Source organism: Pseudoalteromonas sp. 1181_04 (assembly GCF_052850545.1).
Window position 1 is genome coordinate 115,343 of record NZ_VXCS01000007.1, and the last position, 57,671, is coordinate 173,013.

Annotated in this window: 47 protein-coding genes (2 of these 47 running past the window's edge); 29 read left to right on the forward strand and 18 right to left on the reverse strand. The window is 40.7% G+C overall.

Annotated elements, in window-relative coordinates; translation table 11 throughout:
- The 5 genes from FW757_RS07560 to FW757_RS07580 form a co-directional block, all read left to right on the forward strand.
- Window positions 1-149, forward strand: partial view of an EF-hand domain-containing protein gene (locus tag FW757_RS07560; RefSeq protein WP_145235406.1) — the 3' portion only. The gene continues 79 nt to the left of window position 1, outside the view; only the last 149 of its 228 coding nucleotides appear in the window; its start codon lies off the left edge, out of view; it ends in the stop codon at window positions 147-149.
- Window positions 150-171: 22 nt separating this feature from the next.
- On the forward strand, window positions 172-399 hold the full coding sequence (locus FW757_RS07565) for a hypothetical protein (RefSeq protein WP_145235404.1): 228 nt from the start codon (window positions 172-174) through the stop codon (window positions 397-399).
- A gap of 110 nt (window positions 400-509) precedes the next feature.
- On the forward strand, window positions 510-746 hold the full coding sequence (locus FW757_RS07570) for an EF-hand domain-containing protein (RefSeq protein ID WP_149982106.1): 237 nt from the start codon (window positions 510-512) through the stop codon (window positions 744-746).
- Between the two features lie 12 nt (window positions 747-758).
- Window positions 759-995 (forward strand): EF-hand domain-containing protein, encoded by a 237-nt coding sequence (locus FW757_RS07575; RefSeq protein ID WP_145235400.1) that lies wholly within the window; start codon window positions 759-761, stop codon window positions 993-995.
- 120 nt (window positions 996-1,115) lie between these two features.
- A complete protein-coding gene (locus FW757_RS07580; protein WP_182731800.1) occupies window positions 1,116-2,780 on the forward strand; it encodes an amidohydrolase in 1,665 nt (554 codons plus the stop codon).
- A gap of 9 nt (window positions 2,781-2,789) precedes the next feature.
- Here the strand turns inward: FW757_RS07580 and FW757_RS07585 are convergent, their stop codons facing one another.
- Window positions 2,790-3,017, reverse strand: coding sequence for a YgjV family protein (locus FW757_RS07585; protein WP_145235395.1), 228 nt, complete (start codon window positions 3,015-3,017; stop codon window positions 2,790-2,792).
- Between the two features lie 268 nt (window positions 3,018-3,285).
- On the opposite strand from FW757_RS07585, the gene FW757_RS07590 reads away from it, so the two are divergent.
- The 3 genes from FW757_RS07590 (at window position 3,286) to FW757_RS07600 (ending at window position 8,507) form a co-directional block, all read left to right on the forward strand.
- Window positions 3,286-3,942, forward strand: coding sequence for a Crp/Fnr family transcriptional regulator (locus FW757_RS07590; protein ID WP_145235393.1), 657 nt, complete (start codon window positions 3,286-3,288; stop codon window positions 3,940-3,942).
- Window positions 3,943-4,297: 355 nt separating this feature from the next.
- The gene (locus tag FW757_RS07595; RefSeq protein WP_446441064.1) at window positions 4,298-6,196 is read left to right on the forward strand and encodes a hypothetical protein; all 1,899 of its coding nucleotides are present in this window, start codon (window positions 4,298-4,300) and stop codon (window positions 6,194-6,196) included.
- Between the two features lie 154 nt (window positions 6,197-6,350).
- Window positions 6,351-8,507, forward strand: coding sequence for a YjbH domain-containing protein (locus FW757_RS07600; RefSeq protein ID WP_149982110.1), 2,157 nt, complete (start codon window positions 6,351-6,353; stop codon window positions 8,505-8,507).
- Window positions 8,508-8,580: 73 nt separating this feature from the next.
- Here FW757_RS07600 and FW757_RS07605 read toward each other — a convergent pair whose 3' ends face one another.
- Window positions 8,581-9,147 carry a phosphoribosyltransferase gene (locus tag FW757_RS07605; protein ID WP_145235390.1) on the reverse strand — a complete coding sequence of 189 codons (567 nt, stop codon included), beginning with the start codon at window positions 9,145-9,147 and terminating at the stop codon, window positions 8,581-8,583.
- 234 nt (window positions 9,148-9,381) lie between these two features.
- The gene (pepB, locus tag FW757_RS07610) at window positions 9,382-10,677 is read right to left on the reverse strand and encodes an aminopeptidase PepB (RefSeq protein ID WP_145235388.1); all 1,296 of its coding nucleotides are present in this window, start codon (window positions 10,675-10,677) and stop codon (window positions 9,382-9,384) included.
- A gap of 90 nt (window positions 10,678-10,767) precedes the next feature.
- On the opposite strand from pepB, the gene sfsA reads away from it, so the two are divergent.
- The 10 genes from sfsA to mdoH all read left to right on the forward strand — a co-directional run bounded on the left by sfsA (window position 10,768) and on the right by mdoH (window position 21,217).
- Window positions 10,768-11,484 (forward strand): DNA/RNA nuclease SfsA, encoded by a 717-nt coding sequence (sfsA, locus tag FW757_RS07615; RefSeq protein ID WP_182783706.1) that lies wholly within the window; start codon window positions 10,768-10,770, stop codon window positions 11,482-11,484.
- 225 nt (window positions 11,485-11,709) lie between these two features.
- A complete protein-coding gene (gene dksA, locus FW757_RS07620; RefSeq protein WP_145235383.1) occupies window positions 11,710-12,153 on the forward strand; it encodes an RNA polymerase-binding protein DksA in 444 nt (147 codons plus the stop codon).
- Window positions 12,154-12,170: 17 nt separating this feature from the next.
- Window positions 12,171-13,115 (forward strand): tRNA glutamyl-Q(34) synthetase GluQRS, encoded by a 945-nt coding sequence (gene gluQRS, locus FW757_RS07625; RefSeq protein ID WP_182783708.1) that lies wholly within the window; start codon window positions 12,171-12,173, stop codon window positions 13,113-13,115.
- 307 nt (window positions 13,116-13,422) lie between these two features.
- Window positions 13,423-14,862 carry a polynucleotide adenylyltransferase PcnB gene (gene pcnB, locus FW757_RS07630; protein WP_404936340.1) on the forward strand — a complete coding sequence of 480 codons (1,440 nt, stop codon included), beginning with the start codon at window positions 13,423-13,425 and terminating at the stop codon, window positions 14,860-14,862.
- A 2-nt stretch (window positions 14,863-14,864) separates the two neighbouring features.
- Complete coding sequence (folK, locus tag FW757_RS07635; protein WP_149982114.1) at window positions 14,865-15,350, forward strand: 2-amino-4-hydroxy-6-hydroxymethyldihydropteridine diphosphokinase; 486 nt, start codon at window positions 14,865-14,867, stop codon at window positions 15,348-15,350.
- Between the two features lie 31 nt (window positions 15,351-15,381).
- Window positions 15,382-16,176: a 3-methyl-2-oxobutanoate hydroxymethyltransferase gene (panB, locus tag FW757_RS07640; protein ID WP_149982115.1), complete on the forward strand. Its 795-nt coding sequence runs from the start codon at window positions 15,382-15,384 to the stop codon at window positions 16,174-16,176.
- Window positions 16,176-17,027: a pantoate--beta-alanine ligase gene (gene panC / locus FW757_RS07645; protein ID WP_182739831.1), complete on the forward strand. Its 852-nt coding sequence runs from the start codon at window positions 16,176-16,178 to the stop codon at window positions 17,025-17,027. Before panB ends, panC begins: the two co-directional genes overlap by 1 nt.
- Before the next feature lie 17 nt (window positions 17,028-17,044).
- The gene (locus FW757_RS07650) at window positions 17,045-17,284 is read left to right on the forward strand and encodes a hypothetical protein (protein WP_149982117.1); all 240 of its coding nucleotides are present in this window, start codon (window positions 17,045-17,047) and stop codon (window positions 17,282-17,284) included.
- A 335-nt stretch (window positions 17,285-17,619) separates the two neighbouring features.
- Window positions 17,620-19,284: a glucan biosynthesis protein gene (locus tag FW757_RS07655; protein ID WP_446441065.1), complete on the forward strand. Its 1,665-nt coding sequence runs from the start codon at window positions 17,620-17,622 to the stop codon at window positions 19,282-19,284.
- The gene (gene mdoH / locus FW757_RS07660) at window positions 19,256-21,217 is read left to right on the forward strand and encodes a glucans biosynthesis glucosyltransferase MdoH (RefSeq protein ID WP_145235370.1); all 1,962 of its coding nucleotides are present in this window, start codon (window positions 19,256-19,258) and stop codon (window positions 21,215-21,217) included. The genes FW757_RS07655 and mdoH overlap by 29 nt, the downstream gene beginning before the upstream one ends.
- A gap of 77 nt (window positions 21,218-21,294) precedes the next feature.
- Here the strand turns inward: mdoH and FW757_RS07665 are convergent, their stop codons facing one another.
- From FW757_RS07665 to epd, 6 genes are all read right to left on the reverse strand, one after another.
- On the reverse strand, window positions 21,295-22,263 hold the full coding sequence (locus FW757_RS07665; RefSeq protein ID WP_145235368.1) for a PstS family phosphate ABC transporter substrate-binding protein: 969 nt from the start codon (window positions 22,261-22,263) through the stop codon (window positions 21,295-21,297).
- Between the two features lie 111 nt (window positions 22,264-22,374).
- Window positions 22,375-23,682, reverse strand: a complete 1,308-nt coding sequence (gene phoR / locus FW757_RS07670; protein ID WP_446441066.1) for a phosphate regulon sensor histidine kinase PhoR — start codon at window positions 23,680-23,682, stop codon at window positions 22,375-22,377.
- 71 nt (window positions 23,683-23,753) lie between these two features.
- On the reverse strand, window positions 23,754-24,443 hold the full coding sequence (gene phoB, locus FW757_RS07675) for a phosphate regulon transcriptional regulator PhoB (RefSeq protein WP_145235364.1): 690 nt from the start codon (window positions 24,441-24,443) through the stop codon (window positions 23,754-23,756).
- A 625-nt stretch (window positions 24,444-25,068) separates the two neighbouring features.
- A complete protein-coding gene (fba, locus tag FW757_RS07680; RefSeq protein WP_145235361.1) occupies window positions 25,069-26,133 on the reverse strand; it encodes a class II fructose-bisphosphate aldolase in 1,065 nt (354 codons plus the stop codon).
- A 230-nt stretch (window positions 26,134-26,363) separates the two neighbouring features.
- Window positions 26,364-27,539 (reverse strand): phosphoglycerate kinase, encoded by a 1,176-nt coding sequence (locus FW757_RS07685; protein ID WP_145235359.1) that lies wholly within the window; start codon window positions 27,537-27,539, stop codon window positions 26,364-26,366.
- 69 nt (window positions 27,540-27,608) lie between these two features.
- A complete protein-coding gene (epd, locus tag FW757_RS07690; protein WP_145235357.1) occupies window positions 27,609-28,625 on the reverse strand; it encodes an erythrose-4-phosphate dehydrogenase in 1,017 nt (338 codons plus the stop codon).
- Window positions 28,626-29,117: 492 nt separating this feature from the next.
- Between epd and FW757_RS07695 the strand changes: the two genes are divergently transcribed.
- Window positions 29,118-29,780, forward strand: coding sequence for a response regulator transcription factor (locus FW757_RS07695; RefSeq protein ID WP_145235355.1), 663 nt, complete (start codon window positions 29,118-29,120; stop codon window positions 29,778-29,780).
- Here FW757_RS07695 and FW757_RS07700 read toward each other — a convergent pair.
- Complete coding sequence (locus tag FW757_RS07700) at window positions 29,777-33,316, reverse strand: hybrid sensor histidine kinase/response regulator (protein ID WP_182767248.1); 3,540 nt, start codon at window positions 33,314-33,316, stop codon at window positions 29,777-29,779. The genes FW757_RS07695 and FW757_RS07700 overlap by 4 nt on opposite strands.
- Before the next feature lie 181 nt (window positions 33,317-33,497).
- Between FW757_RS07700 and FW757_RS07705 the strand changes: the two genes are divergently transcribed.
- The 9 genes from FW757_RS07705 (at window position 33,498) to FW757_RS07745 (ending at window position 43,537) form a co-directional block, all read left to right on the forward strand.
- Complete coding sequence (locus FW757_RS07705) at window positions 33,498-34,538, forward strand: DcaP family trimeric outer membrane transporter (protein ID WP_145235348.1); 1,041 nt, start codon at window positions 33,498-33,500, stop codon at window positions 34,536-34,538.
- A 140-nt stretch (window positions 34,539-34,678) separates the two neighbouring features.
- Complete coding sequence (locus FW757_RS07710; RefSeq protein WP_182717177.1) at window positions 34,679-35,485, forward strand: ABC transporter ATP-binding protein; 807 nt, start codon at window positions 34,679-34,681, stop codon at window positions 35,483-35,485.
- A complete protein-coding gene (locus FW757_RS07715) occupies window positions 35,485-37,446 on the forward strand; it encodes a long-chain fatty acid--CoA ligase (RefSeq protein WP_145235344.1) in 1,962 nt (653 codons plus the stop codon). The genes FW757_RS07710 and FW757_RS07715 overlap by 1 nt, the downstream gene beginning before the upstream one ends.
- Window positions 37,443-38,336: a branched-chain amino acid ABC transporter permease gene (locus FW757_RS07720; protein ID WP_182797579.1), complete on the forward strand. Its 894-nt coding sequence runs from the start codon at window positions 37,443-37,445 to the stop codon at window positions 38,334-38,336. Before FW757_RS07715 ends, FW757_RS07720 begins: the two co-directional genes overlap by 4 nt.
- A 68-nt stretch (window positions 38,337-38,404) precedes the next feature.
- Window positions 38,405-39,478, forward strand: a complete 1,074-nt coding sequence (locus FW757_RS07725) for a branched-chain amino acid ABC transporter permease (RefSeq protein ID WP_149982122.1) — start codon at window positions 38,405-38,407, stop codon at window positions 39,476-39,478.
- A 96-nt stretch (window positions 39,479-39,574) separates the two neighbouring features.
- Window positions 39,575-40,825 (forward strand): ABC transporter substrate-binding protein, encoded by a 1,251-nt coding sequence (locus tag FW757_RS07730; protein ID WP_145235338.1) that lies wholly within the window; start codon window positions 39,575-39,577, stop codon window positions 40,823-40,825.
- Window positions 40,826-40,907: 82 nt separating this feature from the next.
- Entirely contained in the window at window positions 40,908-41,729 is an 822-nt protein-coding gene (locus tag FW757_RS07735; RefSeq protein ID WP_145235336.1) for an ABC transporter ATP-binding protein, read from the forward strand.
- Window positions 41,730-41,774: 45 nt separating this feature from the next.
- Window positions 41,775-43,022, forward strand: coding sequence for a phenylacetate--CoA ligase family protein (locus FW757_RS07740; RefSeq protein ID WP_182830460.1), 1,248 nt, complete (start codon window positions 41,775-41,777; stop codon window positions 43,020-43,022).
- A 23-nt stretch (window positions 43,023-43,045) separates the two neighbouring features.
- Entirely contained in the window at window positions 43,046-43,537 is a 492-nt protein-coding gene (locus tag FW757_RS07745; protein WP_145235331.1) for a PaaI family thioesterase, read from the forward strand.
- Between the two features lie 48 nt (window positions 43,538-43,585).
- Here the strand turns inward: FW757_RS07745 and FW757_RS07750 are convergent, their stop codons facing one another.
- From FW757_RS07750 to FW757_RS07770, 5 genes are all read right to left on the reverse strand, one after another.
- The gene (locus tag FW757_RS07750; protein WP_149982125.1) at window positions 43,586-43,846 is read right to left on the reverse strand and encodes a hypothetical protein; all 261 of its coding nucleotides are present in this window, start codon (window positions 43,844-43,846) and stop codon (window positions 43,586-43,588) included.
- Window positions 43,847-44,031: 185 nt separating this feature from the next.
- Window positions 44,032-44,655 carry a 3'-5' exonuclease gene (locus tag FW757_RS07755; protein WP_182830459.1) on the reverse strand — a complete coding sequence of 208 codons (624 nt, stop codon included), beginning with the start codon at window positions 44,653-44,655 and terminating at the stop codon, window positions 44,032-44,034.
- Between the two features lie 35 nt (window positions 44,656-44,690).
- The gene (locus FW757_RS07760) at window positions 44,691-46,529 is read right to left on the reverse strand and encodes a DUF294 nucleotidyltransferase-like domain-containing protein (RefSeq protein ID WP_182830458.1); all 1,839 of its coding nucleotides are present in this window, start codon (window positions 46,527-46,529) and stop codon (window positions 44,691-44,693) included.
- A gap of 119 nt (window positions 46,530-46,648) precedes the next feature.
- Window positions 46,649-48,373 (reverse strand): sodium:solute symporter family protein, encoded by a 1,725-nt coding sequence (locus tag FW757_RS07765; RefSeq protein WP_149982128.1) that lies wholly within the window; start codon window positions 48,371-48,373, stop codon window positions 46,649-46,651.
- 10 nt (window positions 48,374-48,383) lie between these two features.
- Entirely contained in the window at window positions 48,384-48,647 is a 264-nt protein-coding gene (locus FW757_RS07770; RefSeq protein WP_004586074.1) for a DUF4212 domain-containing protein, read from the reverse strand.
- A 389-nt stretch (window positions 48,648-49,036) separates the two neighbouring features.
- Here FW757_RS07770 and FW757_RS07775 point away from each other — a divergent pair, with 389 nt between their 5' ends.
- A complete protein-coding gene (locus tag FW757_RS07775; RefSeq protein WP_446441067.1) occupies window positions 49,037-52,477 on the forward strand; it encodes a PAS domain-containing hybrid sensor histidine kinase/response regulator in 3,441 nt (1,146 codons plus the stop codon).
- 97 nt (window positions 52,478-52,574) lie between these two features.
- On the opposite strand, the gene FW757_RS07780 is transcribed toward FW757_RS07775, so the two are convergent.
- From FW757_RS07780 to FW757_RS07790, 3 genes are all read right to left on the reverse strand, one after another.
- Window positions 52,575-55,226: a DUF2339 domain-containing protein gene (locus FW757_RS07780; protein WP_182761380.1), complete on the reverse strand. Its 2,652-nt coding sequence runs from the start codon at window positions 55,224-55,226 to the stop codon at window positions 52,575-52,577.
- Window positions 55,227-55,332: 106 nt separating this feature from the next.
- Complete coding sequence (locus tag FW757_RS07785) at window positions 55,333-56,697, reverse strand: hypothetical protein (protein WP_182739729.1); 1,365 nt, start codon at window positions 56,695-56,697, stop codon at window positions 55,333-55,335.
- Between the two features lie 203 nt (window positions 56,698-56,900).
- On the reverse strand, window positions 56,901-57,671 hold the 3' portion of the coding sequence (locus FW757_RS07790) for a metallophosphoesterase (protein WP_446441076.1). Its footprint extends 552 nt past the window's final position; the window shows 771 of its 1,323 coding nt (coding positions 553-1,323); its start codon lies beyond the right edge, outside the window — the gene reads right to left on this strand; it ends in the stop codon at window positions 56,901-56,903.

Consider the following 57,671-nt stretch of genomic DNA (forward strand, 5'->3'; position numbering starts at 1 on the left):
CCTTCGCAGAACTTGATAAAGACAGTAATGGCACATTGAGTGAAGCAGAAGCATCTGAAGATGCGGTATTACACGAAAGTTTTGAGCAAATTGACAAAGATCAAAATGGTCAAATTTCATTTGCTGAGTTTAAACAATTTTTGCAATAAATTTCCCAAAGGAAACACTGCTATGAAACAACTTATCGCCGCTTTTTCACTGATGTTTTTAGTCATTAGCGCCACTGTTTTAGCATCACAATTAAATGTTAAGTTTGCGCAATTAGATACCGACTCTGACGGACAAATTTCATTACTTGAAGCCAAGCAAAACAACACGCTATTAAAGCAGTTTACTGATCTTGATGATAATAACGACGAGCAATTATCTGAGCAAGAGTTCGCAAAGTTTAAATTTTAAAAGGCTTTAAAGTATTTGCCATAATCCCGGAGGGAATGTGTAAACGGATTTAATGTTGGGATTTAAATTATGGCAAATGCTTTATTCTTTTTGTTGGTAGGATGTAAATAATGAAAAGCATATTAATAATATTAAGTGTGTCGCTAGCCACTAGTTTTAGCGCAATGGCACTGGATGTAAAACAACGTTTTGATCATTTAGATAGCAATAAAGATGGCTATTTAACGCATAATGAGCTTGAACCACAACCACAATTGTTGAGTAACTTTAAACGTTGGGACAAAAACCAAGACAATAAAATTTCCCTATCTGAATTTAAGCGTTTTTTAACTAATAATCTAGATTAACGAGTTTCCCCAATGAAATTTTGTACACAACTGGGACTAAGTTTGTTATTTGTCAGTAGCTGTTGCAGTTTTGCAACAACTGATAATATAGCAGAACAATTCAAAAACTTAGACCGCGATAACGACGGTCTTATCACGCGTTCAGAGTCAGCAAAAGATCCTGCCCTGTGGTCTCGTTTTAAAAACTATGACCGCGATAAAGATGGTAGATTATCACTGTCTGAATTTACTCTATATGCAAATAAATGAATAGCTAATTCATCAGCATAGTTGAAATGCACAACGATAAATAATTTATTATATTTAATTTGCAGACTCAGTATTCTCTGTTACTGTTTAACTAACAAAAGCAGAAAAAGAATTCTAACAATGAAATGCTTACTCGCCTGTTTAATCACTTTATCTTTACCTGTGCTAGCTGATACCACGGTGATCTACAATGCTAATGGTTACACTCCAACTTACAGTGGCCAATTACAGCAATTTTCTACACTGGTTATTAAAGATGGCAAAGTAGTAAAAGTAGGAGACGATAAACTAAAAGCGAGTTTCCCTAATGCTGCAGTATTTGATGCCGAGCAACAAACCTTATTACCTGGTTTAATTGACGCCCACGGTCATGTGATTGGACTTGGTAATAATTTAGCGCAACTCGATTTACGTGGCAGTACGTCGATTGCAGAAATACAAAAAAAGCTTGCTGTATTTGCTAAAAATAACCGGGGCTGGATTATTGGCCGCGGTTGGAATCAAGAACTGTGGCCTAATAAGCAATTTCCTACTGCTGCTGACTTAGATAAAGTTGTCAAAGATGTTCCGGTGGTGCTTTCTCGTGTCGATAGCCACGCGATTTGGGTTAATAGCAAAGCGATGGAGTTAGCCAAATTAACACCCACAGTACAGTCACCAGCAGGTGGTGAAATTATTCGCAACCAAGCAGGTCAACCTAGCGGTATTTTTGTCGATAAGGCCGAAAGTTTAATTACTGCACATATTCCTACGCCATCTGATCAAGACGTAAATAATGCCTTAAATCAAGCTGGTCAACATCTGCTCAGCTTAGGTATAACCTCAACCCACGATGCTGGGATTGATAAACAAACATGGCAAGTTTACAAGCAAAGAGCTGAACAAGGCACCTTACCGCTGCGCATTGTTGCAATGCTAAGTGCAACAGATCCGTCCCTTGAAGATATGCTCAGAGCCGGTCGCTATAAAGATCTTAACGATTTCATGTCTATTCGTAGTGTAAAAATATATGCTGATGGTGCGTTAGGAAGCCGTGGCGCCGCACTACTGGCCGATTATGCAGATAGAAAGAATCACCAAGGTTTAATGCTCGAAACTCAACAAAAATTAGAACAGCTGTACACATTGAGCTTTAACCATGGTTTTAGCGCCAATACCCATGCCATCGGTGATAAAGCAAATCATATTGTGTTAGATGCCTATCAAAATGTATTTAAAAAAACCGGCGGGATTTTACTACGTAACCGTATAGAGCACGCACAGATAGTTGATCCAGCAGATATTCCTCGCTTCAAAGCACTTAAAATCATTCCATCAATGCAACCGGTGCATGCAACTTCTGATATGCATATGGCAGAGCAGCGCCTTAGCGATACACAATTACAAGGTGCATATGCATGGCAAACGTTTTTAAAGCAAGGCTCAGTAGTAGCTGCAGGCTCAGATTATCCAGTTGAACTGGCCAACCCCTTTGACGGTTTGTATTCAGCAATTACTCGCCAAGATCACAATCAATTACCCGCTAATGGCTGGCGAGTCACTGAAGCACTGAGCAGAGAAGATGCACTCAGAGCATTCACGTTAGGTGCTGCGTATGCCGCACATCAAGAATTTAAATTAGGTAGTTTAGAGCAAGGAAAGTGGGCTGACTTTATTTTAATCGACAAAGACTATTTTAAAGTGCCAGTACAAGAAATTTTTACCATTGTCGTAAATCAAACATGGATTGGCGGTGAATTACGCTACCAAAAAGCGCAAATTGATAACCAGAGTAAGGCGCAATAAACCACGCTATTATTGCGGTTTTTGTTGTTGACGTTTGAGCTTAATTAAATGATAAATATTTACGAAGGTTAGCAAACCATTAGTGATAGCCACAGGCCATGCAGCAATCGCAATACCGTAGGCTGTGAAAGCAATACAACCGGCAAGGTTAAACCAACGAAGTTTGCTCACATCACTCATAGTTAAAGAGGCAATAAGTAAAGCTGAGGCAAAATACCCCAAATATTCCCAACTCATTTGTTCTCTCCGGTACTTTAGGTTAGCATTGCAAATGTTGTAGTTTAGGCAAAGTTATTCCACAATATAGCAATAGTATAAAAAAGCTAACTTACTAAAAACCCAAAGCTGCTAAAAGCACACTTTAATAATCATTACACGGGATATCAGGTATTAAGCTTAATTAACCGAGTTAACTAAGCTAGTAAGTTAGCGTAAATTCTTAGAATCTTAATGCTAACGTCATTAAGATGTAATAAATAGGACAATTGTCCGAAGGGCATTGTTGATGTTTCAATATCATTTTTCTAGTTATCTCGTCGACCAGCTACTAACCTTTGCTGGCAGCCGTTATCAACAATCTAAAAAAGAAGTACTGATCCACCAAGATCAACCTCTTACAAAATTAGTGTTAGTCAGAAGCGGCACCGTATCGTTTAGTTATGATGTCGGTAATGGCCGCCGCTTACTGCTGGGCCAACTTGATTGCAACAACACCTTAATTGGTGAAATTGAAGCGCTAAACAATAACCCCTGCATTTATACAGTTACCTGCTTCAGTGACGTTAGCTACAACCTAATAGAACTAAAGCACTGGCGTGCCCTGTTACTTGAAAAGCCAGAGCTGAGTTTATACACAGCACAAACTATTGCCGCTAAGTTTCAAGAAAACCAAAAAATTAATTTAGATAAACTATTGTTGCCATTGGGTTACAATATCGCCAAAGACTGTTTATTACGTGCCGAAAATAATAACCCCACCCTGCTGCGCGCATACCCAACGGTAAATGCTGAAGCTGAGCGTTTTGCCACCACAGAGCGAGCCTATCGCCGCGTAGTATCGGAACTGGTGGAAAGAGGTTTAGTCGCACGCTCAAATGATGGACTCAAAGCGGTTGATTTAGATAAACTTAGCGATTACGTGGATAGTTTTTCGCAGCTATGAAGTTGACTCACATTAAAATTCAGCCGAAAAAAACAACGTTTAACTGCCTAAAATGCAACTATTTACATTTACAACCGCAGCCTACTACTTTAGCATAGTAAGCTAATAACGAAGCTGCGCTAAATCCGTAAAAATTAAATAAGAGATTTATTACATAACAGGGTAACAATTTTCTTATTTAATTAATAAAAGTATATATAATGTTCACTTGACGTATATATAATGTGCGCTTATCCTTGATGAACAAATTATTGTATTATAGGTGCAAGCCTGACCTGGTGCGCGCTTCGGTACATTTATAGAACTGCAATTAAGTCTGTTTACTTTAAAGAGAAAGGAAAGAAAGGTAACGATTATGGGAAATAATAAATTCAAGCTCACCAAGCTAGCTCTTGCACTTGGTCTGACAGCAACTTTAAGTGGCTGTTTTAGCGATAACGACAACAATGATTATGTAAAGCCACCAGTTCCACCTGAACCAACCGTTGATGTTGCTGTACCACCAGTAGCAATTGAAGCTCAAGCAGGTTCAGTTACTGTTAATATCGTAGATGTAAAGGGTGCTGCTTTAGCTGATACGGTTACAGCAACGATTAGCTTTACTTCTTCTGAAGACGGCCTTTTAACAGCTGCAGGCAACGCTTTAGCTGATACCGACAAATCATCAACAGCTAGTTCGTTTGCATACACAGTAGACTCTATCCCAGCTGATGGTGTTAGCTATGACTATGTTATTTCTGCTGCTGGATATTTAAACAACTCTGGTACTTTAACGTTATCACCAACTGATAACGTTGTAGCACAAGAAGTTCGTTTAACACCACGTACACTTGCAGATTCTGATGTAGCGATTGTTGCTGACACCAAAGAATTAACTGCATTAGTACCTGAAGGTGAAAATACCACTGTGTCGTATGACCCAGCTTCAGGGTTATCAATTTCTGGCGATAAAACAGAGATTACATTACCACAAGCAATTAACAAAGCAGGTGTTGCTGTTGGCGGTTCAACCGTTAAAATCAAAAGCGGCACGCAATTTTTAGATAAAGATAATCAACCGTTAACGACAGTTCCAAAAATGACTGTTGCCTACTTTGCGAATGAAGCAACACGTAATGATGAAGAAGCCGAAACTGCAGCTGCAACCTCGTCGTCATTAGATGCGTTCCCTGGAGGTTTAGCTCTATCTGTAGCTTCTGATCCTAACAGTACTGATCAAGTGCAAGGTTCATTTACTTCAGGTGGCTTTGTTGCTATCGAGCTAGTTGATGATGCTGGTAATAAAGTGAAATCTTTTGGTGCAGGCAATTCAATCACTGTTGCAATGCAGGTCGACAAAAAGACTTCAAACCCTTGTCCTGTAACTTTACCTGCCGGTACTACTGATATCAAAGCATACGCCGAAGCAAATGGCTTCAAAAATGGTGTATGTACTGTTGCAGCTCCTGTAGCTCGTAAAATTGCGGTTGGTGATATCTTCCCAGTTTGGAGTTACGATGAAGAAGCTGGTAAATGGGGATTCGAAAGCTACGGTGAAGTAACTGATAGCGGTAATGCATCAACATTTGATGTATCAGTAGATGTAAATCACCTATCTTACTGGAACCTTGATTACTTCAACAACAATAAATGTTCAAGTGTAAAATTTGATATTTTAGATAGAAATGGTGACGCTAATATAGCTGAAACAACTATTTTACTTGAAATTAATGGCTATAGAAGATCTTTCACTAGCCGTAACGGTAATTATGGATCAGCAACGTTTAACAACCCTCCAGGTTTCCCGGTTAAAGTTAAAGTATTGCGCAATGGTGTTAACGTTTTAGATGGCTTGTCAACTGACACTGATAGCACTGCATCGGCATTATCTGTAAGCAATATCTGTGACTTAAATGATAAAGATCTAACACTTACAATTGCTCCGCCAACAATTGTAACTAAAAAAATAACAACACAGCTAGTGTGTAGCAATACCGGAGATTTTGAAATAGGTACTCCACCGGTTGCAACACCTGCGCTAGTCAGATTGTTTAAAGATGGCAACTTCAAGCAAACTATTTACTCGAAAGGTACTTTCAACCTGAACTTAGAGCAAGGTGGCACTTACTCTGCTAGTTACCTTAACTACAACACTAATGTGTGGACATCTACTCCAGTAGCGGCAAACACAACTGCAGCTACATTTGATATCCCAGTAGTGTGTGAAGTTGATACTGTACCAGTATCTGGTTCTGGTTCTGGTTCTGGTTCTTAATCTGAGGTAGAACTGTACTTCCTAAAGCCGCGCATTTGCGCGGCTTTTGTTTATCTCGTTATTAAGTTATTTTTGGTTTATAGTATTTATAGCTAAAATAATTATCGGGTTTTAAAAGTTTAAAACCTAACTCTAATCTAAATTGGTTAATCACGTGACTTATAATAAAACAACCCTCGCGACACTTTGCGCACTCAGTGCCAGTACCTCCGTTTTTGCTGATCAAAACATTAATCATGGTATTGCATATAATGGATTTACCGGTATTTTCAACACTCCTACCGCTGTTGTAATCGACAAAGGTAATATTGATATAGGTTACAGTAACCAGCTAGAAGCTAGAGGAAAGTACACCGACGGTCATAACTTTACATTTTCAGCTGGACTTTTTGAAGGTTTAGAAGTCAGTGGTAGGATTACCTCATCGTCGATGCACGACATAACATTTAGCTATGAAAATAAAGGCCAAATCCGCGACTTATCATTTAATGCCAAATACCAAATTCCATTCATTCCAAAAGACTGGTTTAGTGTCGCTGTTGGCGCTAAAGATTTCGGTGGCGCAGCCAATCAGTATGAAGCGTTTTATGCTGTTGCTTCTAAACAGTGGTGGGATTTTCGCTTTAGTGCCGGTATTGGCGCATCTGACACGCTTACAGGGCAACTAGACGGCGCGTTTGCTGGTATTGAATATCAACCTTACACTTGGCTTTCAGTACTCGCTGAGCATGATGCAGAAGCATTTAATTTAGGCGCCCGTATTACGGTGCCAAAAGAGTGGCTTTATGATATTGCCACGGTTTCATTTAATAGCCGCTTTTACTCAAATACAGAACTTGCTAGTGATGATACTTATTGGGGTGTCAATATTAGCATGCCGCTCAGTGATGAAGCACAAGATAACTACCACAATCTAAAACCAGCACCTCAACCAGTTGCAGCGGCAAAGTTATCTAAGAGTTCAAATCAGCGTACGAGAGCAACTCTTGCTACATCCCCAAATCAAACGGAAGAGTCTGTTAGTCGAGTAGTATCTGCGGAACCAGTAAAAGTATTAACAGCGACCAAACAAAATCAACAAGTTTCCACTGCACAAAATAACAATCAACAAATTCACAGCTTAAAAAGCAGCTTAGTTAACGATGGTTTTGAAAATATCCGTGTTGGTATTAGCGAGAGCAAACAAATCATTGTTGAATTTGAAAACTCAGTATTTAATCGTAATGAAATTGATGCGTTGGGGCTTGTTTTAGGCCGCATAACTGAAAGCTTTGCTACTGGCAATAATGAATTTATTGTTCGCTTGGCAAAACAAGATATCCCACTGTTACAAGTCAATGGGTATTTAGATAATTACCGTCGCTTTATTGATGAAAATATCACTCCTGATTTAATGGTCAGCACTCAATTTAGTGATAAAGATGCTGTGGGTGTAAAATGGGCCGGAAATACCCAAAGCACGAGCCCTTATTTTGTACCTAGAGTTTCATTTTCACCATCGTTATCATCACGATATGCAACTGAATTAGGTGTTTATGATTACTCGTTAGCTCTACAAGCCGATTTACATGTACCATTATGGCAAGGTGCAGGTGTAAATATTACTGGGCAAGTTAATGTAGCTAATACAGATCACTTTGAAAAAGGTAGTGTATTTAGTAATTCACGCCAAGAAACGGGGATTAAACGTGCCGTTGTATATCAAACATTCGCTTTACCGTTTAACATATATAACCAGACTCAAGTCGGTTTATTCCAAGATTACTTTGATTATACAGGTATTACCAACGAAACTGCATGGCAAAGCCCCGCAGGCCGCCACAAGATACAAGCAAAGTTAGGCTACTTTGAGTATAAAGATTATGACACTGATAAACGCGACTACTCGGTTTATTCATACCGTTATTTATGGGCTGAAAAGGATGTCTCTTTCCATATCTCTGGTGGACAATTCTGGAATGAAGATACCGGCTATAAACTTGAAACTAAGTTCTGGTTTGGTGATGCAAATATAACCGTAATGTATAGCGACACTGACGTAGAGAAAGTGGGGATTGGTTTTAGTATTCCATTATCACCACGCAAAGATATGGATGCAGGTAATTGGCAAGTTACAGGGACTAAAAGCTGGACACATAGCGTAAATACTATAATTAATCAAAAAGTAAATTTGATAAACACCAGTAGTGCGACAATACTCAAATCGTCAATCGACCTCGATAATACTTTCTTAAACCAAGATCGTATGTCAAGCAGTTACGTATATGCTCATTTAGCACGATTAAAAGAAGCGTTTGAAATCTATAAATAATATTAGTTTAGACAGCTAATTGATAAATAAAAAAAGGCCTAGTTAAGGCCTTTTTTATTTTTACTCGATAGATTTATTTTGCTAATAAAATATCGTGTATTTTTACTAAATCTGTCTTACCAGCGATGATCTCATCAGGTGTTAAACCCGATAATTCATGCGGGAATACTAACCACTCTTCTGATTCATGAATGTAGTAGTCAGGCTTCATATCTACTTTAGAATTTTTTGGTTTGTAATACGGGCATGCAATGCGGATATCTTTAGGTAAGTTTAAACGCATCAATTCCGAAAGCTTTTCTTTCAGTGCAAAAATACTACGCCCTGAATCAAATACATCATCAACAATCAATAACGAGTCACCTGCGTTAGCATTTTCAATAATGTAGTGTAAGCCATGTACTTTAATTTCTTTCGACTGCTTATTAATACCGTAATATGATGAAGTTCGCACCGCGATATGATCTGTCTCTATGCCCTTATAATCATAATACTCTTGCACTGCAATCCCAATTGGGGCACCACCACGCCAAATACCAATAATAAAATCAGGACGAAAACCATCTTGGTATACTTGCGCCGCAACGCGAAATGAATCTTCAAGCAATTGTTGCGCTGTGATGTAGCACTTATCTGACATAATTAGAATTCCCAGTGTGAGTTGATCATTCAAGTATAGTTTATGAATAAGACTTAAATAAAAGCAGCGCTTTTAATGTAAGAAATATAACTTCAAACCTTAATCACTTGAAATGCAAAAGTGGGGCGAGATTTTAGCGCAAATAAACTAAAAAAGCTTGTTTCTGTTTGTAATTACATTTTTATAGCCAACAAAAAAGCGCCTAAAACGGCGCTTTTTTAAACATATTCAAGATTACGCTTTTTCTAGTAAAGTACGTGCAACTGTGCGCATCCCGACTGTTGTCGCGCCCGCAGCCCATTGACTCGTGCTACCCATATTAAACGCTGCCGCTAAATCCATATGCACCCAGCCTTTGCCGTCGTTTGGTACAAAGCGTGACAAGAAACCAGCAGCATTTGATGCACCACCATAACCACCGCCTTTTTGGGCACGGCTGTTAGCTGTATCAGCGTATGGTGAAGGACAGTTTTGTTGATGCCACTTTTCAAGTGGTAGTGGCCACGCGCCTTCCATTTCTTGTCCAGCAAAGCCTTCAACTTCACGTACAAACTCTTTATCAAGTCCAAATAAGGCATTGTACTCTTGACCAACAGCAACTAGCGCAGCGCCTGTTAGTGTCGCCGCATCAATAATTAAAGGAGCACCTGTTTCAGCTGCAGCCATTAAGCCATCAGCAAGTACTAAGCGTCCTTCAGCGTCAGTGTTAACAATCTCAACTGTCGTGCCGTTTTTATAGGTAAGGATATCACCCAGCTTATATGCATGGCCTGAAATAAGGTTCTCAGCACAGCATAAAAACAGTTTAATACGTTTATTAATACCGCGACTAATAGCCAATGCCAAACCTGCGGTAACCGTTGCAGCACCGCCCATGTCGCACTTCATACCTAACATACCTTCGCTGGCTTTAATTGAATAACCGCCAGAGTCAAAAGTAATCCCCTTACCAACAAGCGCTGCATCCACAGGCGCATTTTCATCGCCAGTTGGATTGTAATCAAGTGCAAGTAATACAGGCGGGCGCTCACTACCGCGACCAACAGCATGGATACCAATCCACTGCTGCTCAAGTAGCGCATCACCTTTGATGATTTGATAGCTCACGTGTTCAGGAGCTAGTGATTGAATAAATTCAGCAGCTTTACCAGCTAAACTTTCAGGGAAAATGTCATCCGCCGTGCCATTGATCATTTCACGCGCCCAAGTAGCAGAACGAAGTAATGAAGCAAGCTCTTGGCTATCTGTTTTAGCATTTTCAGCAAATTCAACACCGTGTAATGACTTAGGCGATACAAACCCTTGATAAAAAGCCCACTGTGTTTCTGTACACCAGCAATCACCAGCTAGCACGACATTTTTAACGCCTTGATTGGCAATACTGCGCGCGGCTTTTTGTACATTTACTAATGTTTCTTGTTCAGATAAATGAACCGTTGCACCGTGCTCATTAAAAGATAACGTGGCGGTTTCGCCCCAATGCGATGCAGCACCCTGCTCGCTTAATTGAACAACAAATTTTTCAGACATGTTAGAATACTCTTTGCGCTAAAATTGTGACGATGAGTTTACTATAGCCACAACAACTTCCCAACTGCTTGAGACCAAATAACTAAAATAATGAAATATACAACACCACTCCAACACGCTACTTTGATCAAACGCTACAAACGTTTTTTAGCCGATTTACGCCTTAGCGATGGCTCAGAGTTTACCGCCCATTGTGCCAACACAGGTAAAATGACTGGTTGCGCGGAGCCTGATTTTGCAGCCTTTTATTCCACCAGTAACAATCAAAAAAGAAAATATCCTCATTCATTAGAATTGACGCAAAACCAGTTTGGCCATCTGATCTGTGTCAATACGGCAATCGCGAATAAAATCGTTGCAGAAGCACTGCACGCAGCGCTAATCAGCGAGCTTAGCGGCTACATTAAAATACAGCCAGAGGTTAAATATGGTGATGAAAATAGCCGTATCGATTTTTTACTGACAGCTCCCCAACGCCCAGACTGCTATGTAGAAGTAAAATCTGTCACTTTACTCAGTCAAAATGATCCACAAAGTGGCCAAGGTTACTTCCCTGATGCCGAAACTCTTCGCGGTCAAAAACATATTCGTGAATTAATTGAAATGGTTGCACAAGGCCACCGTGCAGTGCTGCTGTTTGCTGTATTACATCAAGGGATTAAGCAAGTTAGTGCGGCGCGCCACATTGACGAAAAGTACGCCCAACTAGTTGATTTAGCAATAACTAAAGGTGTCGAAGTAGTTGCTTATAAAGCCGATATTTCGAGCGCTGAAATTACACTAACAGAAAAGCTTACTTTTAATTAAAAGCGACTTGTTTTTAAGGTTTTCGCCCATATAACAAGGCAAGTTTTTAAGCACTTATTTAAAAGTAATCGGTGTAAAAACCACTTATCGTACCTTTTTTAATTTTATTGATGCGGTTTAAGTAAGACTAATTAATGAAAAATAAATTTGCCTAGGCCATAGGATTCTGTTATTTATAGCCGCCGGCTCATGCTGGGCATTATATTAAGGATTTAGGAGAAAGTTATGCCAGACCAAAAAAAATTAGGGTTATTGGCTCAGGCCGGATTAGAACCATACCAGGAAAAGCCGGGCGAAGAGTATATGAATGATGCACAACGCACTCATTTCAAAACTATTTTGGAAGCATGGCGCAACGATTTACGCAATGAAGTTGACCGTACTAAATCGCATATGCAAGACGAAGCAGCTAACTTCCCTGATCCAGTTGACCGCGCAGCACAAGAAGAAGAGTTCTCTTTAGAACTTCGTACTCGTGACCGTGAACGTAAACTGATCAAAAAAATTGAAAAAACGATCCAATTAATCAAAGAAGATGATTTTGGTTTTTGTGATTCGTGCGGGATTGAAATTGGTATCCGCCGTTTAGAAGCACGTCCTACAGCTGACTTATGCGTAGACTGTAAAACGCTTGCGGAAATCAAAGAAAAACAATCTGGACGTGGTTAGTTACTAGTAATTAATCAATGTCTACCACAGCCGTTACTGCGCCTATGCGCAACTATCGCGGTCGCTTTGCGCCGTCACCTTCTGGACCACTTCATTTTGGTTCTCTTGTGGCGGCTGTGGGCAGCTACCTTGACGCGAAAAGCAACCAAGGCACTTGGTTAGTCCGTATTGAAGATATCGACACCACACGTGTTGTAGACGGCGCCACTAAGGATATTCTCAATACCTTAGAAGCCTATGGTTTGTACTGGGATGAAGACGTAGTCTATCAAACTCAACGCCATGACTTGTATGCGCATACCATTAATAATCTAAATAACCAGCACCTAATTTATGCTTGCCACTGCTCGCGCAAAGAAATTAAAGCGCTTGGCGGTATTTATCAAGGCCATTGTCGTCATTTAAAGCATAGTCAGAACAGCAGCGCACTACGGTTAATTCAGCAACATGCTACATGCCAATACCATGATCTCATTCAAGGTGAGATAAATGTAGCTCATGATCTCGCCCACGAAGATTACTTAATAAAGCGCAGTGATGGGCTATTTGCTTATCAACTAGTGGTGGTCGCAGACGATATTGCCCAAGGTATCACTCATGTCGTACGCGGCGCAGACTTGCTTGAACCAACCGCACGCCAATTGAGTTTATTTAAACAATTAGCTGCCACGGCCCCCCATTACGCACATTTACCATTAGCAGTCGCTAAACCTGGGTTTAAATTATCAAAACAAAACTATGCCCCAGCTATTAGCAAAAGTAACCCCAAACCGGCTTTGCTGAGTGCATTCGAATTTTTAGGATTGGCGCCCAAAGATGAATTACTTGAACTAAATATCGAGCAAATGCTAGCTTGGGCAGTAGACAATTACAACTTGCAAAACGTCCCTAAAATGACACAAATTCAAATTTCGCAAAACCCGCACAGCCATACAATCGCCTTTACGCATTTAAACAAATAAAAATTCACTAAAAAAGGCTAATTTTAAGGCCTTCAACTTAATTTTTAAGCTGTGCTGGTATATGATAGCCCACCTTAAATGTGCAATTCATTTAATTAATACCAATTGCGTTAAGGTTGTACACGATTCAGCAGTCAAGTAGCCCAATAACAGGATAATAATTTCCAGCATCGTGATGCTAGAAAATTTTAACCCTAGCAATGACTGTTTAACTGACTAGAATAAACAAGACTCTAATACCATAGGTATTACCAAGTAAACGCAACACATGTGCAGTTAATAGTAAAGTGAGGCTATACTTGGTTTGATTTTTGATGGCGTCCATCAAATAACCGAATTCTGTAGGAGACAGATTATTATTTCCAAGCTTTTTCAATTTTGTCGGCAAATTATTGGCCCAACCGCCTCTGTAACAGCCGAACATACCCAAGTCTCTGCGCAGCCTTTAATAGTTGGACGCAATGAGCATGGTATTTCTCGCAAACAATTTAGCCCAAATGCAATCAAGGTATTATATCGCCTGAAAGACGGAGGCTTTGATGCCTACCTTGTTGGTGGTTGCATTCGTGATATTTTGTTAGGTCAACAACCAAAAGATTTTGATGTGGTCACCAATGCCACTCCTGATCAGGTTAAAAAGCTATTTCGTAATTGCCGCTTAATTGGCCGTCGTTTTCGTTTAGCACACATTGTTTTTGGTCGTGAAATAATCGAAGTGGCCACCATGCGTGGTCATCACGAAGCGCCTGAAGATAAAAACCAAATTAGCCAATCGAGTGACCAAGGACAACTGCTGCGCGATAACGTTTTTGGTAGTATTGAAGAAGATGCTGAACGCCGCGATTTTTCAATCAATGCGTTATATTATTCAATTAATGATTTTTCAATCCATGATTATGCTAATGGCTTAGCCGCTATTAACGCTCGACAAATCGAGATGATTGGTGATCCAGCAACCCGTTACCGCGAAGATCCTGTGCGTATGCTACGCGCAGTTCGCTTTGCAACCAAACTCGATATGTCGATTGCACCGGCAACCGAGCAACCATTAAATGAATTAGCAAGCCTGTTAGATAATATACCTGCAGCGCGGTTATTTGAAGAAACACTGAAACTGTTTTTAAATGGCAAGGCCGAAGCAAACTTTTTAATGCTACGTAAATATGGCCTTTTTAAATCATTATTTCCAGCCCTTGATAGTATTTTAGATAGTAATCCTGATGGCTTAGAGTTCGCTTTAATTCAACAGATGTTCCGTAATACAGATGAACGTATTAATGCGGAGAAAAAAGTAACTCCAGCATTTATTTTTGCTGCATTGTTATGGTTCCCATTATTGCAGATCACTAAAGCACTGCAAGAACAAGAGCAACTATCTGAATACGATGCCTTCGCTCAAGGTATGAACAAAGTACTCAGTGATAATGCCCAACATATTGCCGTACCAAAACGCTTTACTCTTGGCGCTCGTGATATCTGGCATATTCAACACCGCTTAGATAAACGCTCAGGACAACGTGCATATCGCCTTACACAGCAACCACGTTTTAAAGCTGCGTATGACTTTTTACTCTTGCGCGTACAGGCCGGTGAAAAACAGCATCAGCAATTAGTTAACTGGTGGACTGACTATTTAAAACAAGACATCAATGGTCAAAAAGAGCTAGTTAAAGCGTTAGGTACGCAAGGCGCAACAAAAGGCCGTCGTCGTACTCGCCGACGCAGCCCAAAACCAGCGGCTGAATGATCATGGAAACCGTCTACCTTGGTTTAGGGGCTAATTTAAACGCCCCTCGTACTCAGCTAGATCATGCTGTTGCAGCACTGCGTGCATTGGCTGATTGCGAGTTTATTGGTGTATCGCATTATTACGCGAGTAAACCGATGGGCCCGCAAGATCAACCTGACTACGTTAACGCTGTTGCGGCGCTAAAAACCACGCTATTACCTGAGCAGTTGCTTGATTTAACACAACAGATAGAACTTGAACACGGCCGAGTACGAAAAGCACAGCGCTGGGGGCCGCGCACCTTAGATATTGATATTTTATTATTTGGTGATCAAGTCATTAATAGCGAGCGTTTAATTGTGCCACATTATGGTCTAACTGAACGCGAGTTTGTGGTTTACCCGCTACTTGAAATAGCCCCAAATATTACGCTGCCAAATGGTACATTACTTCACAGTATTAGCACTAATTTGGCACTAAACGAATTACAACAATTACCTCTGTAATTAATTTCAGGCTGTTGCCTACGAGGATACTATGTCTAAAATAACCGTTTCTACGCTCAATAAAATGAAAGCAGACCAACAAAAAATTACGGCATTAACGGCCTACGATGCCAGCTTTGCAAAGTTATTTCACGATAACGGCGTAGACGTTATTTTAGTCGGTGATTCGTTAGGCATGGTGTTACAAGGCGGCGACGATACACTGGCTGTTACCAATCAAGATATTGCCTATCATACTCGCAGCGTACGCGCCGGGAGCCGTGATTTATTCGTCATTGCAGATATGCCATTTATGACCTATTCAAGCCCAGCCGAGAGCTGTAAAAATGCAGCAGAGTTAATGCGAGCTGGCGCTAACATGGTCAAACTTGAGGGGGGCGAATGGCTGTATGACTCAGTTGTTGCGCTGACTCAACAAGGTATACCGGTATGTGGACATTTAGGCTTAACACCGCAATCAGTACATGTGTTTGGTGGTTTTAAAATCCAAGGCCGTAGTGAACAACAAGCACAAAAAATGATTAGCGATGCTCAGGCGCTTGCCGCGGCAGGCGCACAAATGCTGGTTCTTGAATGTATTCCATCTGAACTTGCCAAATTAATTACTGACGCGGTTAATATTCCTACCATTGGTATTGGTGCAGGTAATCAAACTGATGGCCAAATTCTAGTCATGCATGACTTAGTTGGCATTTCAGCAGGTTACATCCCTAAATTTTCTAAAAACTTTTTACTCGAAACAGGCAATATGCCGGATGCGGTTAAAAAATATTGTAGCGACGTTAAAAGTGGTGCTTTTCCAAGCACGGAACATGAGTTTAAATAATGCAGTCGATCACTGAAATAAAATCATTACGTAGTCAAATTAAAGCATGGCGCCAAGCCGGGCTTAGTGTAGCACTAGTGCCAACTATGGGTAATCTACATCAAGGGCATTTTTCACTCGTTGAGAAAGCCAAAAACATGGCTGATAAAGTCGTGGTTAGTATTTTTGTAAACCCAATGCAATTTGGTGTCAACGAAGATCTTGATAACTACCCGCGCACCCTCATTGCGGATAAACAAGGACTGGCAGAGCTTGGTACTGATATTGTATTTACCCCAAGTGTGGAAGCCATTTACCCTAACGGTTTAGATGCGCAAAGCTTTGTCGATGTACCAAATATATCAATGGGTTATTGCGGCGGATCACGTCCAGGTCATTTTCGCGGTGTAGCAACGGTGGTTACTAAATTATTTAACTTAGTACAGCCTGACTATGCGTGCTTTGGTGAAAAAGACTATCAACAGTTGCAAGTGATTAAAACCATGGCTCATGACCTGTCAATTCCAGTAGAAATTATTGGCGTTGCAACCAGCCGTGAAGTGTCAGGGTTGGCTATGAGCTCTCGCAATGGCTACTTATCAGAAGCTCAAAAAGAAACAGCGACAGTGCTATTTAAAACCCTTAATTGGAGCGCAGAACAGTTAAACTCGGGGCAGCGTGATTTTGACGACATATGCCGACAAGCAAAGCAGCAACTAGAGCAAGCAGGGCTCAAAATTGACTACTTTGAAATAGCTCAGCGCGATACCTTAAAAAAAGCTACACTCAATGATAGTCAACTAGTGATTTTGGCGGCAGCCTTCTTAGGGCCAGTAAGGCTAATAGACAATCTGCTCGTTGATATTACATAACAATAATTGGGATAAGCATGAATTCATTATTAAAATTATCAAGCATTTCGCTGTGTATAGGCATATTAGCTGGGTGTCAAAACCAAATAGAAAACCCAGAAATGCAGCAATGCGCACAACAGAATTATCAATGTGAAGTGAACTGCGAACAGCAAAGTACCGGCGAAGGCATGGTATATAAAGTATGTAATACCAAATGTATTGAAGCCTATAACCAATGCAAAGAAAATGCTCAAGCTTTAGGTAATGTGCAATAACTGATATTAACTTGCCAATTATCATGATTGGCAAGTTTCCTCGCCCCTGCGCCTACTTTAGGCAAACTTTCTACATCCAACCATCGTGATTTTTCTGCCATTCACCTTAGAGCAAGGTTTAGTTTAGTAATATCTACTTATATTAGTAAGAAGTAGTCATACATTGCGTGTAATTATTTCCAGCTTACACAAAGAAAGTACACCCTCTACGATACTAATAAATATAAAGTCATTGAAATATATAAGTTTATTTTAGGTTCGTTTTTTGAAAACTTGAATTCAACTAACTAAAGCATTTTAAAATTAACCAGATAACGGCTAAAGGAAAAAACCTCATGGAAACGATAACGCGGGCAGCTCTGTATCCATCATTTAAAAAGAGGGCATTATTAAGTGCATTATTAGCCTTGTGTGCATGTAATGTCAGTGCGGCAGAACAACCAATAACAAAATCTGATGCGGATACTGCTGATGCTGTACCAACTACACAGCCAACTTTGCTTACAATCCCTTCTGAAAAATTATTTGCGGTGGTAACAGCTAGAGCCAAACAACTGGCTGCCAAAGACTACGTAGCAGCTCCCGTAATTGCTGTTGATGCGTTAAATAATATTAATTATCAGGACTATAGAGCGATTCGTTTTCGTCAAGATCATGCGATCTGGAAAGATGAAAGTTTATATGAGGTACAGTTATTCCATCCAGGTTTTCTCTATAAAAACCCTATCGCGATTAACACAGTTGATGCTGATGCAAAGGTAAAAAATCTACCATTTAAAACTGATTACTACCTCTATGATGGCACCGCAGCACCACTTGAGCAGGAAATTACCGCGGCTTTAGGCACCACTCAGTTGGGGCATGCCGGTTTTAGATTACACTTTCCTCTAAACAATAACGACTACAAAGATGAAGTTGCTGTATTTCAAGGCGCTTCATATTTTCGCATAGTGGGCCCTGATCAAGTGTATGGTATTTCAGCACGTGGCCTAGCGATTGATACAGCACTCAGCTCTGGTGAAGAGTTTCCAGTATTTAAAGAGTTTTGGTTAGTTAAGCCAAAACCTGAAGACACACATATTGTGCTATATGCATTACTTGATAGTCCTTCTGTTACTGGCGCATATCGTTTTGAGATCAGTCCATCAACAGCAACTGAAGTAACAACTAAAATGCAAATATTCGCCCGAGAAGATATCAAAAAACTAGGTATAGCACCGCTTACAAGCATGTTTTACCACGGCGAAAATAGCACTAAATTCTTTGATGATTACCGACCAGAAGTACATGACTCTGATGGTTTACTAATGCAATCACAAGACAATAAATGGGTGTGGCGTCCGCTAAATAACCCTAAACAGCTTAGTGTAACGTCATTTGGTTATGACAATCCAAAAGGTTTTGGACTAGCACAGCGCGACCGTGAGTTTAATAACTATCTCGATACTGAGGCACATTATCATGCCCGCCCAAGCCTGTGGATTGAACCACAAGGACAATGGGGAAATGGTCGAGTTGAGTTAGTAGAAATACCGACTGATACCGAGACCAATGACAATATCGTTAGCTATTGGGTACCAGAGCAACCACTTAAAGCAGGTGAAACACTTAGTTTTAGTTATAAATTGTCAACATTTAACGCGGCGCTTGCAAGCCAAGATAAAGCCCGAGTTTTACGCACTCGCATTGGCAGTGCTGCATTACCCGGTGAAGAAAATCCACCACCAAAAAGTCATCGCCAATTTACGGTTGACTTCACTGGTGACAATATTAACAACTTGTCAGCCAAACTAAAATTGCTTGCTAATTTGACCCTAAATTCAGGTGAAATAAGCGATAAAACAGTTCAACAATTACCAAATAATGAAGGATGGCGTGTTGCTTTTAAAGTCGCGCCAGAGGGCGGTAAGCCTGTAGACATGCGCTTATCATTAACACTACGTGACAAAGAAGTTAGCGAGGTATGGAGTTATGTCTGGTATCCAAATGACGTCGAGTAACAGTACAATGCCTTTTAAAAAGACTCGTGTATGGCTTTTTTCACTGTTAGTGTTAGCCATCTCAGCTTATGGTATGTGGATCATGTTTGATATTTTAAATTCAAATGGCATGACCCCGCTAGAGTATGCATTACTTGCGCTGTTTTCAATTACCTTTACTTGGATTGTGACCGCATTTTGCAGTGGCTGTATGGGATTTATTTTACAATTATTTAGAATTGACCCGCTGACACTGACGCGCCAAAAAGCAATCGAAATTGATCAGCAAGCATTGAGTAAAACCAGAACTGCTGTCGTTATGCCTATCTACAATGAAGATACACAGCGAGTTATCGCAGGTTTTGAAGTGAGCTTACGTTCACTGATAAAAACAGGCCAATTTGCGCATTTTGATTTCTACTTATTAAGTGATACACAAGATAAAGAAATAGCTAACAATGAGCTAAAAGCGTGGCATGCCTTGACCGAACGCCTAGGTGATTTTGCCAAACAAACTTTTTACCGCCGCCGTGAAGATAACAAACACCGTAAAGTAGGTAACTTAACTGACTTTTGCGAGCGTTGGGGCAGTAAATACGAGCACATGATTGTACTTGATGCAGATAGTATCATGACGGGTCAGTGTATGCTTGAGCTCACCAGCAGCATGATCAACAATCCACAAGCTGGGCTTATTCAAACGATTCCGATCCCTGTTAGGCAAGATACCTTCTTTGGTCGCTTTCTACAGTTTGCGTCAGTACTTTATAGTCCAATGCTAGCAACCGGTTCAGCTTTTTGGCAGACTAATCACGCTAATTACTGGGGACACAATGCCGTCATTCGGGTTAAAGCGTTTATTGATTGCTGCGGTTTACCGGTGCTCAAAGGTAATGCCCCTTTCGGCGGCGAAATTTTAAGCCATGACTTTGTCGAAGCATCGTTGCTGCATCGTTCTGGCTGGGATGTATTATTACTCAGTGATATACAAGGTAGCTACGAAGAAGTACCGAGTAATATTTTAGATTACGCTATTCGCGACAGGCGTTGGGTGCAAGGCAACATTCAACATTTAGGTTTGTTACCTGCGTCGGGTTTAAAAATAATCAGCAAGCTGCACTTTTTATTAGGTGCAACGGCATATATTTCATCATTAATTTGGTTATCAATGTTAGTGCTAAGTACCATAGATGCGGTCACCCGCGCACTAAACAGTAATGTCTATTTTAATCAGGCGTATCAATTATTTCCGACTTGGCAAATAGCAAAAACAGAATTAATTAACTCGTTGCTTTTTGTCACAATTGTGTTGTTATTATTACCGAAATTAATGGGGATTATTGTCACACTGATCCATCGTAATAAACAATTTGGCGGCTCATTTAAATTAATTTTAGGCTCAATCATTGAAACCGTGTTTGCCATTATTATCGCCCCGCTGATGATGGTTTTTCATAGCTACTTTGTGGTGTGTGTATTTTTAGGTAAAAAAGTAACGTGGGACGCCCAGCCTCGATCAGGCCGCATGGTTCCGTGGCAAGAAGCGATAGGTTACACATTACTATCAACCTTAATCGCCTTAGCTTGGGGCGGTATTGCTTATTACTTTACGCCTGTATTCTTTTGGTGGTTATCGCCGATCTTAGTTGGATTGATCTTAGCAGCCCCAATTGTACGATATTCAAGTAGCATAGGCTTAGGGGTTAAATTACGTAAAATGGGCATATTTATTTGCCCGAGTGAAGTTGATAATAACGACACCCTTGCAGCCTTACGTGTACATGAGCAAGAAATAGCATTACCGAATGATGATGTTGCTAACTTTACAATCCCTACATTGGGGCAAGAGCAACCTAGCGTAATGCCAATTCAGAGCTTTAAGCGCCAAGGTTTAAGTAAACGTAAACGCGTTTTAAATGCCCATCAACAGCTCAAAAAGAAGCTGTTTAACTAACCTGAACCTAGTTGATATAAAAAAACCGCGCAATTTACATTGCGCGGTTTTTTATTAACTCATAGTTGGCGTTAAGTTTAAAGAAGACCTAGCTTCTTAAGTTCGCCCATTGCCATCTTGCCAGAAAGTGGTACATAACCATCTTTCTCTACAATTTTTTGGCCATCTTGTGATAACACCATTTTTAAAAACTCTGCTTCAATAGGTGCAAGCGGTTTATTCGGGTGTTTATTCACATAAACATATAAAAAGCGCGACAGTGGGTATTTACCTGTTGCTACATTTTCAAGTGTTGCATCAACAAAGTTATCGCCTTTTTTCGCCAGTGGTACAGTACGTACGCCTGATGTTTTATAACCGATACCTGAGTAACCAATTGCATTCACTGATGAAGAAATTGATTGCACTACCGATGCTGAACCTGGTTGCTCGTTCACGTTGTTACGGAAGTCACCTTTACATAGCGCTTTGTTTTTAAAGTATCCGTAAGTACCAGATACAGAATTACGGCCATAAAGCTGAATGTCTTTTGCAGCCCAATTCCCCGTTAAACCTACATCACTCCAACGAGTCACATCTGCATCAGCACCACATTTACGAGTTGAAGAGAAAATCGCATCGATTTGGTCGATACGTAAACCTTCAATTGGATTGTCTTTATGAACAAATACTGCCAATGCATCAATCGCTACACGTACTTCAGTAGGTTTATAACCGTAACGTTTTTCAAACGCTTCGATTTCTTTTGATTTCATTCTGCGGCTCATCGGGCCAAAGTTTGCTGTGCCTTCTGTCAATGCCGGTGGCGCAGTAGATGAACCAGCCGCTTGAATTTGGATGTTCACATTTGGGTAAATACGTTTATATTCTTCAGCCCAAAAGGTCATCATGTTGGCTAAAGTATCAGAGCCCACAGATGAAAAATTACCTGAAATACCACTGGTTTTTTGATACTCAGGAATAACTGTATCTACTGCCATTGCTTGTGCAGATACAAATGTTGTTACTGCCACACCCATTGCGGCTACTAGGTTTTTAAATCTCATTAGGTTGCTCCGATTTTGTTCGTCCATTTCTTAACTGTCGTCTACTCTAAAGAGAATAGATGACAGTTAGATTACTCTAAAATGACACTTTTATGACTTTGGCTTTTTGGCTCAATTATTTAATAGCACTGTTTTTTCACGACTAAAAGCAAACGAAAAACATGATCCTTCGCCTAATTTACTTTTAATTATCAATTGGCTATCGTGACGAGTTAATACATGTTTGGTGATGGCTAAACCCAGCCCTGAGCCACCGGTGGTACGACTACGTGCTTTATCAACCCGATAAAAACGCTCAGTTAAACGATTAATATGCTCTGGTGCAATACCATCGCCATTATCAACTACTGAAAAGTACGCTTGATTATCTTTTAGCTTCCAGCTTACGATTATTTTACCGCCCGCCTTGGTGTAATGAATAGCATTAAACACTAAATTAGAGAAGGCACTGCGCAGCTCCTCTTCAGCGCCTTTTATATCGACGTTAGCATCAATATCAAATATCAACTCATGCCCTTTGTCTTGATTCAATGATTGTGCTTCAGTCCTAATATAGCTAAGTAACTGCGGTACATTGATCGCTTTATCATTATCTTGACGTCGAGCGCCTTCAATACGTGATAACGACAATAGCTGATTTACCAAGCTATCCATGCGTTTACACTGTTCAAGCATAGTACCTTGTGCTTTATTCCACATTGCCGGTGGTGGCACCATATCGCCATCAAACATTTCTAAGTAACCAGTAACAACGGTTAATGGCGTACGTAGCTCATGAGATACATTGGCAACAAAGTCTTTGCGCATTTGCTCAAGTTGCTTCAGTCGCGTGACATCACGCACAACAACCATTAATTGTGAGCTGGCATATGGCATTACCCGAAACTCTAAAACTTGCTCAACACTGTGACCACTTTCAAGTTCTAATGCTTCATCAAACAATTCCGTTTGCATGTATTTTGCAAATTTAGGATCGCGAATAAGGTTGTCAAGCCGTTGACCATGATCCGCTGGCCACTGTAATCCAAGCACTTTCAAAGCTAGTTGATTACACCAAACAATACTTAAATCACGTTGTAGAACAATAACCGCATCAGGCACTGCTTCTGCGCCATCGCGAAAACGACGGATCAAATCAGCTAATTCATTACGTTTTTTACGGTTGCGATGTTGTAAATGGTAGATCCCTTCAAATACTTGCTCCCATGCCCCCTCGCCTTCAGGTGGATTAAAACTACGTTGATTCAATAGCCAATCACTGAGCCGATAGAGTTGATGATAATGCCAAACAAGCAGTGAAAAAGATCCTAAAAATAAAAGCAAAAATGGCGCACCAATAAGCACGCCAATTAATAATAAAGGTAGGAAATAGATAAACAGACGCTTTGCTAACGCCTGCTTATTAACAACTCGATACATACACTCACTTTACCTTAGAGTAAGTAAATTTAAGCCAAAATTAATTATTGGCTTGGTCATCTCCATGACACTTATAATTTACTGGAAAAACGATAGCCTGCACCACGTACAGTTTGTACTAAACGGTCATGACCAAGCGGTGCAATCGCTTTGCGTAAGCGACGAATATGCACGTCTACGGTTCTATCTTCAACATAGACATTAGTCCCCCATACGTTATCTAGTAGCTGTTCACGGCTATAAACACGTTCAGGATGAGTCATAAAGAAATGCAATAAGCGAAATTCTGTCGGTCCCATATCCAACTCGCTACCTTCAGAGGTAACACGGTGTGAAATAGGATCAAGACGTAAACCATGTACATCAATCGCTTCTTCCAATGAAGTAGGCGACACACGACGAATAACGGCTTTAATACGCGCCATTAATTCTTTTGGTGAAAATGGTTTAGTAACATAATCATCAGCACCGACTTCAAGACCGCGAACTTTATCTTCTTCTTCGCCGCGAGCAGTCAGCATAATAATAGGAATTTGGCGAGTATATTCACTTTGCTTAAACTTTTTAGCAATTTGAATTCCACTACCACCTGGTAGCATCCAATCTAATAACACCATATCTGGATAAGGCTCTACCATCGCTGCAATGGCTGAATCGTAATCTTCCGCTTCAATTGCTTGAAAACCATTTTGCTCTAATACAAAAACCAGCATCTCTCTGATCGGTGCTTCGTCATCGACGACAAGTACTTTACGTGACATTCCAATTTATCTCTTTCGTTATCGAACTAGTTTTCATTATTATGACTAAGTATGACATTTTTATGAAAGTGTAACGTGTAAATCGAAATGCGGGGTAAAAAATGCAAAATAAACCTTTTTAAGGTACATAATTAGCATGCATTATCAAATTTCACATTTAAAAATCATACTTTATAATTGCTACATTACTACTTTGTATTAAATTCCCCTTTCAATAATCAACTATACAGTATCACGATGTAAGCCACGAAAGCATCTTCATACTCTAACTCAATTAAAACGCCTATTAACATCGGCGATCATTAACAGAGATCAAAATCCTACCAAGTTTCATTTCAGGGATCATTCGTTTACCAACCGAGTTAGATCTGGGATCAGTGTTTTACCTAGCTAAAGCCATAAGTTGTTGATCATTTATACAACAAAGCTTTGAAATGGCTATTTTTATAACAAAACCTCTGCCAATCAAGCTGATCCTTAGTAAAAATCTGATCTCAACAAAGCACAGTTAGTAAAGCAATGATCCCAAAGCCCCTGCTTGGTAAAATAATGATCTTTTACGATCAGGCATAAAAAAGCCAGTAGCTTTAACACTACTGGCTGTTTTATAACTTAATAAATTAAATTATTTAATTTTCGGATCTAATTCACCCGTTAAATATTTAAGGTGCATCTCATCAAGTGAGATTGGTTTGATCTTACCTGCTTGACCCGCTGTACCAAATGACTCATAACGTGCAACACAGATCTCTGTCATTGCTTTTGTCGCTTCAGCTAAATACTTACGTGGATCAAAGTTTGCTGGATTAAGCGCAAGATGGCGACGAATAGCCCCTGTAGATGCTAATCGTAAGTCTGTATCGATATTTACTTTACGCACACCAAACTTAATTCCCTCAACGATCTGCTCAACTGGCACACCATAGGTTTCTGGGATCTCACCACCATATTGGTTGATGATTTCAAGCCATTCTTGCGGCACTGATGACGAACCGTGCATAACTAAGTGAGTGTTAGGAATACGTGCGTGGATCGCTTTAATACGATCAATCGCCAAAATATCATCCGTTGGCGGACGTGTAAATTTATACGCGCCGTGTGAAGTACCACACGCAATCGCTAAGGCATCAACATGGGTTTTACTTACAAAATCGGCCGCTTCTTCTGGATCGGTTAACATTTGATCTGTGGTTAGTTTACCTTCAGCACCAACGCCATCTTCTTCGCCAGCTTCGCCAGTTTCAAGTGAGCCTAGCACACCTAACTCGCCTTCAACAGACACACCACAAGAGTGTGCAAGTTCAACAGTTTTACGCGTTACATCAACGTTATACTCATATGATGATGGTGTTTTACCATCGCTCATTAACGAGCCATCCATCATCACTGATGAAAAACCTAATTGAATTGAACGTTGGCAAACGCCAGGTGAGGTACCGTGATCTTGATGCATTACCACTGGAATATGTGGCCACTCTTCAATCGCAGCTAAAATCATATGACGTATAAATGGGGCACCAGCATAGGCACGAGCGCCAGCTGAACCTTGTACAATTACTGGGCTGTTAGTTTTGTCAGCCGCCATCATAATAGCGCGGATCTGCTCTTGGTTATTAACGTTAAATGCTGGTACGCCATAACCATGTTCAGCTGCATGATCAAGAAGTTGTCGCATACTGATTAAAGCCATTTGGTATTCTCCAAATTGTCGATAGCTGCGCACGCGCAAAACTACCTAGTTCGAACGGAATAGTTGAGTTCGGTGCAATCACTGCACCTCGATAGTATTGGCTCTTGCCAAATCTACCGTTATACAAAACCAGCTATTAAATAAGGGTGAGAGGTATTTAATATCTGATCACACTCAGTGTAGTTAGCAGCCTAAACTAACGATTGCTAACTACATTGAGTAAACGCTAATTACTTAGCGCGTTGTTCAAGCATAGCAACTGCTGGTAATTTTTTCCCTTCTAAAAACTCAAGGAAAGCACCACCGCCAGTTGAAATATACGAAATTTTATCGGCAATGCCGTATTTATCAATCGCTGCTAACGTATCACCGCCACCAGCTATTGAGAACGCATTTGAATTAGCGATTGCTTGAGCAATAGCACGGGTGCCATTACCAAACTGGTCAAATTCAAATACACCTACCGGACCATTCCATACAACAGTACCTGCATTAGCAATAATTTTTGCAAGTTTGCTCGCTGTATCTGGGCCAATATCAAAAATCATATCTGTGTCTGTTACTTCGCTAACATCTTTTAATGTTGCAACGGCTGATTCTGAAAACTCATTGCCAACAACCACATCAGTAGGTACTGGTATTTCACCATTATTACTTTTAGCAGCCGCACTTAGCTTATTTGCTTCATCAATTAGGTCAGCTTCGTATAATGACTTACCAACCGGGTAGCCTGCCGCAGCAATAAAGGTATTTGCAATACCGCCACCAGTGACTAATTGATCAACAATCGTTGAAAGTGAATCAAGTACTGTTAGTTTAGTTGATACTTTAGAGCCGCCCACAATCGCCACTAATGGACGAGCTGGGTTATCAAGTGCTTTACCTAATGCCTCTAATTCAGCCGCCAATAGTGGGCCTGCACAAGCAACATCTGCAAATAAACCAACGCCATGGGTAGACGCTTGAGCACGATGGGCGGTACCAAATGCATCCATTACATACACATCACATAATGCAGCAAGCTTTTTAGATAACGCTTCGTCATCTTTGCTTTCGCCAACATTAAAGCGTACGTTTTCAAAAACGACCACTTCATTATCAGCAATTTCAACGCCATTTAAGTAATCTTTTTCAAGACGTACATTTTGTTCAAGTGCTTCATTAAGGTAATCAACAACTGGCGCTAAAGAAAACGCTTCATCATATTCCCCTTCCGTAGGGCGGCCTAGGTGTGACATAACCATTACTTTAGCGCCTTTTTCAAGGGCTAATTTAATACTCGGTAATGCAGCACGAATACGTGCATCTGAGGTCACTTTACCTGCTTTTACTGGTACATTTAAATCTTCACGAATTAACACGCGTTTGCCGTTTAAATCTAAATCCGCCATATTTATGACCGACATGGACTTCTCCTTAGTTAACGATACTGACTTGAAATATATAGGTTTTATTTTTAGGTTTGAACTTTTATATTAATTACTTGCTGCCATCATCACTCGTGCTGTATCGAGCATTCTATTAGCAAACCCCCACTCATTATCACACCACACTAACAACTTTATCAGTCGTTTATGACTGACTCGTGTCTGTGTGCCATCTATAATACAAGAATGTGGGTCATGATTAAAATCAACCGAGACCAATGGCTCTTCGGTATAACTTAAAATACCTTCTAGGCGGTCTCTCGCTGCTGCTTTTAATACCTTATTCACCGCTTTTAAATCAACATCGGCGTTGACAGTCACACTCAAATCCATCGCAGTAACATTGATAGTAGGTACTCGCACCGAAATAGCTTCAAAGCGGCCATGGAACTTAGGTAAAATACGCTCAATACCGCGCGCTAATTTAGTATCAACGGGAATAATCGACTGACTCGCAGCGCGGGTACGACGTAAATCATGATGATAAGCATCAATTACTTGCTGATCATTCATCGACGCATGAATAGTCGTAATCGCCCCTGATTCTATACCAAAGGCATCATCAAGTACTTTAATCACCGGTACTATACAGTTTGTGGTACATGATCCATTAGAGACAATCGTATGCTCAGCGAGTAGTTCATCATCATTGATACCATAAACAATAGTGGCATCAACATCCGCATCTGCGGGCTGAGAAAATAAGACTTTCTTTGCGCCAGCATCAAGATGTAACTGCGCATGTTCACGAGAGTGATACACACCAGTACATTCTAAAACCACATCAACATCAAGTAACTGCCAAGGTAATTCACGCGGGTTTTGTTCTGCAAATAAAGCAATTGTATCGCCCGCTACCGATAAGGTGTCTTCACCTAAAGTAACTGGAAACGCAAAACGGCCATGAGACGTATCATATTTAAGAAGATGAGCGATCCCTTGAGGATCAGCAAGTTCATTAATCGCAACAATTTTGATCTCGTCGCTTAAGCCCGATTCATAAAGAGCGCGAACAATATTTCGACCAATTCGACCAAAACCATTGATTGCAAGTTTGATTGCCATGAAGAAGAAAATCCACTCTAGTTGCTTGCAGATAAAGGCAACCTGCCTTTTAGATGCGCGTATTGTAATCGACCTTTGTCTTGATTATAAGAGGGAAAGTTAAATAAATGTTTTAAGCCCGCTTTTGATGCTGCAATTTTGGTAATCGACCTTTGTCTTGATTATAAGAGGGAAAGTTAAATAAATGTGTTAAGCCTGCTTTTGATGCTGCAATTTTGGTAATCGACCTTTAATCTGAATATAAAAGGCAAGATTAAATAAATGTTTACTCCCTCTCCTTTCTTCCTGATATCTACTCATAACATAGAATAAAACAGCGCTTATAGGTTCATTTTCACGAGTGAATTTTAGTCAATTTATGCTATTTAGGTTTATTATTATTGAATTATTTTATAATAGCGTTACTTTATTCAAGACAACGAACACTATTCAATCAAAAAACAATTGATGAAACTAAAAGATCATTAATCTAAACATTAGGTTAGAAATAAAATGACAACACACACAAAAATCTTAATTGCAGATGATCACCCGCTGTTTCGACAAGCACTATTACTTATGCTGGAATCAAGCTTTAATAATGCTTGCCTACTTGAAGCCGAAACAATTCCCGAATTAGAGCACAAATTAGCAAACACCACAGATGTTGATCTGATCTTACTCGATCTTGATATTCCGGGTGCACAGGGTTTTAATACGCTGAGTAATATACGTGAGCTGTATCCTGAAATAGGGGTGATTGTCGTATCAGGTTTTGAAGAGCCTGATACCATACGCAAAGCGATGAGCCTGGGTGCAGCAGGCTTTATACCTAAATCAACTCCCGTCCCTGAGATGATAAAAGCAATAGAAGATGTGCTACAAGGCAAACTATGGACACCCACCGATGATCACAATAAAAATACGCCAGAGCAACAGCAAGCAGAAAAGTTAGCAACATTAACGCCCCAACAGCATAAAATATTACACATGTTTGCCGATGGTTTGTTAAATAAACAAATCGCCTACGAACTTAGCTTGTCTGAATCTACAATCAAAAGCCATGCCAGCACAATATACTTAAAACTTGGGGTAAAAAGTCGAACTCAAGCCGTGATTTTATTAAACGAGCAGCAACTGGCACAAGCATCACTTTCACCTTTTCATCGCCATTAACTATTATAATTTTTTTCTAGCTGTTTAGTTAATAAAGCACTCATCAACGCCCGTAATGCGACGGGCTTGATGATTTTCCGCAAATAGCCAATATCGGCTTGCTTTGCCTGTACTTGCACTAACTCATCAGTTGTTGCGGTGATTAAAATCGCAGGTAATGGATACTGGCTGATTGCTCGAATACGCTTGATTAATTCAATGCCATTACAGCCATCAAGATGCTCCGAGTGAGGCTTTTGCTCCTGACGCTCAGAGTAGTCTACTGTTACAATATGCAAAGGGTTAGCGGGGAACATTGGTTCAGCACTAAGTTGATAATCAACTAAGAGAATATCAATTTCATCTTCATGTGTTTTATAAAGTGCAGACGCCTCAGCTGCGGTTGTCGCGGTAAATACACGACATTTCCAGGCTGTTAAAAGCTCGGTCATACCTGCAATAACATCTTTTTCGTTATCAATACATAGCACCCCAACTCCTTGCAAAGTCATATTCTTAGGGGCAAGTGTCGGCTTTGTTTGCTGTACACGGTTTACAATCGGTACTTCAACGCTAAACAAGCAGCCATGCTCAGGCTCTGATACCAAGCCAACCTTATGCTCAAGAATATTAGCCAGGCTTTGTGCAATATTTAAACCCAACCCCAAGCCTTTAGGGCCAATCATTTGCGTCGATAATTGTGTAAATTGTTCAAATACTTCTTGCTGCTTATCTTCGGGGATGCCAGGTCCGTTATCAATTACTTGAATACTTAAGTAATTGCCCTTACGACGACAACCCAGCAATACTTTACCGTTATTTGCATAGCGAAATGCATTACTTAAAAAGTTTTGCACAATCCGCGTTAGCAAAGTTAGATCTGTGCGGATAAATAATTGACTTGAGTGACAGCGAAAATCAATTTTATAATCTTTACTCAAGGCAGAAAACTCCGAATGCAACATACTAAATACCCGCTCCAGTGCAATGTCATTGAAAACAGGGGTGATATTGCCACTTTCAATCCGCGCAATTTCATTTAAATCAAGTAATAGGTTATTTGCTATCTCTAACGAATTATCAATTTTCTTAATTTGCTCACGCTCTTGTATTGACACTCTAGGGCTCAAACATACCGCAGAAGAAAACAACCGAGCAGCCGACAATGGTTGCAAAAGATCATGACTACAGGCTCTTAAATATTGACTCTTTTTCAAATGAGCCTGCTCTGCTTTTAACCTTGCATCAGCGAGTTCTCGATTGGCTTTTTCAAGCTCTAAGTTTGCTAGTTCTAATTCTGTCGTGCGCGCAAGAACACGACTTTCAAGATCGGTGTTTTCTTCTTTTAAATAATTTTCTGCTCGGCGAAACTCCGTAATATCTGAGAAAATCATCACAAATCCTCCACCAGGTATTGGGTTCCCTTCAATTAACAGCACCTTACCATTGGCTAACTTTCGCTCTGATTTATGCTTACTACCGGCTTTTAAGTACTCAAGACGTTTATTAACCTGCCCCTCAATATTATGTATATAGCGATTTTGATTGCTAAGGTTGAAGCGGATCAACTGGCTAATTGGGCAACCAATATAGATTAAATTTTTAGGGTAATTAAAAATATCTAGATACTGCTTATTCCATGCTACTAAATTCAAATTAGCATCTATCACAGAGATCCCTTCACTGGTATTTTCAATCGCTCCTTGCAATACTGAACGACTAAATTCAAGTTGTTGAGTAGAGTTATCCTCAACAATTTTAGCAACTTGATCAAATGCGATATCACGACCAGCCAAAGCAAAAGAAATCACCAATTTGGCTGATGCCGAGCCCATTACACTCGCTAATGTCTGCTCTGCATGCAGTAATAAAGCCTCATTATAGGTTTTATGCTTTTTAATTTTATGTGATTGATTAAATTCAGCAAAGCACTCGGCTGCTTTGTCTTGACCAATAAAGCGAGCAATTAACAGCTCGAGTTCCTGACGATCTATTTTTGGTTGTTTAGGCAGATGTGAATCTTGTTTATTATCGGTTTCATAGAAATATTTACTCTGCATTTCTTCGCGAATATTTTGCCGAGTAAGCTGTGAAACAATAAACAGCACAATAAGGTTAATAGCCAAGCCAAACAAGGTAGCCACCGTTGTAGCAGGCCAATTTGTATTGCTTAACGGGTGTGCATAAAACCCAAGCTGTGGTAATAAATTAAACAGTGCCCAAATAGAGAAACCACAAAACATGCCCCAAAAAACGCCCTTTTGAGTTGCTCTTCGCCAAAAAAAAGCAGCAACCAATGCAGGCCCTATTTGCGCAATCGCGCCAAACGCAACCTCCCCAAGTGATGCCAGCGTATCAGGGGGAGATACCAGTAACATGCAATAACTAAGTGCAATAACCACCACCACTAATATTTTTCGGATCAATAATAATCGGGATTGAAAGTGTAAAAAGTCGTGGTGCTTACGAGGTGCTAATTTAAAAATTAATGGAAAAACAATTTCATTACTGAGCATAGTACTCAAAGCAATGGTCGATACAATTACCATTGAACTTGCCGCAGAAACCGCTCCTAAAAATGCAAATAGCGACAACCACTCTTGGCCGTTATAAGCGGGCAAAAATAAAACATACGCGTCAGGGTCTAAAGAGTGACCATAATTTAATGTGCCAGCAAGGCCTATAGGGCCTGCAAAAAATGCGAATACCAAGATATAAATAGGCAATAACCAACGTGCTAAATTACTGGTTTTTTGCTCTTTAATTTCAACAAACATAACTTGAAATTGCCTTGGTAAACATAAAAAAGCTGACATAACGATGATCAATAAACCCACCATACCTACTAGGTTATAGCTTTCAAACTGCTGCGATAAGGACACGTAATCTTGTGACTTTTGCCAAATATCAGCGGGGGAATCATAAATAACAAATGATACAAATAAGCCAACAAGTAAAAAAGCGATCAGTTTAACTAACGATTCAAAGGCAATCGCTATCATGACGCCGGGATGACGCTCTGTTACATCGATAGTTCGAATGCCAAAGATAATGGTGAATCCAGCTAAAATCAGGCTAACGATTAAACCTAATTGCCAAATCGGAAAATCTTGGCTTTGCTGTAAAATTTTATAAGAGTAAACAATCGCTTTAAGCTGCAAAGCAATATAAGGCAAGGTGCCAATCATGGCCACTAACGTTACCAACAAGGCTAAGCTTTGTGATTTACCAAACCGAGCCGAAAGTAAATCAGCAATGGAAGTACTTTTGAGTTTGAGGCAGGTTTTTATGATCCGCTGAATAAAAGGCCAAGCAAATATAAATAATAAAATAGGGGCTAAATAAACCGAAATATAAGAAAAAGAGCTATTTGCCGCCTGCGCTGAAGTACCTAGAAACCCCCAAGACGTACAGTAAACCCCTAATGATAAGGCATAAATAATAGCATGCTGTTTGGCAACTAGCTTATGTCGATACTTGCCCCCAAGGTGGGCAATTAGAAATAACAAACTAATGTAACCAATACTTACACTAACCAACAACCAATTAGAAAACATCGCGCTCTTCTTTGTATCAAATTGTATTTATTATTATTTTCAATGCTTACTTTGCCCGTAAAACACAGCATATAACATTGGACTAAAGGACTAAGCGCAAGGTACTAGCCCTTATTTACAATTGTTGATTTTTTCGACTCACCTAGTATGAATCACACATAATAACAAAGGAATTTGGTCGATGTTCAACACACAATATAAAAAATTACTGCTTACATCTGCTTTTCTTACTGCCAGTACATCCGCACTGGCAGGCTACGAGATCAACATAACTGAAAACGATAAATTAACCTTCGGTGGCTACATTAAAATTGATGCACGATACGTTGACGGTGACATTGCCTATCGTGATTACTGGATTGGTGATGGCATTGCTTTAGAAGAAGACGCATCCCAGTTTCGTATCTTTGCTAACGAAACCCGTTTCAATACTAAATACCAACACGGCGAGATAACAGGCTTCATCGAAATGGATTTTTGGGGCGGCGGCGGTAATGAAATTGTCTCTAACTCAGCTAACCCGCGCATCCGACATGCTTTTATAAACTACAAAGATCTCACTGTTGGCCAAACTTGGTCAACCTTTATGAATACTAGCGCAATTCCTGAAACTGCCGATTTTGCTGGCGCAACAACAGGTCTAGTATTTATTCGTCAAGGACAAGTACGTTATAACATGGGCAACTTCCAAGTATCCATTGAAAATCCTGAGAGCTGGGGGGGCGATACCGCAAACGATAATATTCCTGATTTAATCGCACGCTATAACATCAAAGGTGATTGGGGCAATGTCTCTATTTCTGGCTTAGCACGGCAATTACATACCTTATCAGGTAACACTGAAAGCGCCTTTGGCGCATCTGTTGCGGCACGAATTAAAACAACAGGAAAAGATGACTTACGCCTACAAATTCATAAAGGTGATTTAGGCCGCTATGTAGGGGCTGCGGCTGTTAAAGATCTCTATGGTGAAGAAGTTGAAGATATTACCTCTGTATTAGTTGCCTATCGTCATTTTTGGAATGATTCACTGCGTTCAAGCGTGCTGTACGGCAAAGTTGATGGAGATGTATCCAATCGTGAGCGTACGCAATGGGGTATAAACCTCTTTCAAAACTTAACTAAAGAACTCGAAGTGGGTATTGAAGTCGGTAACTTTTCAATTGATGAGTTAGATAAAGATTCAAATTACCTACAAGCCACAATGAGATACATCCTCTAGCTGACAGAACACTTTCTAATGTTTGTTGTGTGTAATAACGACCCCAACCGTTAATACATTTTAAAGAGGGTTCACCCCCTCTTATTTTTCAACGCATTCGTTATTCATTTTTATTCTCAGTTAAATTTAGGAGTATGAGTATGACAACATCGATACTCAATATAGAGCAAATATCGCTAGCCTTTGGTGGTGTTAAAGCCTTAACAGATGTTAGTTTTTCGGTGACTAAAGGCTCTGTATTTTCAATTATTGGCCCAAATGGGGCTGGTAAAACATCAATGCTCAATTGCATTTCTGGCCGCTATCAACCTAACAGTGGAAAAATCACCTTTGCAGATCAAGATGTTACCCACTTAAAACCCAATGACCGCGCAGACTTAGGTATGGGCCGTACTTTTCAAAACTTAGCCTTATTTGGCCATATGTCAGTGCTCGATAATATTATGGTTGGTCGCCATCACTTATTAAAAAACAATTGGTTAACAGGGCCGTTATATTGGGCTTCTGGGGCGCAAAAAGAAGAACTCGCTCACCGTAGAAAAGTAGAAGAAGTGATCGACTTCCTTGAGATCTCTCATATCAGAAAATCCATCGCTGGCACCTTGTCTTACGGGCTTCGTAAACGCGTTGAATTAGCTCGTGCAATGGCTCTAAACCCAAAACTGATTTTACTTGACGAACCAATGGCTGGAATGAATCTGGAAGAAAAAGAAGACATGGCCAGATACATCCTCGATTTAAATGAAGAATTCGGTATTACGGTCGTTATGATTGAACATGATATGGGAGTTGTAATGGATATTTCTCATGAAGTTATGGTGCTGGATTTTGGTAAAAAATTAATTTCTGGTTTACCACACGAAGTCATGGCTGACCCCTATGTTAAACGTGCCTACCTTGGTCTTGAAGACGACGCAGAGCCAGCCACCTTAGAGGAGGTAAGTTAATGACTAGCCAAATCAATCAAGATTTTGAGATGGGTGAACTGAATACCTTCCCCAAAATTCTACAACACAATGCCACGCATTGGCCTGATATGGTGGCGATGCGAGAAAAAGAGTTTGGTATTTGGAACGAGTTCAGCTGGGCCGAATATAACAATAAAGTAAAGTGGTTGTCGCTCGCGTTGAGTAACAAAGGCGTGAATACAGATGATACCATTGCCTTACTTGGTGATAACCGCCCAGAATGGATATGGGGCGAAATTGCTGCTCACGCTTTACGTTGCCATTCATTAGGTATTTATCAAGATTCAATGCATGACGAAGTAATCTATTTACTCGCTAGCAGTGGCGCAACCGTTGTGATTGCTGAAAACGAAGAGCAATGCGATAAATTACTTGATTTAGGTGATGGCATAGAGCAAGTAAAATTCATTGTTTATTGCGACCCAAGAGGTATGCGCAAATACAACGACTCGCGACTTATAGATATCAATACCCTATACACACTGGGCCAAGAACTCGAACAAGCATACCCTGATCGTTATCAAGCCATGATAGATGCCTCAGCCCCTGACGACATTGCTATTTACTGCACCACTTCAGGTACCACATCAAAACCCAAAATTGCCCTACTCAATGGTGGCAATTTTATTAAGCACTGTAGTTCATATTTACGTGCTGACCCGCGTCAAGCTGGCGACAACTATGTATCTGTATTGCCCTTACCTTGGATCATGGAGCAAGTCTATGCAATTGGCCAAGCACTGATCGCCCGTCAAATTGTAAATTTTGTTGAAGAACAAGAAACACTCATGGCTGACCTACGAGAAATTGGCCCCAGCTTTGTACTATTAGCACCACGGGTATGGGAAGGCATTTTAGCTGACGTACAAACCCGTATGATGGATTCAACACCTTTTAAAAGAAAGCTATTTAATTTTGCCATGAAGCTGGCTGAGCAAAGCCAAGTAACAGGCAAAAAATCATGGCTAGCTGAAATTCTACTGCTAAAAGCACTTCGTGATCGACTCGGTTTTTCATTCTTAAAATCGGCTGCCACCGGCGGAGCTGCGATGGGGCCTGACACCTTTAAGTTTTTCCAAACCATTGGTGTGCCTTTACGCCAACTCTACGGCCAAACAGAAATGTGCGGAGCTTACACCATCCATCATGAAGCCGATGTTGACTACGACAGTGTTGGCGTCGCGTTTGATAATGCACAAATTAAAGTCATTAATCCCGATAAAGCCGGTATTGGCGAAGTTATTGCTAAAACAGTCGGAATGTTTAGTGGCTACCTTAATAATCAACAAGCCTATGATGAAGACGTGATTGACGGCTGGATGCAAACAGGTGATGCCGGTTACTTTAAACCGTCTGGCCATTTAGTGGTGATTGATCGGATCAAAGATCTCGCTTGCACCAGCGACGGCGCACAATATTCTCCTCAATATATAGAAAACAAACTTAAGTTTTCTTCATTTATTGGCGAAGCCGTTATTTTAGGTAAAGCAAAGCCTTATCTATCAGCCATCATTTGTATTCGTTTTAGTATTGTTGCGAAATGGGCTGAGCAACAAGGGCTGTCGTTTACCAACTACACCAACTTATCAACCCTGCCTGAAGTGTACGAAAAAATTGGCGAAGAAATAATGCGCGTCAATGAGTCACTTCCTGAATCACAAAAAATCCATAAATTTTTATTACTTTACAAAGAACTTGATGCCGATGATGGCGAATTAACACGAACCCGTAAAGTTCGCCGTAGTGTTATTGCGGATAAATATGGCGACATTATTTCATCCATTTATGACAACAAGGAAAATGTTGATATTGATACCATGGTGGTATTTCAAGATGGTACTAAAACCCGTATTCAAACCCAGCTTAAAGTCACTTCGCTGATCGAAACAGCCTGCACGGCTGCTGATAACACTATCAACATAACACGGAGAGTCTCATGAATTTTGAATTGCTAATTCAACTAATCGTCAATGGTTTAATTGTCGGCTTACTCTATGGCGTCGTTGGGATGTGCTTTGTATTAGTGTACAAATCAACGCAAATTGTAAACTTTGCCCAAGGTGAGTTTTTATTAGTGGGTGCCTGGGTATGCTGGGCAGTACTGATTTATTTAGAGCTGCCTTTTGTAGTGGGCTTTTTACTGACAATGGCCTTTATGGCAATCTTTGGTGTGCTGCTGCAAATGATTGTTTTACGCCCGATGATAGGTGAACCTATAATCTCAGTGATCATGATCACCATTGGCTTATCAATCTTTTTTCAAGCCTTGATGAAATGGATTTTTGGTGTTTCAGCGCAAAGTTACCCGCAAGTATTTACCACTAATAGCATCCAAATATTTGGCTTGAACATTGAAGCCGCTTACTTAATGAGCACCATAATCGCCTTAATAATTATGGTTGCCTTCTATCTATTCTTTAAACATTCAAAATACGGTTTAGCAATGCGAGCCACAGCCTTTGATCAACAGATTGCACAAAGCTTAGGTATTTCGGTAAAACAAGTTTTTGCTATGAGCTGGGGTATTGCTGCTACGGTTTCAGCCACAGCTGGAATTGTTATTGGCATGGTAAACGGGGTTTCAAATTCACTGTCATTAATTGGTATCAAAGTTTTCCCTGCAGTTATTCTTGGCGGTTTAGATTCTATCATCGGCGCTATTGTCGGTGGTTTGATCATTGGTGTATTAGAGAATGTCGCTGAGTTTTTCGACAGCCAATATCTGCATGTTGGCAATATGTATGACATCGCACCATTTTACGTGTTGCTCGTCATCCTTTGGTTCAAACCATACGGTTTGTTCGGCACAAAAGATATTGAACGTATTTAAACAAGCCGATTTAGGTGCATCAATAGCGCCTAACAAGTGCAGATAAAGGTAAATTTTAGGAGTTTATTATGTCCAGTTTAACCATGAGACCCTGCGGCGATTTCCGCACCAGTTATAAACAAGATAATACAATTTTTGAAACAACAACCATCAAAAATGTGGCAATTTTCGCAATTGCCCTATTATGTGCAGCGCCATACTTAGTCGATGCATATTACCTAACCCTATTTATTCAAATTTCATATTTAGGGATAGCCGCACTAGGGCTCAATATTTTGGTCGGTTACACCGGACAAATTTCATTAGGTCATGGCGCATTTTTTGGCTTTGGTGCTTTTGCATCAGCATGGCTCAATATCTCCTTTGGTATTCCTGTATTGCTGTGTATTCCACTGGCTGGTTTTTTAACAATGGCTGTAGGCATGATGTTTGGTTTACCGGCCTCAAGAATTAAAGGCTTGTACTTAGCTATAGCCACACTGGCTGCGCAGTTTATTTTAGAAGACTTCTTTGCCCGTGCTGACTGGTTTTCTGGTGGTTCTGCCGGCTCATCTGCCGACCCAATTAGTATATTTGGCTTTGTTTTTAATAGCGATGAAAGCTTCTTTTATATCGCCTTAGCAGCCTTAGTTATTATGTATATTTGGGGCTGTAATCTGATGCGCAGTCGTGATGGTCGCGCCTTTGTTGCAGTACGTGACCATTATCTATCAGCTGAGATCATGGGTATCAAGCTCAATAAATATCGCTTACTCTCTTTTGGTATATCGTCTTTTTATGCCGGTATTGGCGGTGCCTTATATGCCCATTACTTAGGCTATGTTTCTGCCGAAGGCTTCACCTTATTTATGTCGATTCAATTTTTAGCCATGATCATCATCGGCGGCTTGGGTTCAATTAAAGGCACCTTAATGGGTGTGGTATTTATGGTGTTTTTACCTGAAGTGCTCGAAAGCGGCGTAGGTTTAATGAAAATGACCGACTGGGGCAATATTCCAATGGTGGTTGATGGCCTGGCCTATATCAAAGAAATGGCCATTGGCTTAGTGATTATCTTATTCCTTATTTTTGAGCCGCAAGGCATGGCACACCGCTGGGCACAAATTAAAAACTATTGGAAGTTTTACCCGTTCTCGTACTAATCAATAGACACTAACTTAAGCATATACAACACACATGAGCATCATTAATGCGTAAATAATTGGCAATCTAGCCATAAAAAGAAAAAGGAAATAGTTATGCACAATCATAAGGCAAAATTAACGTCTCTATTAATAGTAAGCGCGCTGTGCACCAGCCAACAAACATTCGCTGAAGACTCAGTCTTTGTTGGTCATCTAGCTGATATGAGTGGCCCGACAGCTTTTGTTGGTAAAAATTACGCTGACGGCGTGCGTGATTCCCTAGCTTACATTAACGAAAATGGTGGCATCAATGGCACTAAACTCGAATATGAAACAATTGATTACGCTTACAAAGTGCCGCAAGCGATTGCCGCTTATAAAAAGTGGCATTCGCGTAAAAACATGGTTGCCATGCAAGGCTGGGGCACCGCTGATACCGAAGCACTGATCTCATTTGTAGCCAAAGATAAACTACCAGTATTTTCAGCGTCTTACTCTGGCCACTTAACGGATCCTATGGGTAAAAACCCACATACAAAGAAACCAGCTCCTTATAACTTTTTTTACGGCGCATCCTATTCAGATGCGTGCCGCGGTTTAGTCCAGTGGGCAGCTGAGGACTGGCAAAAAAAGGGGGGCAAAGGCAAACCTAAGTTTACTCATATTGGTGCAAATCACCCCTTCCCTAATGCACCGAAAGAAGCCTGTGCAGAGTACGCCACCGAATTAGGCTTTGATGTACAACCTGCGGTTGTTATTTCGATGAAACCAGGTGATTTTAAAGCGCAATGTTTAAGCTTAAAAAGCTCAGGCTCAAATTACGGATATATAGGCAATCTAGGTGGTTCAGTATTGTCTTTAGTTAAATCATGTAACACCGTTGGTACCGATATTCAGTTTATGTCGAATATATGGGGGGGCGATAAAAAAATATTCCAAGCTGCGGGCGAAGGCATTAAAGATTATGTATTTCCAGCTATGACGCCGTTTTGGACTGATCAAGTACCTGGCATGAAACTCGTTAGGGAGATTTCAAAACAATCAGACCCTTCAGGCCAAGAAGAGCGTGTTCATCATTACATTCGTGGCGTGTGCTCAACATTCTTTATGAAAGAGGCTATGGAATGGGCAAAAGATAACGGCGGAATAACCGGTGAAAATATTAAAAAAGCCATGTATGCCCGTAAAGATTGGGTACCAGCAGGACTTGAAGGCGTATGCCTTGCGGGCAACTGGAGTGAACAAGATCACCGTGGCACTAACCAAGTTTACATTTACAAAGGCAACTATAACGAAGGCAATGTCGTCGTTGAAGAGTTATCACTGGTAACCATTGAGCGCCGTGATGCGTGGTTAGGTTTTTAATAGCTCGTTAAACATAGCAGCGGATGAAGCATCTCGTTATTTTCATCCGCTGATAAATTATTAATTTTTCACGGAGTTAGCTATGTCACAAGCAGCTATAAAAATACAACCTGCATCACCAATTCTAAGCGTTAACAATATTGAAGTTGTTTACGATGAAGTCATCCAAGTTTTACGTGGTGTTAGTTTAGATGTGCCAGAGGGTGAAATAGTCACCCTACTTGGGCCAAATGGCGCAGGAAAATCAACCACCTTAAAAGCCATTTCTGGCTTATTAAAAACTGAAAATGGCGAAGTCACTAAAGGCGACATTACCTTTATGGGCGAACGAATAGACAATAAAAATGCCGAAGATGTGGTGCGCAGTGGATTGTTTCAGGTTATGGAAGGGCGTCGTATCATCGAAGATATGACCTCTCTAGAAAACTTAAAACTCGGCGCCTTTACCCGCAAAGACGCACAAATAAATCAAGACATTGAAATGGTGTACCACTATTTCCCTCGCTTAAAAGAACGCACAGGCTTAGCTGGATATTTATCAGGTGGCGAACAACAAATGCTGGCAATTGGCCGTGCATTAATGGCACGTCCAAAGATGATTTGCCTCGATGAGCCATCGATGGGGTTATCGCCATTATTGGTTAAAGAAGTGTTCGGAATCATAAAAAAGATTAACCAAGATCAAGGTATTACTATGCTGTTGGTAGAACAAAATGCCAACTATGCACTGAGAGCGGCTAATTATGGTTACATCATTGAATCAGGGAAAGTTGTATTAGATGGCACACAAGAGCAGCTTTTAAACAACGAAGATGTAAAAGAGTTTTACCTCGGTGGAGGTAACGAAGAACGTAAAAGCTTTAAAGATCTTAAGTCATATAAACGTCGCAAACGCTGGTTGTAATCAACCTATCTATCTCTCTACTTTTTCTATGTTACTGGAGCTATTATGAGCCATTTTTATCATGCCAATGAACATCAACACTCTGAAACCAGAGAACAAAATTTATTGTCCCGTTTAGCTGACTTTATTACCTATGCAAAAAATAACAGCCCCTATTATCAGGCTATATTAGCGAACATTGATGCCACGAATATCACTACTCGCTCACAACTAGCGACTTTGCCGATCACCAGAAAATCTGACCTTTTAGACATACAAAAGCAACAGCCTCCGCTTGGCGGTCTCGCATCTAAAAGTGGCCATATAAATCGAATTTTTCAATCACCGGGGCCTATTTATGACCCTGAAAATTGCCAGCAAGATTGGTGGCGAATGGGCCAAGCCTTTCATGCTGCGGGGTTTAGAGCAGGTGAGTTAGTACAAAATTGTTTGTCATACCATTTGACTCCTGGCGGTTTTATTCTTGATTCAGGGGCGCGTGCGTGTGGCTGTGTGGTTATACCCGCAGGCCCAGGGCAAACAGATCAACAACTTGACGTAATAGAAGATTTACACCCGCAAGGTTATTGTGGCACTCCCTCTTTTTTAAAAATATTACTGGATAAAGCGCAGGCAACTAAACGTGACGTTAGCAGCCTCAAAAAAGCACTGGTGACTGGAGAGGCATTATCTCATGAACTGCGCGAGTCGTTTAAACAACAAGGTATCAACACCTTACAGACTTACGCAAGTGCCGATGTAGGCTTAATTGGCTATGAAACCATTGCTGACGATGGGTTAATTATCGCTGAAGATTTAATTGTCGAAATTGTGCGCCCAGGCAGCCTCACTCCAGTCGCAGATGGTGAGATTGGTGAAGTGGTTATTACAAGTTTCAATACTGATTATCCGTTAATCCGTTTTGCAACCGGTGACTTATCGGCTATCAAGCCAGGGCAAAGTGCGTGTGGTCGGACTAACATGCGCATTCAAGGTTGGTTAGGTAGAGCCGATCAAACCACGAAAATAAAAGGTATGTTTGTTCATCCTCAACAAATAGAGCGAATTAGACTCAGTGTTAAGGGGATAAAGAAAATGCGCTTAGTGGTCAAGCTACAAGATCATCAAGACAAAATGCAGCTATTGTGTGAATACGATCAAGACCAATCAGAGCTAACTAAACTGGAACTCACCGGCGTATTGCTAGATAACTTAAAACAATACACAAAATTAAATGGCAGTGTTGAGTTGGTCGAGCTAGGCAGCTTAGCTGATGATGGCAAAGTGATTGATGATCAACGAGTCATCGGATAACCCAATTAGAACTAGGAGTTTTAATGAACAATATAGCCTTTCAAGATTATTACCCCGATGAGCTCAGCCATTGTTATGGCTGTGGCAAAAACAATGAGCAGGGTCACCAATTAAAAAGTTATTGGTATCAGGATGAGCAAAATCAAGGCAATATCGATAAAACTATCGCCCACTTTACGCCGCAACCTTGCCATACAGCAATCCCTGGCTTTGTTTATGGTGGGCTGCTTGCGTCCCTGATTGACTGCCATGGTACAGGCAGTGCCGCTGCTATAGCTTATCGATATGCAGAGCGAGAGATGGGGACTCAACCTGCATTTCGTTTTGTTACAGGGGCTTTAAATGTTAACTTTTTAGCGCCGACTCCAATGGGGGTAGAGCTGCAGCTAATAGGTAGCTTCATTGAAGTAAAACCCAACAAAGTGATTGTCGACATCACGCTATCAGCGAACAACGTGATCTGTGTTAAAGGCAGCGTAATTGCTGTGAAAATGCCAGCGAGCTTTATCAGTTAGCATTCAAAGTTAAGAGCGAACTGCCGTGTTCGCTCTTCAATTCAAAACTTAGCGCTTACCTAGCTTTTTCAGCAGTACACTGACTGATAGCGACAAAGCCATAATCACCACACCATAAATAACTAACATACCTGACGGTGTAGCAAGTTCTATTATTTGCTCGTTTGCGCCCACGCATAAGTTTGTTTTATGATTAATAGCTCCACCACTGTCTAAACAGCGGTCAACCAATAAAAACCCATGTAGCCACCATACAACAAACAAGCTTACTAAAACGCCAGCTAAAGATGGCAGTAAATTATTTTTCATAGATAAAAAACCAAACGAGAAAGTAAAATAACAGCCTCCTATAATAGCAAGCACAGTACCGAATAACCGCACTATAAGAGCCTATTTTTGAAAATAAAAATTAATACTTATGAGTTGATTTAGATGCTAATTATAGCAGTCATTCAGCTACGATAAATTACGACAATACTCAAGCTAGCATCACTTTAAACCAGCGCAGCCAATTTCAACTTCTTACCGCAGCTTATTTGATGGCATTGTGCTAACAGTAATTCAGCGGTAGCCATGGCATCGGTAAGTGCATGATGGCAACCATAATGAGGTAGCTCATACCGCGCCCTGCAGGCACTGAGAGTTAAATCGTCTAAGCCTATTTCATAGCCTTGTTGGTGCAGGCGCTTTTTTTCAATCTGAAAAGTATCAATAATCAATAAAGGCTGCACATCAATATTATGTGCTTGAAATGCCTGCTTTAAAAATCCCCAATCTAAAGTAGCATTATGAAACACCAAAATAGCATCCGAAAAATGAGCGCTTAGCTTAGCTAAAATAGCCGCTAAGCTTTTTCCATTAGCGACATCTTGCTGGGCAATTCCATGATAAACAGGACTTTGCTCAAGGCGCAGCACTTCTTTATTTATGGCGTGCTGAGCTTGGCTCAATTTAATGCATTGCTTTTCTATCAACACCCACGCAATCGAGACGATTTCATGCAGTTTTGGATCCAGTCCAGTCAACTCTAAATCAATCACTATATAGCGCTGTACTAGTGCGTTTTGAGCAAGTAATCGCTTACGTGCTAAATAACGACTCAACCAACGTTTAACCACTTAGCTTGTCACCTTATTCATAGCAAAACACATATTTATAAACTTCCACGAGCAAACTTAAATGCCGCAGCTTGTTGTGCGAGCTTGAGTAAATAAAACGCTTCTTTTAATTGATGGCGCTCTAGCGAGTTTAACCTATCTGGATTAATACAGTTACTCGGTAGTCCTTCTTCATTTATTTGTGTACGTAAACGTAATTGAGTTAAAAATCGCCAGCAGTCTTTCAAATTATATACATCGTGATTACTTAACAATGAGTGTTTCAGCAATGCATCTAAGCGCTCTTGGGTGTTTGCTCGGCGTATGCCTGCTTTTAACGCATACAAGCGCACAATGTCATTGATGATAACCACACCACGCTTTTTCAAATCAATGTATCTATGTTGCTTAGCATCTTTTTCTAACTTGAATTGATTAAATAACCCTATCGGCACAGAATTCGATTTAATATCCGTTGCCATTGCGGCGTAAAATAATTCGTTGCGAGAAATTCGGGTTAGTTGCTCACAAAATGCAGTGTAAAGTGCCGTTGAGCCTTCAATAAAACGTAAATCAAAAAATATTTTACAGTTGAGCATTGCTTCAGGTGTCGGGCTTTTGATCCAGTTAAAAAAGCGCTCACACCAATCCGATATACTCATTCTGCATAATTCGCTGCTTGCCATAATATTACCTGGGCAGCGTTTAATACCGCACTCAACCAACTGTTCGCAAACAAACTCCCCCATGCGGCGATAGTAATCTTGATGTTGCTCGCTTAAGTCATCAGGTAGTAATAAGCCGTTATCTTGATCAGAATGTAAGGTTTGCTCTTCACGCGCTTGAGAGCCAAAACAAATAAAACTAAAGCTAGTAGGAGCGGCACCGCACTCTTCTTGGAATAAATATATTAGTCGTGAGGTTAACGCATCAGTTAAGCCACTGAGTAATTTACCTATTAAAGATATATCATCAATATTATGAGAAAAACTACGCAGTAATTCTGGTACTTCTGCCGCATAACGCTTTAAATCGGCGACACTGCGAGCTTTATAAATACGGCCAATCAATTGAACGGGATCGCTCTTTTGCTGACGTAATAAGTCAGTGCTGGTGATCATGCCCAACGCTTTATGGTGTTCATCCAACACTGGTAAATGGTGAATATTATGTTTGAGCATTAAATGCAGCGCTGAAAAAACACGGTTATTTTCAAAAATAAACTTGGGTTTGACACTCATGATAGTGCTAACCGCTTGTTTGGGATCGATTTCATCGGCTAATACCCGGTTGCGTAAATCGCGATCTGTAACCACACCAACCAAGCGTTCAAATTCTGTCACCATAATCGACGAAACGCCGTGCTCTTTCATTTTTTTAGCTGCTTGGCGAATACTTGCATCAGGCGACAAAGTGACCGCTTTACGTGACATCAGTTCAGATATCTTACGTTCAGACCAACTATCGTTTTGGCTTTTATAATGTGAAGAAAGCAGCCGATTTGCATGCGCGCGAACAAAATACTGCTCAAACGTTTTATATTCACGGCGTAAGTAGTCGAAAGCATCTTGGTTGAGCATATAAACTATGCCCTCTTTTTGCACTTCTAAACGGTTTTGAATTGCCTCGCCGGTCAGCAGTGAAGGAAAGCCAAAATAATCGCCTTGTGCTAAACGAGTGATCACATCGCCTTTTGCATCCACTAAGTCATACAAACCAGAGCGAATTAAAAACAGCTTAGGTGAGGCTGATTGCAGCCATTGCGTTTGGTTTTCACGGGTTAGATAAATAACATCGAGATGTTTTATAAAGTAATCTGTTGCGCTGCTATCAAGGTCGCTAAATGGCATTTGTGCTAGCACAAACTGGGCGACTTCCTGTTGCTCATTATTCATTTGTCTACTCGCAAAAAACAATCGTACAATCACTGTACTGCTATCAACGATAAATAAAAAGCCCGACTTAAGTCGGGCTTTTGGATCTATCAATATTAATTAATAGAGTATCAGCGTTGTTAGTGAGCGTGAGCTTCACTAGACCCTTTAGGATTACGAATGCCTTCAACCATTTCTTGAATTTCAAGCGGTGTATCAGCGGTAAACTTAACCACGATTGCAGCAACTGCAAAGTTAATAAGCATACCAACTAGACCAATACCTTCTGGTGAAATACCTAAGAACCAATGCTCAGGGCTATTCAGTTCTGGGCTGATGAACTTGAAGAAGATGATATATGCCGCAGTAAAGGTAATACCTGTAACCATACCTAGAACCGCACCTTCTTTATTCATCTTCTTAGAGAAGATACCCATAATGATCGCCGGGAAGAAACTTGCTGCGGCCAAGCCGAATGCAAATGCCACCACCGACGCCACGAATCCAGGCGGATTAATACCAAAGTAAGCGGAGATAACAATCGCAACCATGGCAGCCAACCTCGCTGCGAGTAACTCTTGTTTATCGCTAATGTCTGGTTTTAAGGTCCGCTTAAGTAAATCATGCGATACCGAAGTCGAAATAACTAATAATAAGCCTGCGGTTGTTGATAGTGCCGCAGCAATACCACCGGCGGCCACAAGTGCCACGACCCATGCTGGTAAGTTAGCAATTTCAGGGTTAGCAAGTACCATGATGTCGCGGTCAACGTTAACTTCGTTAGCGCTGTTTGGATCATCAATTTTACCTGCTGTGTAGAACATTTTGCCATCACCGTTTTTATCATTAAAAGTGATTAAGCCCGTTCTTTCCCAATTTTTTACCCATACTGGTGCTTCAGCGTATTCAGTACCACTTCCGTCTTTACCATTTATGGTATCAATCATGTTAACACGGGCAAATGCTGCAACCGCTGGTGCTGTTGTGTAAACTATCGCAATGAATACTAAAGTCCATGCCGCTGAAATACGCGTATCTTTAACGCGAGGTACAGTGAAAAAGCGTACGATTACATGAGGAAGACCGGCAGTACCAACCATTAAGGCACCAGTAATAGCAAACACATCAATCATGCTCTTAGAGCCTTCAGTGTATTGTGCAAAGCCAAGTTCAGCACTTAAACCGTCCAGTTTATCAAGTACGTATACACCATCGCTGCCAATTAATGTCGCGCCAAAGCCTGTTTGTGGGAAGAAGTGACCCGTCATCATCATAGAGATAAAGATGGCAGGAACAAGGTAAGCAAATACCAGTACACAGTACTGTGCTACTTGGGTATAAGTAATGCCCTTCATACCACCGAGTACCGCATAGAAGAAGACAATAACCATACCAATGTAAACGCCAGTTTCAATTTCAACTTCTAAGAAACGTGAGAATACAACGCCTACACCACGCATTTGCCCTGCAATGTACGTAAAACAAATGAAGATGGCACATAAGATTGCCACTAAACGCGCGGTGCGTGAATAGTAACGGTCGCCGATAAAGTCTGGCACAGTAAACTTGCCGAATTTACGTAAGTAAGGTGCTAAACACATAGCAAGTAGTACATAACCACCGGTCCACCCCATTAAGTAAACGCCGCCATCATACCCTGCAAAAGAGATGATACCCGCCATTGAGATAAATGACGCAGCACTCATCCAGTCAGCGGCTGTTGCCATACCATTAGCCAGAGGCGGAACACCACCACCTGCTACATAAAACTCTTTTGTTGAGCCTGCTCGGGCCCAAATTGCAATGCCGATATAAAGCGCGAAGCTCAACCCGACAATTATAAACGTGAGTGTTTGAACATCCATTGCTTAGCTCCTATTCGTCTACGCCGTATTTTTTATCTAACGTATTCATTTTGAAAACGTACACAAAAATCAAAGCCACAAAGGTATAAATCGCGCCTTGCTGGGAGAACCAGAAGCCAAGTTTAAACCCAAAGAAACGCACTTCATTAAGTACATCAACCAGTAATATGCCAAAGCCAAACGACACGACAAACCAAACTGCTAATAATTTAAACAGCAGTGAAATGTTTTCCGCCCAATAAGCTTTTGCTTGTTCTTCATCTTTAAAAGCCATTTTTTATTTCCTCTTTAACATCTGTAAAAAGTGATGTGTTCGATTTATTCTCGGCTATAAACTTAGCAATGCCTGAACAATATTGAATTGAGACCATAGTCGTAACAACAAGTTAACGTTTACGTAAACTGTACTGAAGCGCTTGTTACAAAAAAGTAAAAAACGTTTTCTATCATAATGTTAAGTCTTTCCACTCGGTGATTTTAACTATTCATCCAGGTTATATTGCACACTTGCGACATTAGTCTAATACATCAATAAAACATTAAATTTCTCATATATATCAAATAAATATGTTTATTTTCAGAATACTCACAAAAATTGACAGCTCAAAATAGTGAAAACTTCTGGTATGGTGTGCAATAACATAATAAAAATTGAATAAAAACATGACTGCTGCACTAATTTTTGTCGCTTTAGCGTACATTGGCATATTGTTTTGGCTAGCAAACTGGGGCGATAAAACCACACCGCTGGCAAAACGAATTAGCCATCACCCTTTTGTTTACTCCTTTTCGCTGGGTATTTACTGTACTTCGTGGACTTATTACGGCTCTGTTGGTACTGCAGCTACCAGCAGTTGGAGTTATTTACCCATTCTACTTGGTCCTGCACTGTTGTTTTTTTTCGGACAAGGATTTTTGCGCAAACTGGTACTAGTGAGTAAAAAACAAAATATCACCACCATAGCCGATTTTATCTCTGCCCGTTATGGTAAGCGTCAAACCACCGCCATTATGGTGACTATGATTGCGCTACTAGCAACTATTCCTTATATCGCCTTACAGTTAAAGGCACTGAGCAACAGCTTCTTACTACTACAAAGTGACAATAAAATATCGGGTTCAATGGTCGCGCTTTCTGCCACCCTGATCATGGCAATGTTCGCAATATTTTTTGGCACCCGTAAAGTTGATGTAACCGAATACCGTTCAGGATTAATGCTCGCAGTCGCATTTGAATCAATGATAAAACTACTGGCATTAGTAGCAGTGGCGGCTTTGGCGGTGTACACTTTGTATAATTTACCCACTGCTAATGAAGGACAAATAAAAGAATCTTTATGGCAACATTGGAATAATTTTAACTTTTTAAGCTTTAACTTTATTGGCCAATCACTGATGGCCGCTGCTGCAATCATCTGTTTGCCACGACAATTTCACGTTACTGTGGTTGATAACCAAGACAAACGTCACCTATTTACCGCTCGTTGGGCATTTCCACTGTATTTACTGCTGACGGCAGCAATGATTTTACCAATAGCCACCGCAGCTATTCATCCACAGATCGGCAATAGCTTCTCTCCTGATAGTTTTGTATTGGCACTGCCATTAATGAATGACAATGCATTGCTTACCACGTTTGTGTTTATTGGCGGAATATCTGCGGCGACTGCGATGATTGTGGTTGCCACTTTGACCCTAAGTACTATGATCTCAAATGATGTGGTATTACCGCTGATGCTGCGACGTAAATTCAAACGCAACCTGATCACCAGCAGTTATAAGCCACAAATATTACTGGTAAGACGTTTTACCATCGCCGGTATTTTGATCTTATCGTATTTTTATCAGCAATGGTTTGGTCACGGCAAAGCACTTGCCAGCATGGGATTAGTGGCATTTTCTTTGGTAACGCAATTATTACCGGCCATTGTGGGCGGCCTATACTGGCGCAAAGGCCATGCCTACGGTGTTTATGCTGGTTTATTAGCGGGGTTGATTTGTTGGATATTATTTTTAATGTTACCTATTTTAGATGCAGGTAATACACTTGACACCGAACTACAACAAACCCTTATTACCCGCGGCACACTGATCGCTTTATTTGCCAATATTGGCTGTTATATTAGTTTTTCACTGGGAGCTGATGAGCGGTTAATTGATAAAATTCAAGCTGCAGCATTCGTTAATCCCAAGGAGCAAGCAGTACTTGCAAGACGTTTAAACAAAAACGTGAAAGCCACGGTATACGATTTTAAAGTACTGTTACAAACCTTTTTAGGAGTCCAGCGTAGCCAACAAGTATTGACGCATTTTTCACTAACTCACCAACTCGGAGACAATAACACTCACCCCGACCCTGAGTTTATAGCTTACTGCGAACGCGCCTTGACTGGTGTATTAGGCGCCTCTTCAGCGCAAGCTTTGATCCACACGGTAGCATCGGGCAAGCGTATGGCATTTGAAGAAGTGGTTAACTTTTTTGATGAAACAACGCAAGCACTACAGTTTAACCAAAACCTGTTGTTCACCTCTTTAGAGAATCTCAGTCATGGTATTTCAGTTGTTGATAAAGAGCTTAATCTTGTTGCGTGGAATAAGCGCTACGCAGAAATGTTTAATTACCCCGAAGGATTTTTAGAAGTAGGTCAACCGATTGAGCAAATTATTCGTTACAATGCCGAGCGCGGCGAATGTGGCCCTGGTGAAATAGAACGCCAAGTAGAAAAGCGCGTGCAACATTTAAAAAATGGTAGTTCGCATCACTTTATCCGTCACCGTCGTAACGGCCTAGTGTACGAAATGATCGGTAACCCACTGCCTGATGGCGGCTTTGTTACTAGCTTTTCAGATATTACCACTCACATTGCCACACAAAATGCACTTGAAGAAGTGAATATGGATTTGGAAAATCGTATTGAAGCGCGTACCCAAGAAATTCGAACTATCAATAAAGATCTCGAAGCACAAATAGAAAGCCGCGTACAAACAGAGCAAGCACTCACTTTAGCAAAACGAGAAGCAGAGCAAGCCAATGACAGTAAAACCCGCTTTTTAGCTTTAGCAAGTCACGATATTTTGCAACCGCTCAACGCCGCCCGTTTATACCTTGCTGCGATAGATGAAAAATCCCTCGCTGATAATAATATCAATAACTTCGAAAAGCTCGGTGCCAGCCTCGATTCAACAGTGCATTTAATGTCAGCCCTATTAGAAATTGCCAAACTTGAACAAGGTGCGATGACCCCCACCCCTCGCCATTTTAGTATTGATGATATCCTCGCACCACTGCGCAATGAATACGCCATTTTAACAAGCGAAAAAGGCCTCAAGCTCACAGTGCGCAGCGGACAGCATATTGTCCACAGTGATATCACCTATCTACGGCGAATTGTGCAGAACTTAGTATCAAATGCAGTTAAATACACCAATACGGGCAAAGTATTAGTAGCCTGTCGTAAACGCAAACATCACCTGCGCATTGAAGTGTGGGACACCGGCCCTGGCATTAGCGAGGTAGAGCAAGCAAAAATATTTAACGACTTCTACCGCGTAGAGGCCTCTGACAATAAAGGCGTTGGCCTTGGCCTTAGCGTAGTAAAGCGTATGGTAGATTTACTGTCGATTCGCTTAGATGTGCGCTCAACCCCGCAAAGAGGTAGCTGCTTTAGTATTGAAGTCCCTTATGGCGAAAGCCAATTTGTTCAGCAAAAACACGTTACCAATAGCTTGTTTGAAGAGCGCTCTGCAATGAATATCGTTGCCGTTGATGACGACCCTGAAAACCTAAACGCCATGGCCAGTTTATTACAAAAGTGGCAAGCTAATTATCAGTTGTTTGATCAAGTTGAAGGCGTACTCGCATACGCAAATGAACACAGCGCACCGGATGTAATATTAATGGATTATCAGTTAGGCCATGAACACGATGGTATTACATTAATTAAAGCCCTGCGGGAAATTTGGCAAACCAATGTGCCGGCAATTTTAATCACCGCAGTACGCGACGTAGAGCTAAAACAAGCGACTAAAGCCGCTGATATTCATTATTTGTCTAAACCAATCAAGCCAGGGAAATTAAAAGCACTGCTAAACCATAGTACGTGAAGGGAAAGGCGCTAGGCAAAAGATTAGAACAGATTGGCGTTAAACAACATAACTAAGTACACCCAACAATCTTATTGGGTGTACTGCTTGAGTTAAATTACCCCGCTGGTGCTTTACTCCTGAGCTTTTGAAACAGCCAGCTTAGGCCAACGAGCGACAGGCCTAAACCAATAAATGATACAGCTTTGAGCAAGCCGGTTAGGCTTGCCATATCAATTAAGAATACCTTCACGATAACCGCGCCGAGAATGCCTAAGCCGACTTTTTGTAGTAGCAACTGTTGTTTTAAATGCCCGGTAATGACCACCAACGCGCCAAGCAATAACCAAATGATCGAATAGCTGTATAGCTCGGCGTCACTGGTCGCTTTATCAAGATAAATGAACCCGCCTTGCCAATATTGGCGGATCAATGTGTTAATAGCTAACACTGCTAATAACCCTGATACACCCAGTACTATTTGGCTAAACTTAGCATTAAGTGGTTTAACTAATTTAGCCAACCACAGTGCAAGAATACTTGGTACGAGCCAGGTTAATAACAGCCAATTAAATAATGGCATTTCACCAACGTAAAGGCGTATAAATAGTGGATTTTCATATAATGCTGTACTTATCAACAACAAGCCAGCGAGTCCCGCAAGTGCAAGCCCTGCAATGCGATAAAGTTTACCCAGTTGCCCTGCGCTGTGTGACCGATGCAAATAAACGCAGCCAAGTGCTAACCAATTACAACTGAGTAATACCTGCTCATAAAAGCTTAAAGAAGTAAGCTGTGGATAATGCCCGACTAGTTGATAGCTGGTCTCGGTGGTGATAAATAATGCTAAGCAATGTAATGCAGCCCCTTCGAGCCAAATTTTCATATCTGTTTGTTGCCACTGTTTTGCGGCAAACCAAAATAACCCAACCGCTGATGGATACACAATTGCGCTCCAATGCATTGAAAATATGGTTAGATCAAAATAATGTGCCGTCCACGGTGCAAAGGTTAGCCTTGCCAGCACCACAGCCACCAGCACTTTAATAGGCCAATGCGGCATAGGCACATCATGGCGTTTCACCAGATAGCTAATAACCAACACTTGAGCAGCCAGTGCGAGAGTTAACCCGCTATCGGCTAATAACATAGTTAAACAAAGAGTTATATTAGCATTAGCGCCAACCCAATAACTAAACTGCTGCCATTGAGTGTGAGCTGTTTGTGCGCGTTTAATTAATACACCACTAGTTACTAGCAACAATACAGTCCATAGCGGATACGCAACGCCTAAGCCTTGCTCGGGTGTTATGGTATAGAGCGTTGCAATCAAGGTAAACACACTAAACGCAGCCACTAAATGAAACGTTAAACGTTTATAGTAACGCGCGCCAAAATAAAGCCCGTATAGACAAAGCCCAACCGCGAGTAATAACCCTACGCCATACATTTCCCTAAATACAAACAAATGATCATTGCTATCGACACTATAACGTTGTTGGCTAAGGACTAATAACATCGCAACCACTAACGCCACACCTTGCCAAAGATCCCAACGACTATTTTGCAGCACTAAAAATAACAGCATGACGATTAAACACACCATCACTATTTGCCATTGTAAGCTCACCGCCTCTGTCATTATCGCCAGCAATAAAGGAATTACTATCGCTAACAATAACGGATGATCCGGCTGTAATTTTAATAATCGCTGTAAACTATGTGGGCGATATTCTAATAAACGCAAAGTTAAACCTAATCGAGCTATGGCAATTAAACCAATAATAGAGAGCAGTGCAAAACCACCAACAATCCAATATTGCTGCGTATTGATTACACTCAGTGCCACCCAATACCAGCCAATATGCCCAGCCCATAGTAAATACCACAGCCAATTACGTTTTACCTTTTGCGCCACTAATACCGCAGCAAAAGTGATAAAGCCAATGTACATCAGTAAAGCAGCTAAATTACCACTGCCAGTATTAACCCAAATCGGCACGCTGTAAGCGCCAACTATGCCAAGCACGGCCAATAAAGGCCCTAAACGCAGCGCCATAGAGCTTGCGGCCAGTGCAATTACTGCCAGCATCACAAACGCCACTGTTGGGCTTAACATGGCATAGCTTGAATAAGCTAATAACGTTAATGCAAAGCAGCTAATAAACCCGCCACCTGCAAGTGCTGCAGGCACGTAATTATTAAAGCCTTCGAAGACAATACCTTTTCTATGTAAATACTCGGCACCGGCAATTAATGCGACACCAAATAAGCCCCCTAAGGTGAGTCGTAAGCTTGGTGATAATAAGCCGGCATCAAGACTGTATTTTGCTAAAAATATACCACCAAAGGCCAGCGCGACGCCGCCAATCCAGGTCATCCAATTTTCTTGGAACTGTGTTTTTAATTTACTAAAGAAAATATCAATAACTGAGGGAGAAGCTTGTTTCGGGCGAGAAGTTGTTATTATAGTCGGTGCGGTGTTTACGTATTTTTTTACCGATGGTTGCTGATGTAAAGTTGCCTCAGCTTGGGATGATTGTTCTAGCGTAAACGGATGATCTACTTGCGGCTCAGTTATATTAGCAGCAATGTCTAGCGACACTTGATGCTGCCCGGTATTGTCTACCATGACTCCACGCAGTTGTTTTTTTAACATCGCAATATCTTGCTTTAACGTACTTATTTGCGTTAAAGCAATAAAACCGGCAATAGAGCCTGCGACTACAACTAACGATAAAATGACTATGAGCCCTAAAACATCGTCCATTTTTCAATCCTTGACTGCTTTTAATATTCCCTTATAACGTAAAGTGTATTGAAAATATACCCAAAAATCTCAGCCTCGCTATTACGAGGCTGAAATTAAAGTAAGATTACTCTACCGAATCAGTAACCGTTCGCTCTAGCGTCATTTTATAGCCAGTGCTGGTTGTTTCATCATGCTCAAGAATTAATATGTAGTTACCTTCTTGGCTAAAGTCCATATCGCCTTGTTGCATGAGTACAATTTGCTGGCCATTATCTTCATAAAGCACATAAGTGGTGTAAATTTCATTATCGACAACCTGATCTTCTTGATCATACTGATCGATGCCATCAATAATATTTTTAGCATCATCTACGGTTTCACCATTGAGGGTAAATACCACATCAACGTCAGTAATATTTTGCCCCGCGTAACTATCAATTAAGTTAACGACTGTCACCTTATGACTGTAGCTACTTGGCGTTAAGGTTTCTTTTACTGTCATCATTCGCGGGCCGTAATCTTTATCTTTATAAAAAACACCAACATTACTTTGCTCGCGCTCAAGGGTTAGTAAAAAGTTATCAACAATTGCATTTCCTTGTTCATCTAACATAGCAATACTGTAACTGTTTGGAGCAAGCTCAATGTAGTTTGAGTAGCTGTCATTAGCGGTTACTTGCGAAGTGCTGCTTGCGCTCCCCCGCGTTGCACTAAAGCTAGTTTGCGGGTAATCATCAATAGTATTGATAAAACGCAATTGCCCTTGGGCATTTTGATGTTTGAGCGTGGTTACGGTATTGCTTGAAGTAACGAGATCTAGCGTAATACCATGTTCTTCAGTGGCGTAACTTGATCTGATCATCGCAACATAACTGGCATCATCATTTAGGTAAATCGAAGCAGACTCAAATAGCACATCAGTACTGCCGCTTTGAGTTAAATACAGTGTGTAATATCCTTCATCAAAGCTTTGCAGTGCCAGTTCGTTTAAATACCGTGGTGATGCAATTAACTCAGCGGTTTCAAATAAGCCATCATCATTTGCTAAATACACATCAAAACTAATATTTTCTCCGGCAATATTAAAGAAGCCTAAATTAATAGCCCCTTCATCACTGCCGGTTGGTAAACTTAACTCACTGAATGTTGGCTCTGAAAAATCGCCATTCATCACCCATAATTGGGTCATGTCGTCTTTTACCGAAACTGCTTTTTCACTGATCGTTATATAACTGTCGTTTGCATCAAGGTACTTAAAGCTCACATCATAGTTATTAGCACTGTAATTATGACGAGTGGTAACGCCACCAAAATCAGTGCCTGAGCGTTCAGCATCTTCGATAAATAAACGGGTGTACGGGCTATTATAAGAGCCATTGTATAATTGGATATAACCACTTTTACTCGAGCTTGAGTCATCGCCAGAGCACGCAGTTAGGGTTGCAAGTAAAGAGGTTGTTAGTGCAGTTTTAAATAACGGGCCACGCATGTAATCAATTCCTTATTGTTAATAGTTTGAATTTGACCATTAACAAAAGCAATAATTCCATGATTTACAAAGCATTACCTCCACTTACAAATATTTACGCAACCGTAAATAAATGTACAAACATGCAAAAAAATGCACAATTTAACACATTAAAACAACAAAAAACCAGCGTAGTTACACTGGCTTTTATGCAAAATATAAGTTTATCGAGTGCGTTTAGAAAAACTAAAACTACCTTCATCAATAATACTGCCCGTTAAATCTCGTGGCGTGGTATAAAAGCTCACATCAAGCTTATTGGCTTGATTATCCAAACTGATGTGACTAAACCCCCATACAAAGCTTTTTGACCAAAGCAAATCATATTCAGGATATTGGCGTTCTTGAAACTGTGCAAACGGGGTATGTTTACCACGCATTTTAGACGCAGCGCCAGAAATGATCAGCGGCAATTTGCCAACGCTATTACCGGTATCAAACTTTGAGCAATCATCGGTTAGTAACTCTAAGTCATGCTCGTGGCCGGCAATATAACCATCTGCATATTTGCATAGAGTTGGCATTAGTAATTTACGCAGTACGTGGCCTTCACTATATTTAGTGCCCCCAATTGACCATAAAATATGATGCCCATAAACCAGTTTCCATTTAGCAGTCGAGTTTGCAATGCCTTGTTTAAGCCATATAAGCTGAGCTAGGTCTTCATCGTTTTGTGGCCCTTCATGGGGGTCATGTACTTCAAGATCTGCGCGGCCATCACGTATTGCTTGTTGCTCATCTGCTTCACTGCCATCTGGGTTTAGCGGCACATCATAATAACTTTGCCCTGCCAGTAACATATTAGTGTCGAGCACAAAAAACTCTACATCGTTACCCGGCTCACCCATTTTGTAGCTATAGTAGCCTTTTTCGTCTAGGTGAAAGTTCGCTTGCTCTGCCATCCATTGCGTTTGTACCGCTACGCCTTTGCGCGA

Coding starts and splice junctions, on each gene's coding strand:
- epd (WP_145235357.1), bottom strand. CDS start 28,625: ATGGCAATCAAACTTGCAATCAATGGTTTTGGTCGAATTGGTCGAAAT.
- FW757_RS07765 (WP_149982128.1), bottom strand. CDS start 48,373: ATGGATGTTCAAACACTCACGTTTATAATTGTCGGGTTGAGCTTCGCG.
- FW757_RS07655 (WP_446441065.1), top strand. CDS start 17,620: ATGGAAACGATAACGCGGGCAGCTCTGTATCCATCATTTAAAAAGAGG.
- FW757_RS07730 (WP_145235338.1), top strand. CDS start 39,575: ATGCACAATCATAAGGCAAAATTAACGTCTCTATTAATAGTAAGCGCG.
- FW757_RS07720 (WP_182797579.1), top strand. CDS start 37,443: ATGAATTTTGAATTGCTAATTCAACTAATCGTCAATGGTTTAATTGTC.
- FW757_RS07570 (WP_149982106.1), top strand. CDS start 510: ATGAAAAGCATATTAATAATATTAAGTGTGTCGCTAGCCACTAGTTTT.
- FW757_RS07780 (WP_182761380.1), bottom strand. CDS start 55,226: ATGGACGATGTTTTAGGGCTCATAGTCATTTTATCGTTAGTTGTAGTC.
- FW757_RS07715 (WP_145235344.1), top strand. CDS start 35,485: ATGACTAGCCAAATCAATCAAGATTTTGAGATGGGTGAACTGAATACC.
- FW757_RS07710 (WP_182717177.1), top strand. CDS start 34,679: ATGACAACATCGATACTCAATATAGAGCAAATATCGCTAGCCTTTGGT.
- FW757_RS07585 (WP_145235395.1), bottom strand. CDS start 3,017: ATGAGTTGGGAATATTTGGGGTATTTTGCCTCAGCTTTACTTATTGCC.
- FW757_RS07745 (WP_145235331.1), top strand. CDS start 43,046: ATGAACAATATAGCCTTTCAAGATTATTACCCCGATGAGCTCAGCCAT.
- gluQRS (WP_182783708.1), top strand. CDS start 12,171: ATGTCTACCACAGCCGTTACTGCGCCTATGCGCAACTATCGCGGTCGC.
- FW757_RS07725 (WP_149982122.1), top strand. CDS start 38,405: ATGTCCAGTTTAACCATGAGACCCTGCGGCGATTTCCGCACCAGTTAT.
- folK (WP_149982114.1), top strand. CDS start 14,865: ATGGAAACCGTCTACCTTGGTTTAGGGGCTAATTTAAACGCCCCTCGT.
- FW757_RS07595 (WP_446441064.1), top strand. CDS start 4,298: ATGGGAAATAATAAATTCAAGCTCACCAAGCTAGCTCTTGCACTTGGT.
- panC (WP_182739831.1), top strand. CDS start 16,176: ATGCAGTCGATCACTGAAATAAAATCATTACGTAGTCAAATTAAAGCA.
- FW757_RS07705 (WP_145235348.1), top strand. CDS start 33,498: ATGTTCAACACACAATATAAAAAATTACTGCTTACATCTGCTTTTCTT.
- fba (WP_145235361.1), bottom strand. CDS start 26,133: ATGGCTTTAATCAGTATGCGACAACTTCTTGATCATGCAGCTGAACAT.
- FW757_RS07590 (WP_145235393.1), top strand. CDS start 3,286: ATGTTTCAATATCATTTTTCTAGTTATCTCGTCGACCAGCTACTAACC.
- FW757_RS07565 (WP_145235404.1), top strand. CDS start 172: ATGAAACAACTTATCGCCGCTTTTTCACTGATGTTTTTAGTCATTAGC.
- FW757_RS07750 (WP_149982125.1), bottom strand. CDS start 43,846: ATGAAAAATAATTTACTGCCATCTTTAGCTGGCGTTTTAGTAAGCTTG.
- FW757_RS07785 (WP_182739729.1), bottom strand. CDS start 56,697: ATGCGTGGCCCGTTATTTAAAACTGCACTAACAACCTCTTTACTTGCA.
- FW757_RS07770 (WP_004586074.1), bottom strand. CDS start 48,647: ATGGCTTTTAAAGATGAAGAACAAGCAAAAGCTTATTGGGCGGAAAAC.
- FW757_RS07695 (WP_145235355.1), top strand. CDS start 29,118: ATGACAACACACACAAAAATCTTAATTGCAGATGATCACCCGCTGTTT.
- FW757_RS07740 (WP_182830460.1), top strand. CDS start 41,775: ATGAGCCATTTTTATCATGCCAATGAACATCAACACTCTGAAACCAGA.
- FW757_RS07685 (WP_145235359.1), bottom strand. CDS start 27,539: ATGTCGGTCATAAATATGGCGGATTTAGATTTAAACGGCAAACGCGTG.
- sfsA (WP_182783706.1), top strand. CDS start 10,768: ATGAAATATACAACACCACTCCAACACGCTACTTTGATCAAACGCTAC.
- FW757_RS07575 (WP_145235400.1), top strand. CDS start 759: ATGAAATTTTGTACACAACTGGGACTAAGTTTGTTATTTGTCAGTAGC.
- mdoH (WP_145235370.1), top strand. CDS start 19,256: ATGTCTGGTATCCAAATGACGTCGAGTAACAGTACAATGCCTTTTAAA.
- FW757_RS07650 (WP_149982117.1), top strand. CDS start 17,045: ATGAATTCATTATTAAAATTATCAAGCATTTCGCTGTGTATAGGCATA.
- pepB (WP_145235388.1), bottom strand. CDS start 10,677: ATGTCTGAAAAATTTGTTGTTCAATTAAGCGAGCAGGGTGCTGCATCG.
- panB (WP_149982115.1), top strand. CDS start 15,382: ATGTCTAAAATAACCGTTTCTACGCTCAATAAAATGAAAGCAGACCAA.
- FW757_RS07775 (WP_446441067.1), top strand. CDS start 49,037: ATGACTGCTGCACTAATTTTTGTCGCTTTAGCGTACATTGGCATATTG.
- FW757_RS07700 (WP_182767248.1), bottom strand. CDS start 33,316: ATGTTTTCTAATTGGTTGTTGGTTAGTGTAAGTATTGGTTACATTAGT.
- FW757_RS07665 (WP_145235368.1), bottom strand. CDS start 22,263: ATGAGATTTAAAAACCTAGTAGCCGCAATGGGTGTGGCAGTAACAACA.
- dksA (WP_145235383.1), top strand. CDS start 11,710: ATGCCAGACCAAAAAAAATTAGGGTTATTGGCTCAGGCCGGATTAGAA.
- phoR (WP_446441066.1), bottom strand. CDS start 23,682: ATGTATCGAGTTGTTAATAAGCAGGCGTTAGCAAAGCGTCTGTTTATC.
- FW757_RS07735 (WP_145235336.1), top strand. CDS start 40,908: ATGTCACAAGCAGCTATAAAAATACAACCTGCATCACCAATTCTAAGC.
- FW757_RS07580 (WP_182731800.1), top strand. CDS start 1,116: ATGAAATGCTTACTCGCCTGTTTAATCACTTTATCTTTACCTGTGCTA.
- FW757_RS07605 (WP_145235390.1), bottom strand. CDS start 9,147: ATGTCAGATAAGTGCTACATCACAGCGCAACAATTGCTTGAAGATTCA.
- phoB (WP_145235364.1), bottom strand. CDS start 24,443: ATGTCACGTAAAGTACTTGTCGTCGATGACGAAGCACCGATCAGAGAG.
- FW757_RS07760 (WP_182830458.1), bottom strand. CDS start 46,529: ATGAATAATGAGCAACAGGAAGTCGCCCAGTTTGTGCTAGCACAAATG.